The 57,671-nt window shown below is 57.3% G+C and carries 42 protein-coding genes, 2 tRNA genes and 1 other RNA gene (1 of these 45 running past the window's edge); 23 read left to right on the top strand and 22 right to left on the bottom strand.

What is annotated here, in order from left to right; translation table 11 throughout:
* From recF to AC5LBQ_RS00735, 6 genes are all read left to right on the top strand, one after another.
* Nucleotides 1–420, top strand: partial view of a DNA replication/repair protein RecF gene (gene recF, locus AC5LBQ_RS00760; protein WP_493264329.1) — the 3' portion only. The gene continues 822 nt to the left of window position 1, outside the view; only the last 420 of its 1,242 coding nucleotides appear in the window; its start codon lies beyond the left edge, outside the window; it ends in the stop codon at nt 418–420.
* Between the two features lie 50 nt (nt 421–470).
* Nucleotides 471–1,139: a DciA family protein gene (locus AC5LBQ_RS00755; protein ID WP_493264328.1), complete on the top strand. Its 669-nt coding sequence runs from the start codon at nt 471–473 to the stop codon at nt 1,137–1,139.
* Nucleotides 1,140–1,338: 199 nt separating this feature from the next.
* Nucleotides 1,339–3,363 (top strand): DNA topoisomerase (ATP-hydrolyzing) subunit B, encoded by a 2,025-nt coding sequence (gene gyrB, locus AC5LBQ_RS00750; protein WP_282922445.1) that lies wholly within the window; start codon nt 1,339–1,341, stop codon nt 3,361–3,363.
* A gap of 59 nt (nt 3,364–3,422) precedes the next feature.
* Complete coding sequence (gene gyrA, locus AC5LBQ_RS00745) at nt 3,423–5,966, top strand: DNA gyrase subunit A (RefSeq protein ID WP_297346012.1); 2,544 nt, start codon at nt 3,423–3,425, stop codon at nt 5,964–5,966.
* Nucleotides 5,967–6,110: 144 nt separating this feature from the next.
* Nucleotides 6,111–6,884, top strand: coding sequence for a DUF3566 domain-containing protein (locus AC5LBQ_RS00740; RefSeq protein ID WP_493264327.1), 774 nt, complete (start codon nt 6,111–6,113; stop codon nt 6,882–6,884).
* Nucleotides 6,885–6,943: 59 nt separating this feature from the next.
* A complete protein-coding gene (locus AC5LBQ_RS00735; RefSeq protein WP_295028122.1) occupies nt 6,944–8,023 on the top strand; it encodes a glycosyltransferase family 2 protein in 1,080 nt (359 codons plus the stop codon).
* Here the strand turns inward: AC5LBQ_RS00735 and AC5LBQ_RS00730 are convergent.
* The 4 genes from AC5LBQ_RS00730 to AC5LBQ_RS00715 form a co-directional block, all read right to left on the bottom strand.
* Nucleotides 8,020–9,024: a DMT family transporter gene (locus tag AC5LBQ_RS00730; protein WP_493264326.1), complete on the bottom strand. Its 1,005-nt coding sequence runs from the start codon at nt 9,022–9,024 to the stop codon at nt 8,020–8,022. The genes AC5LBQ_RS00735 and AC5LBQ_RS00730 overlap by 4 nt on opposite strands.
* Before the next feature lie 177 nt (nt 9,025–9,201).
* Entirely contained in the window at nt 9,202–10,422 is a 1,221-nt protein-coding gene (gene glf, locus AC5LBQ_RS00725) for a UDP-galactopyranose mutase (RefSeq protein ID WP_493264325.1), read from the bottom strand.
* A 96-nt stretch (nt 10,423–10,518) separates the two neighbouring features.
* A complete protein-coding gene (locus AC5LBQ_RS00720) occupies nt 10,519–10,815 on the bottom strand; it encodes a type II toxin-antitoxin system RelE/ParE family toxin (protein ID WP_493264324.1) in 297 nt (98 codons plus the stop codon).
* Nucleotides 10,816–10,818: 3 nt separating this feature from the next.
* Entirely contained in the window at nt 10,819–11,085 is a 267-nt protein-coding gene (locus AC5LBQ_RS00715; RefSeq protein ID WP_295028114.1) for a type II toxin-antitoxin system RelB/DinJ family antitoxin, read from the bottom strand.
* A gap of 242 nt (nt 11,086–11,327) precedes the next feature.
* Here AC5LBQ_RS00715 and relB point away from each other — a divergent pair, with 242 nt between their 5' ends.
* Nucleotides 11,328–11,576: a type II toxin-antitoxin system RelB family antitoxin gene (relB, locus tag AC5LBQ_RS00710; protein ID WP_295028112.1), complete on the top strand. Its 249-nt coding sequence runs from the start codon at nt 11,328–11,330 to the stop codon at nt 11,574–11,576.
* On the top strand, nt 11,560–11,823 hold the full coding sequence (locus tag AC5LBQ_RS00705) for a type II toxin-antitoxin system RelE family toxin (RefSeq protein ID WP_295028109.1): 264 nt from the start codon (nt 11,560–11,562) through the stop codon (nt 11,821–11,823). The genes relB and AC5LBQ_RS00705 overlap by 17 nt, the downstream gene beginning before the upstream one ends.
* Before the next feature lie 91 nt (nt 11,824–11,914).
* Here AC5LBQ_RS00705 and AC5LBQ_RS00700 read toward each other — a convergent pair.
* Both AC5LBQ_RS00700 and AC5LBQ_RS00695 read right to left on the bottom strand, forming a co-directional pair.
* Nucleotides 11,915–11,987: transfer RNA gene (locus AC5LBQ_RS00700), tRNA-Ala, on the bottom strand.
* Nucleotides 11,988–12,020: 33 nt separating this feature from the next.
* Nucleotides 12,021–12,097: transfer RNA gene (locus AC5LBQ_RS00695), tRNA-Ile, on the bottom strand.
* Nucleotides 12,098–12,377: 280 nt separating this feature from the next.
* On the opposite strand from AC5LBQ_RS00695, the gene AC5LBQ_RS00690 reads away from it, so the two are divergent.
* A complete protein-coding gene (locus tag AC5LBQ_RS00690; protein ID WP_493264323.1) occupies nt 12,378–12,638 on the top strand; it encodes a CopG family transcriptional regulator in 261 nt (86 codons plus the stop codon).
* A gap of 197 nt (nt 12,639–12,835) precedes the next feature.
* Here the strand turns inward: AC5LBQ_RS00690 and AC5LBQ_RS00685 are convergent, their stop codons facing one another.
* Together AC5LBQ_RS00685 and AC5LBQ_RS00680 are read right to left on the bottom strand one after the other, a co-directional pair.
* On the bottom strand, nt 12,836–13,321 hold the full coding sequence (locus AC5LBQ_RS00685) for a prolyl-tRNA synthetase associated domain-containing protein (protein ID WP_491680359.1): 486 nt from the start codon (nt 13,319–13,321) through the stop codon (nt 12,836–12,838).
* 357 nt (nt 13,322–13,678) lie between these two features.
* On the bottom strand, nt 13,679–13,864 hold the full coding sequence (locus AC5LBQ_RS00680; RefSeq protein ID WP_282922435.1) for a hydrolase: 186 nt from the start codon (nt 13,862–13,864) through the stop codon (nt 13,679–13,681).
* Between the two features lie 720 nt (nt 13,865–14,584).
* On the opposite strand from AC5LBQ_RS00680, the gene AC5LBQ_RS00675 reads away from it, so the two are divergent.
* The gene (locus tag AC5LBQ_RS00675) at nt 14,585–29,662 is read left to right on the top strand and encodes a VaFE repeat-containing surface-anchored protein (RefSeq protein ID WP_493264322.1); all 15,078 of its coding nucleotides are present in this window, start codon (nt 14,585–14,587) and stop codon (nt 29,660–29,662) included.
* 187 nt (nt 29,663–29,849) lie between these two features.
* On the opposite strand, the gene AC5LBQ_RS00670 is transcribed toward AC5LBQ_RS00675, so the two are convergent.
* Together AC5LBQ_RS00670 and AC5LBQ_RS00665 are read right to left on the bottom strand one after the other, a co-directional pair.
* Nucleotides 29,850–30,719 (bottom strand): rhomboid family intramembrane serine protease, encoded by an 870-nt coding sequence (locus tag AC5LBQ_RS00670; protein WP_493264321.1) that lies wholly within the window; start codon nt 30,717–30,719, stop codon nt 29,850–29,852.
* A 48-nt stretch (nt 30,720–30,767) separates the two neighbouring features.
* Nucleotides 30,768–31,289: a peptidylprolyl isomerase gene (locus AC5LBQ_RS00665; protein WP_282922432.1), complete on the bottom strand. Its 522-nt coding sequence runs from the start codon at nt 31,287–31,289 to the stop codon at nt 30,768–30,770.
* 189 nt (nt 31,290–31,478) lie between these two features.
* On the opposite strand from AC5LBQ_RS00665, the gene AC5LBQ_RS00660 reads away from it, so the two are divergent.
* Nucleotides 31,479–31,907: an acyltransferase gene (locus tag AC5LBQ_RS00660; RefSeq protein ID WP_282922431.1), complete on the top strand. Its 429-nt coding sequence runs from the start codon at nt 31,479–31,481 to the stop codon at nt 31,905–31,907.
* 237 nt (nt 31,908–32,144) lie between these two features.
* Here the strand turns inward: AC5LBQ_RS00660 and AC5LBQ_RS00655 are convergent, their stop codons facing one another.
* Nucleotides 32,145–32,417, bottom strand: coding sequence for a cell division protein CrgA (locus AC5LBQ_RS00655; protein ID WP_282922430.1), 273 nt, complete (start codon nt 32,415–32,417; stop codon nt 32,145–32,147).
* 113 nt (nt 32,418–32,530) lie between these two features.
* Here AC5LBQ_RS00655 and AC5LBQ_RS00650 point away from each other — a divergent pair, with 113 nt between their 5' ends.
* Genes AC5LBQ_RS00650 through galE form a run of 3 tightly spaced genes read left to right on the top strand, consistent with a single transcriptional unit; the run spans nt 32,531 to nt 35,242 of the window.
* On the top strand, nt 32,531–33,991 hold the full coding sequence (locus AC5LBQ_RS00650) for a class E sortase (RefSeq protein WP_493264320.1): 1,461 nt from the start codon (nt 32,531–32,533) through the stop codon (nt 33,989–33,991).
* A 17-nt stretch (nt 33,992–34,008) separates the two neighbouring features.
* Nucleotides 34,009–34,164 (top strand): hypothetical protein, encoded by a 156-nt coding sequence (locus AC5LBQ_RS00645; RefSeq protein WP_295028637.1) that lies wholly within the window; start codon nt 34,009–34,011, stop codon nt 34,162–34,164.
* A gap of 52 nt (nt 34,165–34,216) precedes the next feature.
* Entirely contained in the window at nt 34,217–35,242 is a 1,026-nt protein-coding gene (galE, locus tag AC5LBQ_RS00640) for a UDP-glucose 4-epimerase GalE (protein WP_493264319.1), read from the top strand.
* Between the two features lie 133 nt (nt 35,243–35,375).
* On the opposite strand, the gene AC5LBQ_RS00635 is transcribed toward galE, so the two are convergent.
* Nucleotides 35,376–35,573 (bottom strand): hypothetical protein, encoded by a 198-nt coding sequence (locus tag AC5LBQ_RS00635; RefSeq protein WP_493264318.1) that lies wholly within the window; start codon nt 35,571–35,573, stop codon nt 35,376–35,378.
* Nucleotides 35,574–35,603: 30 nt separating this feature from the next.
* Nucleotides 35,604–37,070, bottom strand: coding sequence for an NAD(P)/FAD-dependent oxidoreductase (locus AC5LBQ_RS00630; RefSeq protein WP_493264317.1), 1,467 nt, complete (start codon nt 37,068–37,070; stop codon nt 35,604–35,606).
* A gap of 237 nt (nt 37,071–37,307) precedes the next feature.
* On the opposite strand from AC5LBQ_RS00630, the gene AC5LBQ_RS00625 reads away from it, so the two are divergent.
* The 5 genes from AC5LBQ_RS00625 to recR all read left to right on the top strand — a co-directional run bounded on the left by AC5LBQ_RS00625 (nt 37,308) and on the right by recR (nt 43,237).
* Entirely contained in the window at nt 37,308–38,120 is an 813-nt protein-coding gene (locus AC5LBQ_RS00625; RefSeq protein WP_493264316.1) for a hypothetical protein, read from the top strand.
* Nucleotides 38,121–38,126: 6 nt separating this feature from the next.
* An RNA gene (gene ffs / locus AC5LBQ_RS00620) (signal recognition particle sRNA small type) lies at nt 38,127–38,220 on the top strand.
* Nucleotides 38,221–38,307: 87 nt separating this feature from the next.
* Nucleotides 38,308–40,047, top strand: coding sequence for an OmpA family protein (locus tag AC5LBQ_RS00615; RefSeq protein WP_493264315.1), 1,740 nt, complete (start codon nt 38,308–38,310; stop codon nt 40,045–40,047).
* A 185-nt stretch (nt 40,048–40,232) separates the two neighbouring features.
* The gene (locus AC5LBQ_RS00610) at nt 40,233–42,635 is read left to right on the top strand and encodes a DNA polymerase III subunit gamma and tau (protein WP_493264314.1); all 2,403 of its coding nucleotides are present in this window, start codon (nt 40,233–40,235) and stop codon (nt 42,633–42,635) included.
* On the top strand, nt 42,635–43,237 hold the full coding sequence (gene recR, locus AC5LBQ_RS00605) for a recombination mediator RecR (RefSeq protein ID WP_282922401.1): 603 nt from the start codon (nt 42,635–42,637) through the stop codon (nt 43,235–43,237). Before AC5LBQ_RS00610 ends, recR begins: the two co-directional genes overlap by 1 nt.
* A gap of 44 nt (nt 43,238–43,281) precedes the next feature.
* Here recR and AC5LBQ_RS00600 read toward each other — a convergent pair whose 3' ends face one another.
* Nucleotides 43,282–43,464, bottom strand: a complete 183-nt coding sequence (locus AC5LBQ_RS00600) for a hypothetical protein (protein WP_493264313.1) — start codon at nt 43,462–43,464, stop codon at nt 43,282–43,284.
* Between AC5LBQ_RS00600 and AC5LBQ_RS00595 the strand changes: the two genes are divergently transcribed.
* The 3 genes from AC5LBQ_RS00595 (at nt 43,463) to AC5LBQ_RS00585 (ending at nt 46,283) form a co-directional block, all read left to right on the top strand.
* Entirely contained in the window at nt 43,463–44,797 is a 1,335-nt protein-coding gene (locus AC5LBQ_RS00595) for an aspartate kinase (protein WP_295028435.1), read from the top strand. The two genes, AC5LBQ_RS00600 and AC5LBQ_RS00595, sit on opposite strands and share 2 nt — an antisense overlap.
* Nucleotides 44,794–45,843, top strand: coding sequence for an aspartate-semialdehyde dehydrogenase (locus tag AC5LBQ_RS00590; RefSeq protein WP_493264312.1), 1,050 nt, complete (start codon nt 44,794–44,796; stop codon nt 45,841–45,843). The genes AC5LBQ_RS00595 and AC5LBQ_RS00590 overlap by 4 nt, the downstream gene beginning before the upstream one ends.
* Before the next feature lie 80 nt (nt 45,844–45,923).
* Nucleotides 45,924–46,283, top strand: coding sequence for a thioredoxin domain-containing protein (locus AC5LBQ_RS00585; RefSeq protein WP_295028431.1), 360 nt, complete (start codon nt 45,924–45,926; stop codon nt 46,281–46,283).
* 95 nt (nt 46,284–46,378) lie between these two features.
* On the opposite strand, the gene AC5LBQ_RS00580 is transcribed toward AC5LBQ_RS00585, so the two are convergent.
* A complete protein-coding gene (locus AC5LBQ_RS00580; RefSeq protein WP_493264311.1) occupies nt 46,379–47,728 on the bottom strand; it encodes a variant leucine-rich repeat-containing protein in 1,350 nt (449 codons plus the stop codon).
* Nucleotides 47,729–47,994: 266 nt separating this feature from the next.
* Here AC5LBQ_RS00580 and AC5LBQ_RS00575 point away from each other — a divergent pair, with 266 nt between their 5' ends.
* The gene (locus AC5LBQ_RS00575; protein WP_493264310.1) at nt 47,995–48,987 is read left to right on the top strand and encodes a hypothetical protein; all 993 of its coding nucleotides are present in this window, start codon (nt 47,995–47,997) and stop codon (nt 48,985–48,987) included.
* A gap of 60 nt (nt 48,988–49,047) precedes the next feature.
* Here AC5LBQ_RS00575 and pknB read toward each other — a convergent pair whose 3' ends face one another.
* From pknB to AC5LBQ_RS00540, 7 genes are all read right to left on the bottom strand, one after another.
* Complete coding sequence (gene pknB / locus AC5LBQ_RS00570) at nt 49,048–50,907, bottom strand: Stk1 family PASTA domain-containing Ser/Thr kinase (RefSeq protein ID WP_493264309.1); 1,860 nt, start codon at nt 50,905–50,907, stop codon at nt 49,048–49,050.
* A complete protein-coding gene (locus AC5LBQ_RS00565; protein WP_493264308.1) occupies nt 50,894–52,402 on the bottom strand; it encodes a serine/threonine-protein kinase in 1,509 nt (502 codons plus the stop codon). The genes pknB and AC5LBQ_RS00565 overlap by 14 nt, the downstream gene beginning before the upstream one ends.
* Nucleotides 52,399–53,859, bottom strand: a complete 1,461-nt coding sequence (locus tag AC5LBQ_RS00560; RefSeq protein ID WP_169756777.1) for a peptidoglycan D,D-transpeptidase FtsI family protein — start codon at nt 53,857–53,859, stop codon at nt 52,399–52,401. Before AC5LBQ_RS00560 ends, AC5LBQ_RS00565 begins: the two co-directional genes overlap by 4 nt.
* Complete coding sequence (locus tag AC5LBQ_RS00555) at nt 53,856–55,352, bottom strand: FtsW/RodA/SpoVE family cell cycle protein (protein ID WP_493264307.1); 1,497 nt, start codon at nt 55,350–55,352, stop codon at nt 53,856–53,858. Before AC5LBQ_RS00555 ends, AC5LBQ_RS00560 begins: the two co-directional genes overlap by 4 nt.
* Nucleotides 55,352–56,674: a PP2C family protein-serine/threonine phosphatase gene (locus AC5LBQ_RS00550; RefSeq protein ID WP_491680621.1), complete on the bottom strand. Its 1,323-nt coding sequence runs from the start codon at nt 56,672–56,674 to the stop codon at nt 55,352–55,354. Before AC5LBQ_RS00550 ends, AC5LBQ_RS00555 begins: the two co-directional genes overlap by 1 nt.
* The gene (locus AC5LBQ_RS00545) at nt 56,674–57,138 is read right to left on the bottom strand and encodes an FHA domain-containing protein FhaB/FipA (protein WP_169756780.1); all 465 of its coding nucleotides are present in this window, start codon (nt 57,136–57,138) and stop codon (nt 56,674–56,676) included. Before AC5LBQ_RS00545 ends, AC5LBQ_RS00550 begins: the two co-directional genes overlap by 1 nt.
* Nucleotides 57,139–57,154: 16 nt before the next feature.
* Nucleotides 57,155–57,671, bottom strand: a 517-nt coding sequence (locus AC5LBQ_RS00540; RefSeq protein WP_493264306.1) for an FHA domain-containing protein, incomplete at its 5' end; no start/stop codon positions are given.

Genomic DNA, 57,671 nt, shown 5'->3' with positions numbered 1-57,671 from the left:
GCCCTGGTCCAGCGCCGCGCCGATGAGGCTCGGCGTGGAGTCAACCTGGTCGGTCCGCATCGTGACGAACTGGAGCTGCACTTGCACGGCTTGCCGGTCAAAGGGTTTGCCTCGCACGGCGAGTCCTGGTCCTATGCTTTGAGTCTGCGTCTGGCGGAGTTTTCCTTGCTGCGCGAGAATTTTGCCGATGCCCCGGTGTTGCTGTTAGATGATGTGTTTGCCGAACTCGATGAACAGCGCCGCGCCGCCCTGCTGTGGGCTATTGACCAGGCCGACCAGGTGTTTATTACTTCCGCCACCGGAACCGAAATCCCCGACGCCCTGCACGCCGCGTTCTACCGCGTCACTTTGGACCCAGAAACCCGTGAAAGCAGCGTAGAGACCCTCGGTCAGGGAGCGGCACCGGATTTTTTGCAATAATGTCAGAATAATGGCGGGACAGTCACCGTCAGCAGGAGAGGGGGTCAGTCGTGGCTAAAGGCATCGACTATTCCGGGTTGTATCCCACCATGCATTCCCCCCTGCCGCGCCGCTCCGTAAAACGCTACCGGGAACTCATGTTCAGCCAGGGCTTTTACCCTCTCACCGGGAAAGTGCGCGGGTTTTCCACCACCGAGCCAGACGCGGACAGTTTGAGCGAACGGGAATGGCTGGACCGCGAAATCGCGAAAAAATATTACTCTGACCTGGCCAAAAGCCTCGATTCGACTCCGGAGCGCATCGAGCAACTGTCCGCCCCGGGACCGGCCACCGCCAGTTTTACCGACCTGTCACGTCCCTCCCGTAACGACCCTCAACAGGCCGGGTTCCTCCTGGGACATTTGGCTAGGCGTCTGGGGTGGCAGACTCCGCTGGAAATCGCGGACGTAAAAAAACATTGGGAAGAATACGTCGGTGCTCAGGTAGCGGCCCATTCCACAGTAGAGAGTTTCGAGGGGGGCAAACTCATCGTCCGTACCGACTCTACCGCTTGGGCTACCCAGCTGAAGTTTTTGCTTCCCGAACTGCTCAAACAACTGACCCGGCGACTCGGGGCCGGAGTGGTGAACCAAATCATTATCCGCGGCCCCCAAGTGCCGTCCTGGAATCACGGACCGCGCAGCGTTCCGGGGCGCGGACCGCGCGACACCTACGGTTAAAACCGGGCCAACCGGCCTGATGACAAAACTTGCCAGAACTCTAAAGCCGGGATTTACGGCCCGCAGACCCCCCAAACCCGGTTTGCCATAATTTTACATAAAACCTGTTAAATCCCTCTTTACGCGTCTCTAAAGGGCAATCGCCAAAAAATTCGATAGGATTATATTGGCGAAAAAGCCGAAAAAAGGAGACACAAACGTGAGCGATTTTGAAACGCCCGAGGAGCACTACGACGCTTCTGACATTAAGGTCCTCGAAGGCCTGGAAGCAGTGCGAGTCCGGCCCGGTATGTACATCGGATCCACCGGGGAGCGGGGCTTACACCACTTGGTTTATGAGGTGGTAGACAACTCGGTCGATGAGTCTTTGGCTGGGTACTGTGACCATATTGAGGTGACTTTACAAGCTGACGGCGGGGTGCGGGTGGCTGATAACGGCCGCGGTATTCCGGTGGCGGAACACCCCAGTGAACACCGCCCCACGGTGGAAGTCGTCATGACGATTCTGCACGCGGGAGGCAAGTTCGGTGGCTCGTCCTACGCGGTGTCCGGCGGCTTGCACGGGGTCGGCATTTCGGTGGTAAACGCCCTGTCCACGAGGATTTTAACCACCGTGAAACGTGACGGTTTCCAGTGGCATATCGAGTTCGGTGACGGGGGCAAAGTCATCCAGCCGTTGCGCCGCGGCGAACCCACCGATGAAACCGGGACCGTTCAGGTGTTTTACCCGGACCCGGACATTTTTGAAACTGTCGAGTTTGACTATGAAACCCTGCGGACCCGTTTCCAACAGATGGCTTTCCTGAACAAGGGACTGCGCATCACCCTCACTGATGAACGCCCCAACGTGACTGCGGAAGGCGATTTCGTGACCGGAGATCAGGACGGGGAGGCGGATTCTCCCAAGGTCGGGCACCGCTCGGTGTCTTACTGTTACGAAAACGGTCTGCACGACTACGTGCATTTCATCAACACCACCAAAAAATCCGAGGTCATTCACGAGGAAATCATCGACTTTGAGGCCAGCGTGGAGGACACCGATAACGCGATGGCGCTGGAAATCGCCCTGCAGTGGACCAGCGCTTACTCCGAATCCATCTATACCTACGCCAACACCATCAACACCACCGAAGGCGGCACTCACGAGGAAGGGTTCCGTGCGGCGCTAACTTCGCTGATGAACAAGGTGGGCCGGGAAAAAGGCTTCATTAAGGACAAAGACGAAAATCTCTCCGGCGACGATTGCCGCGAGGGCTTAACCGCCGTGATTTCTGTGAAAATCCGCAATCCTCAGTTTGAGGGTCAGACGAAAACGAAACTCGGCAACACCGAGGCCCGCACTTTCGTACAGCAAACCGTATATTCCCAGCTGGGGGACTGGTTCGATGCGCATCCGGCGGAATGTAAGGCGATTATTTCCAAAGCCCAGTCCGCCCAGCAGGCCCGTAACGCGGCGCGGAAAGCCCGGGACGCGACCCGGCGCAAGACCGCTTTGGATTCCTTCTCAATGCCGGGTAAGCTGCGGGATTGCTCCAGCCGGGACGCTTCCGAATGCGAAATTTTCCTGGTCGAGGGCGATTCGGCAGGCGGTTCGGCGGTGGCGGGGCGCGACCCGGCTCACCAGGCTATCCTGCCGTTGCGCGGCAAAATCCTCAACGTGGAAAAGGCCCGCCTGGACCGTGCTTTGGACAACAAAGAAATCCAGTCCCTCATCACCGCTTTTGGCACCGGGATTGGCGAAGATTTCGACCTGTCGAAACTGCGCTACTACAAGATTGTGCTGATGGCGGACGCGGACGTGGACGGCCAACACATCACCACCCTGCTGCTGACCCTGCTGTTCCGCTATATGCGTCCGCTCATCGAAAACGGTCACGTGTTCCTGGCCACCCCGCCGCTCTACCGCCTGAAGTGGTCCAACAAACCTCACCAGTTCGTCTATTCCGACAAGGAAAAGGACAAGCTGGTCAGCTTGGGTCTGGACTCCGGGGCGCGAATGCCCAAGGAAGGCGGGATTCAACGCTACAAAGGCTTGGGCGAGATGAGCGCCCAGGAACTGTGGGAAACCACGATGGATCCCAGCGTGCGACTGTTGAAACAGGTCACGATGGACGAGGCCGCTTCCGCTGACGAAGTATTTTCGCTGCTCATGGGCGAGGACGTGAGTTCGCGGCGCGCCTTTATCCAACGCAACGCCCAAGACGTGCGGTTCTTGGATATCTAAGCGAACGACAACCACAAGCCACGGTGAAACTCTCACCAAGCTATTGAAAGACAAGGGAAATGGCTGATAACCAAGACAACAACGATTCCGAAGTCGAGGACATCCTTCATCCTGATGCCCCCGTGATTACCGAGGCGGAATCCCCCCGCGTCATGCAGGTGGATTTGGAAAAAGAGATGAAAAAGTCCTACATGGACTACGCCATGAGCGTCATAGTGGGCCGCGCCCTGCCCGATGTGCGCGATGGGCTGAAACCGGTACACCGCCGCGTCATCTACACCATGTATGACGGTGGATACCGCCCGAACGGCGGGTATTCCAAGTGTATGCGCGTGGTAGGCGACGTTTTGGGTCACTTCCACCCACACGGGGATTCTTCGGTCTATGACGCACTAGCCCGGTTGGTGCAGCCCTGGTCACTGCGTTACCCCTTGGTGGCTGGTCAAGGCAACTTTGGTTCCCCCGGTAACCTCGGCCCGGCCGCGCCTCGGTACACGGAATGCAAGATGGCGGCCCTCGCCATGGAAATGGTGCGTGACATCGACGAGGACACCGTCGATTTCATGGACAACTATGACGGTCGCTCCCAAGAGCCAACCGTGCTGCCCAGCCGCATCCCGAACCTGCTGATTAACGGGTCGGAAGGTATCGCGGTGGGCATGGCGACCCGGATTCCGCCCCACAACCTGCGGGAAGTCGCTGACGCCGCCCAATGGTATCTGCAAAACCCTGAAGCCACCCGTGAAGAGTTGCTCGAGGCCTGCCTGCAACGCATCAAAGGCCCGGATTTCCCCACCGGCGCCACGATTCTGGGTCGGCGCGGGATTGAGGAAACCTACCGGACCGGCCGCGGTTCCATCACCCAACGCGCGGTGGTCAACGTGGAGGAACTCAACGGCCGCACCTGCCTGGTGGCGACCGAGCTGCCCTACCAGGTCAACCCCGATAACCTGCAGGTCAAGATTGCGCAACTGGTCAAAGACGGCCAGTTGCAGGGCATTGCGGATATTCGTGACGAAACATCGGACCGAGCCGGAACCCGGATTGTGGTGGTGCTGAAACGCGACGCCGTTCCGAAAGTCGTGCTGAATAACCTGTATAAACGCACCCAGCTGCAAGATTCCTTCCCCGCCAATATGTTGGCGCTGGTTGACGGGGTGCCGCGGACCCTGTCTATTGACGGTTTTGTCCACTATTGGACCGCCCACCAGGTCGATGTCATCAAACGCCGCACCGCTTTCCGGTTAGCAAAAGCCCAGGAACGGCTGCATATCTTGCAAGGCTACCTGGCGGCTTTGGATGCGCTCGATGAAGTTATCGCGTTGATTCGCCGCTCTCCGACCGCAGAAGACGCCCGGGTCGGGTTGATGGATTTCCTCAAGGTGGACGAGGTTCAAGCTGACGCGATTCTGGCTTTGCAGCTACGCCGGTTGGCCGCCTTGGAACGCCAAAAGATTTTGGACGAACACGCCGAATTAGAGGCGAAAGTCGCCGACTATGAAGACATTTTGGCCCGCCCCGAACGCCAGCGCGCCATTGTGTCCGAGGAACTCGGCGAAATCACCGAAAAGTGGGGCGACGAACGCAAAACCACCATCGTGCCTTTTGACGGGGAAATGTCGATGGAGGACCTCATCCCCGAAGAAGACGTGGTGGTCACCATAACTCGTGGCGGTTACGCGAAACGGACGCGGGTCGACGCTTACCGGTCTCAACATCGCGGCGGCAAAGGCATTAAAGGCGCGACGCTGCGCGAAGAGGACCAGGTCGAGCACTTCTTTACGACCTCCTCGCACGACTGGCTGCTGTTCTTTACGAACTTCGGTCGGGTGTATCGCGCGAAAGCCTACGAGATTCCCGAAGGCGGGCGCGACTCGAAAGGTCAGCACGTGGCGAACCTGCTGGCTTTCCAGCCCGAGGAACGTATCGCCCAGGTCCTGCAGGTTTCCTCGTTTGAGGACAAAGCCTACCTGGTGTTGGCGACTCGGCTCGGATTCGTGAAAAAGACTCGACTGACCGATTACGACACGAACCGTACCGGCGGGTTGATTGCGATTAAACTGCGCGAGGACGATGCCGGGGAGGCGGATCAGCTGGTTTCCGCGTGCCTGGCGGACGCGACCGACGACCTGATTTTGGTGTCTCGTCACGGCCAATCCTTGCGGTTTACCGCCAGCGATGAGCAGCTGCGCCCGATGGGTCGGGCCACGTCCGGCGTGACGGGGATGCGGTTTAGGACCAAGGATGAGCTGTTGACCATGGACGTGGTGCGCCCGGACGCGGACCTGTTCGTGGTGACCGAGGGCGGATTTGCGAAACGCACGGCGCTGTCGGAATACCGGGTGCAGGGCCGCGGCGGCCTGGGGATTAAGGTCGCGAACCTGGTTGAGGCTCGTGGCGACCTGGTCGGCGCGCTGGTCACCGAGGAGGACTCGGAAGTGCTGGTCATCATGGCGGGAGGCAAAATCGTGCGTTCCCGGGTCGATGAAGTCAGCCGGACCGGGCGCAACACTCAGGGCGTCATTTTCTCCCGGGCTGATGAGGGCGACGGGGTAATTGCTATCACCCTCAACGTGGACAATGATTCGCAGCTGGAGGAATAGCGAGAATGAGCGATGCGGGATTTCCCACTTTGTGCGATATATTGCAAAAGTCCTCTAAATCGTCACAGTGAGAACCGAGAATCATGAATTGAGCCGCCGGTGGCTAGGCTCTAAAATCGAGAAAACATCTGAAGGGGATGGAACATGCGGATAAACGGAACATCTGACGGGAATAATCCCGCCCCCAATCCCGATACGGCTGAGGATAGCGAAGATCCCAGCGTATCCTGGGCCAAGCTGGGCCACGCCGACCCCTATTCAGGTGCTTTGCAGGCCGATAGTCAGGCGACAAAACCGGTTCCCCCGCCTCCGCCGGCAGACACGGCCGGCTTGACAGGTCAAACCCCTCAGGAATCGCCGGCGGATCCACCCTCGACTGACAGTCAACCCGATGAGGCTGAGGAGCCTGAAGCCCCAGCCACCTCAGTGAAAACTTATGCCGACGATCGCGCGGCCGCCAAGGCTGCCAAGAAAGCCGAGCGGGAAGCGGCCCGGGCGGCTCGGCGTATGGAGGCAGCGAAGCGAATGCAGGAACGCGAAGAAGCCGCCGATTTGCCTGATGTGCGCCGCGTGAAGCTGACTTTGTCCCGCATCAATCCGCTCTCGGCCATGAAGATTGGATTCCTGGTCGCGGTCGCGCTGTCCATAGTCATGCTGGTTGCGTCTATCGTGTTGTGGATTGTGCTGGACATGCTGCACGTATTTTCCTCCATGCAAGGGTTTTTACAGGCGCTGTCCGCCACGGCATTGGTGAACCTGGTTGACGCTTTGACGTTTAGTCGGACAATTGCTCTGGTCGCGATTTTTGGCGTACTCCAGATTATTATTTTGACTGTACTGAGCTGGCTGGCTGCCGTGATTTACAACTTGATTGCCCGCATGGTGGGTGGGCTACACGTGGTAATGACGGACGATTGAGCCCCTCCCCGACTGACGGGGATTGACGAAATAACAACGAAATCTAGTGAAGGAACCCGATGGCAGAAACGAATCACACCGCGCAAACCGCAAACCCTTCTCAGAACCCGGCGGAACGCGAGATAACCCTGACTTTTGTCATTCCGTGCTACAACTCCGAGGACTATATGGACGCCTGTATTTCCTCGATGATTGGGGCGGGTGAGGACACCGAAATCATCATTGTTAATGACGGCTCAAAGGATAATACCGGGGCGAAAGCCGACAAGTGGGCGCAGGCGATGCCTGACAAAATCAGGGTCATTCACCAGGAGAATGCCGGTCATGGCGGTGCGGTGATGGCGGGTTTGCAGGCGGCTCGCGGCCACTACTTTAAGGTGGTTGACTCGGATGACTGGCTGGACCGGGTCGGGTTAAACCTGCTGATGTCCAAGCTGAGAACGTTCCTGGCACATAATGAGCGGGTTGACCTGGTTGTCTGTAATTATGTGTACGAGCACGTGTTGACAGGTTCGCGCAAAGTCATCCGCTACAACCGCGCTCTGCCGCTGAACCGGGTTATCACCTGGAATCAGGTCGGAAACTTCGGGGTGGGGCAAAATATCCTGATGCACTCCACGGTTTACCGCACCCAGGTGCTGCGGGAATCCGGGATGGTCATGCCCAAACACACGTTCTATGTAGACAACATTTTTGTCTATGTTCCCCTCCCTTATGTTAAGAAACTGTACTATTTACCGGTTGACCTGTATCACTACTTTATCGGGCGTGATGACCAGTCCGTCAACGAGACTGTCATGCTGGGCCGCCTCGATCAACAGATGCGGGTCACCCGGGCGATGGTCGATGCCTACACCCTGCCCGACGATGTTTCCAACCCGCGCTTGGCAAAGTATATGGAAGGTTTCCTGGCTCTGATCGTCACGGCTTCTTCGGCGTTTTCGCTGGTGCGTGGCGATCACGAAGCGATGCGGATGCGCGATGAGATGTGGAAACACATTTACGCCAAGAGCCCGCGCATGGCGCGCAACCTAAAGCGTCACCCGCTGGTTCTGGGTTCGAGCGTGAAAAAACCGCCGCTGAAGTGGGCCGCGGTTAAGACCTACCGTCTGGCCCAGCACCTCTATCGGTTCAACTAGCTTGCGGTGGGCGTGTCCGGCCCCGGGGCGTCGACCCCGTCGTCCGAACGGTTCGCCGGGTCGGCATTTTCCTCGTGAGTCGAGGGCGAATCTATAGCGATTCCGGCGGTGTGTTCCAAAACGATGGGCTGATGGGCTTTCAAGTGGGTCAGCCCGATAATCCCAGCGATGGCGACCAACCCACAGGCGATAATCCCCAACGTGACTCCCGCGGTGAAGTTCTTGCCCTCACCCAGCACGGCGATGCCGAAACACACCGCGATGATGGGAGAAGTGATGGTCATCGAGGCGACGACCAGCTCGGCTTGTCCGGTGGCGTAACCCTGTTGCACCATCCACCCGGCGGTCAGCGAACCAATGACCAAAACCACCAGCACTATCCAAAACATCGGGTTGTCTGCCCAGTTATGCTGGCGCACAAAAATGATGAGAGTACGTACCAGCGAGGCTTCCAGACCGTAAAACATAGCCCCACCGCTGCCCCAAAAAAAAGAGCGCCACACGCGCGGCCCTTTTGCGCCCAACGCCCCGAAAGTACCGGCCAGGATATAAATCGTGATGGCGCCGATAAAGACTTTGATGGCCGTGAGGGGCTGATCCGGCGCGGAATAGTAGGACACCAGGAAGGTAAAAACCCCGGTGGCCAGCACTGTCATCGCGACCAAAGCCCCCTCGCGCTTGCGAATCCGCTGGCGAGCGACCCGAGCCTGCAAAATCATGGACCAGGGGAAAGCCAGCAGTCCCACGGGCTGCACTACCGTGACCGGGGCAAAGAACAGGGCGGTAATCTGGCACCCCAAAGATATTCCCATCAGCAATAATCCTTGCCACCACCGGCGGTTTTTCAGGCTCGCCAGGAGCTGGTCGGATTTCAGGCGCCGCCGGCTTTGGTTGTGTTTGACCTCGTGGCGGATTGCGCTGTTTTGATACCGGGCAGCGAGGGCGAAACAAAACGACCCGACCACCTGCAGGGCGATGGCTAAGGGTATGTTGTGTTCCAAAGCTGTCCTCTCGGTATAGGCTGACCTGCACGGTTGGCGGGTTTGCCGGGGGTGCTGCGCCGATGTCACGCCGGACTCCCGACCCGGTTGGCGGGTGCCAGTACCGGTGGCTCAAGTTTGCCTGAGTTAATGGTAGCGAAATATCCGGTTTTTCACCGGGTAAAGCGAATCTTCCGGTTACTCGTCCTGTCCGGCCACAAAGGAAATGGAGGGGCGTTCCCCGCGTAAATGCGGCAACACTACCGCTTCGGCGCGTGCCAGAGCGGACCCGATAGCCATGTGCATATCCAAGTATTTGTACGTACCTAAACGCCCGCCGAACAGCACGTTTGGTTCGGCGGCGGCCAGGTCGCGATACTTCTCCAGGCGTTGGCGGTCGGTGTCCTTATTGATGGGGTAGTACGGTTCGTCGCCGCGCTGGGCAAAGCGGGAATATTCCCGTGCGATGACGGTCTGGTCCGCGGGGTAGCGAGAGGCGCGTTCGGGGTGGAAGTGGCGGAACTCGTGGATGCGCGTGTAGGGCACAGAGGGGTCGCCGTAGTTCATGACCGGGCAGCCTTGGAAGTCCCCAGTCGGTTTCACTTCCAGTTCCAGGTCAATGGTGCGCCACCCCAGCTCGCCCGCGCTGTAGGCAAAGTATTCGTCAATCGGCCCGGTGTAGACGACAGGAATACGCCCGACCGTAGCGGTTTTTGACCAGGGGTTATCGGGGCTTTCGTCGAAAAAGTCCACGTCCAGGTGAACGGTGATGTTTTCGTGGGTGGCCATGTTCGTCAGCCAAGCACCGTATCCGTCAACCGGTAAACCCTCGTAAGTATCGTTGAAATAGCGGTTGTCGTAGTTGTAGCGAACTGGGAGGCGGGAGACGATAGAGGCCGGTAGTTCGGTGGGGTCGGTCTGCCACTGTTTCGCGGTGTAGCCCTCGAAAAAGGCTTCGAACAGGGGCTTTCCGACCAGGGAGATGCCTTTCGTGCGAAAGTTTTCGTTGGCGTCCTCTCCTTGGATTTCCTCGGCTTGCCGGGAGATGAGTTCGCGGGCCTGGTCGGGAGTGTAGGCGGCGTGGAAGAATTGGTTGATGGTGCCGAGGTTCACGGGCATGGGAAAAACCTCGCCGTGGACCGTCGTGTAAACCTTATGAATGTAAGGCGTGAACTTGGTAAAGCGGTTGACGTAGTCCCACACTCGCTGGTTGGAGGTGTGGAACAGGTGAGCACCGTACTTGTGAACTTCGATGCCAGTCTGGGCCTCGGGTTCGGACCAGGCATTGCCGCCCAAGTGTGCCCGACGGTCAATCATGACAACCTTATATCCAGCTTCGGCAACTTCCCGCGCGAGAGTGAGGCCAAATAAGCCGGTACCAACCACCAACAGGTCCGGCGTTCCAGGGGTTTTATTCATGTCTCGAACCTATCAAAAAACCACGCCGCCAGGAACTCCCGCGCTGTGGCGGGGATGTACTTTTAGGATAACGTCCGCCGACCAGTGACAAATTATTCACCGAAAGATGTCGTCGTGGCTGCCTGTGCGTTGAAACACGGCGATGCCGTTGCCCGTGCGCCACACCAAGAGCCAATCACCAACATTTGCCACATGGCATTCGTTGCTTCCTGCCCAACTACCTTTTAACGTATGTGCGTTGTGTCGTCGAAGCAGCGCATCATGAGATGCCGGGGTATTTTCGAGAATGAGCCTGATGACTTCAAGCAACACAGTCGTGTCTCGATGCTTACGTTTTAGAGATTTAATATCGCGTTGAAAGCTAGAGGTGTAATCAGGAATCAGCGGTGACATATATTAAATTCCCAGGTCGTCAAACATTTCTTGGGCGTTTTTGAAGCGCCCCGTGCCGCCTTGGGCGATGATTTCCTCGGCTTCGTGAATCGATTTTTCTGATTCCTCGTTGGGCTCTGGGTAGGACAGGTTCAGGGGAATGCGCCGTTCCCGCACCATCTGGCGATAAAAAGCGCGGGTGACAGAAGATAAATCAAAGCCGAAATCCTCTGCGATAGAGGCAGCAGCCTCTTTCGTTGCAGCATCAACGCGGATTGTAACTGAACTCATTTGACACCCTCCAGCAACCAACGTCTTACATTATTATGATAATGTCTTACAGACCTCGGGTCAATATCTGATTTGTTACAGCCTGACTGAGTGTTTTCAACCCGTTCATGTTCCGATTACGCTGTAGGTGCCGACTGGTCGACTGGTCCGTCTGGGCGAAGACGTGGCGTAATCTGGATGATTTTTGCGCGGCATTGTATTATATGTATTACGATGTTTACAGCGCAGGGGGCGAGGGTTTTATGGCTACTAAGGTTTCTACGGTACCGACAGCGGTGCGGTTACCTGCTGAGTTGATTGAGCGTTACAACAATCTGGCAAAGGCTACGGGGCGTTCCCGGACGTATTACGTCACCCAGGCTTTGCAAGAATCCATCGCAGAACTGGAATACGAGTATGGACTCTTGAAAAAAGTTGAGGACTATCGCGGGGGACGGCTGGAAACTGTGACGATTGACGAGCTAGAGGATCATCTTGGCTTGGCTGATTAGGTTCGATAAGGGTGTAGAGCGTTCTCTGGCCAAACTGGACCAGCAAATTGCGAAAAGGATTACTTCCAAACTTCGTGAAATCGCCAACCTTGATGATCCTCGCAGTGTAGGCAAACCGTTAGTGGGTAATCTGGCTGGATTGTGGCGCTATCGCGTAGGGGATTACCGGATAATCTGCTACATAGACGATTGTGAGTTAGTGATTTTGGTTGTTGACGTGGATCACCGAAGTGAGGTGTACCGCTGACTCTCATATCCATAGCGGGATTCTGCCCCAAGTTCGGCGCGGGGTTCGTCTCACCAAAGCAAGAAAATGAACTGCGGGTATGTCTGTCCGGTGGAGCTAGGGGGACTCGAACCCCCGACCCTCTGCTTGCAAAGCAGATGCGCTACCAGCTGCGCTATAGCCCCGTTTGTTATGAAAAAACCCCGACGATTCGGGGTTGGTGGGCCTAGCTGGGCTCGAACCAGCGACCTCAGTCTTATCAGGACTGCGCTCTAACCAACTGAGCTATAGGCCCTTTGGGCACCAGAAGATACTACCCGAACCCGCTATCTTGCGCAAATTCGCGGGGTATGCGGGCGGGGGTACGCATCGGCATGTGCTGACGATGTCACAAGCGCGGTGGGTTGCGTGGGGACTTTCACAAGCGGGGTGGTTACAGCGTGCTTGGCTGTGGCTGGATTGGTGGTGTCACGGGCAACGTCTCAGCGTGAAAATGCCTTGTACGCTTTAGTAATACAATATATGTCATACGTAATGGCAACCAGGAAAACATTGAGAGAGGTAGGGCTGGAAAAATGAATTGGACTGCAGCAAACGGCACGACCTACAGCGATGAACAAATCGAGCAATGGGCCACCGCCCAAGAGACCGAACCCGAGTACACGGGTTCGCATCTCGCCCCCTCCAAGCCCGGCAGGCCCGTTACCATCGGAAAAAATGCCCAACCTTTCACAATTCGGTTGGACGAAGCCCGGAGAAACAAAATCACCGCCTTGGCCAAAAAAATGAACGCCACTCCCAGCGGTCTGGTGCGCGACCTCATCGACGCTATGTAACCAGGGCCATCTCGTGCCGGTATGTGCTGACGATGTCACAAGCGTGGTGGGGTACGTTGAGGTTTTCACAAGCGCGGTGTTTCCGGCTGAGGGCCCGCGTCGGCGGCCGGGCCGGGCAGACAAACCGGCCAACCGCTCCGACTCGGCCAATAAAGTCCGCCAGCCGACCCAACCGGCCGCGGAACCAGCGTGCGGAATTACACCTCCACCAGATGATATTCAATCCCTAGCTCGTCATAGAGTCGCAGGAAATCCTGGGTCCCCAGGAACAGGGTGGCGCGGTTGTCGCCCGGATGGAAGGTGAAAATTTCCTCCTGCATCATGGCTTTGTCTAGGTAGAGCGCGACCGAACGGTGGCCGGGATCAATCATTCCGAGGGGCGAGACGACTCCCGGTTCCAGGCCGAGGGTCTGAGCCAGCAGCTCTCCGGATCCGAAGGACAGGCGGCTTTCCCCGACCGTATCCGCGAAACCCTTCAGGTCAATCTGTTTAAACTCGTCCGTAATTAAAAGGTACGTGCGGGTCTTTTTTCGGTTGGTTAGGAACAGGCTCTTGGTGCGCACGCCCTCGTGGCCCTCGATATATTCGTCCGCCAGCTCGATGGTCGTGGCCGGCGGGTGTTCCACCAGCTTGTATTCGACACCGTGTTCCTGCAGGGTTTCCAGTATTTTACTGCGTTCCATACGTTCCTCCTTCTGGGTATGCGGTTAGGGTTCGCGCAGGGTTAGGCCTGCACAAGGCCGGGGCACGCGCCGAATCTGGGTCGGCCCGAGCTTGGTGTTCGCCGGGCCAATGTGCTCATTAGGCCGGGGCTCGCACCGAAGTGTGTAAGGCTATCGTAGCCCGAAGTGGGTTCGGGGCGGCGCGGTCGGCAGGAGAGGAAACCGGGAGAAAGCGAAATCGACGGCGCAAAATCAGCAGTGCACAAAAACGGCAATCCAAAAATCTGCGGTTCAAAACCTCAGCATCCCAAAAACCGCTAAGTATAACAAAATAGACCCACCGTTTTACGGCGGGTCATGAGGCTGTGGCTGACTGAGTTAGTCGGCGCTGACCTCCACCAGAACCTGTTCGTAGCTGCCGTAGGAGATTTCTACGGGCTGTACTTGAGTGTTTCCGGTCAGTTTGGATTCGTGGTCGGCAGCCTGAGCAGGCAGTAGGGTACTCAAAGCTACCACTAGGGCTAACGCCACTGCGGCAAATACGCCCTTCTTTTGTGTCTGCATGGTTCCTCCATATTTCTCTCCCCGCGGACAGTTGATTACGGACAAGTCCAGCATCAACGCCGCTATACAGTCAACTATACCCGATTTTCAGGAAATTACAAGTTGTTTTTCCAAATTCTTTCACCGGGATTTTTCGCGGATTTTTGGGGGTTTCTGTCCATATCCGAGGGTTTCCCCGTTTCATTATCTGAAACCGGGGCCTCGTGTAGTCTGAAGGAATCCTGGAAATGTCTGGTCGATTTTCCGGCGTCGCCTAGGCGGGGATTTGTGTTCGAGAACGAAGGCGTTTTCACCAGGTCGGTTCCGCAGCGGTGGTGTTGCAGGTCGAATTAGACGGCAAAAGCGCCGGTGGGAGGCTTCATTCTCAGGTTCGAATTCAATTTTTAAGGTTATTTTAAGGTTTGCGGAAAATACTGGGGAATTTTGCAGAAAAACGCACTTTTTACTGTTTATTTGCCGTTTTGGAACCCCGGTTCGAGGTGACAAACTCAGCTTCGCATTCTTGGAGGGCGCTGAAAACTGCCGCTATTTTTGGCGAATTTTGCCCGGTTAAGCTGAGTTTTCCTAAAGCAATACTGGGGTTTACCGAACGACTCTGGAGTGATAGTCAGATTGTCAGCACAATCCTGGAAGTACTCTTGGAGATAGCTGGGAAACCTGGTATTCTTATCACTGTATATAAGCAGGTGAAGTGTCCCCACCAGGGCCCAGACCGAAGAAATGGCTAACAATATGGAGGTATTCAGCATGAGTGCTATAGCCAAGAAACCGCGGCAAAATCAGCCCGGAAAGCCCACTTTGGTGAGCTATAAGCAAAAAGGTAAAAAGAGCCGGAACTGGACCGCGGGGGTGATAGCTTCGGCTATCGCCGTGGCGTGGGCCGTTGGCGGTTTGGTTATGCCCTCCTTGGCGGCCACTCCGGCAGCCCAGGCTTCGGTTCATCCCACGGTGACCGTTTCGCCTGATGCAAACTTTAATGTCGGTTCCAACGGCAATGTGCGCTACAGGTTGGCATATACCGGACAGTTGTTCTCGACTAAAGACCCGCAGGAAGCTGCGGCGCACTACGGCGAGACAGCCCAGGTCGGGGATTTCACAGCGCACTACCTACCCAAGGAATGTATTACCAAGGCCAGCGGTGTCGGCCGAGCAGGCGACCCCTACTGGGATGGTTACGATGCCCTAGACCAGGTTGCCCCCGACCGTGGCCCTGTTGCTAAGAAAAAACTTGCTGCTAACACCGAGAGGGGTTTTGGGGCGTGGGTAATCTTCCCTGGTAGTTCCTCCACTACGCTACCTTTTAACCCCTCAGGATCTTCCAGCCAGGCGGCTTCCTCCAACCGTTCTGCTGTTTATTCTGCTGAGCCTGAGGAAGATGAGGGTACCCTCACCCTGAGCTTAGAACCCATCGAAGGCGAAGCGATGGCAGCGGCTGGCGCTCCTGCAGATACGGGCGCGACTCAGGCGCGGATTTTTGGCAAGACTGCCGACCCCTCCGGCGACTCGGGTACCTCCACCGAGTCCACCGGTTCCGCCAATGCTCCGCAGTTGCCTGCAAATACTACTGAAGAACCGGTCGAGCCTGCTGCCACCTCCGCAGAACCCTCGACAGAGCCTTCTGAACCGACGGCTGTGGGTGAGGACCGGGGTGCGAACCCGACGCCGACCCAGACGGTCGTTTCCGGCGCGGTTCCTTTCGCTTACAAATTTGAGCCCACGATGAAAGAAATCAAGCTCAAGTTTGATCCCAGCGTTGATAAAGACACCGCTATTGCAGACTTCAAAAAACAGGTCGATGACGCTAAAGCGGATGTGATGGATCAACTGGACCAGTTCGTGAAGGACCATAACATCGACGCTGCCACCAAGGAAAAAATGGTGGATAACCTAAACGCCCAGTTCGATAATCTGCTCAAGCAGGGCATGGACTGGTTCGAAGAGCAATACAGCAAAGCTCCCAGCGCCTCTAAGTTCCCCGGCATTAAGGCTTGTGAAGAAAACGGACCTATCGTTCCCGTGGGTTCATTTATCTTGGTTAAGAACTGGACAGCCGATAAAAAAGGCCAGTCAAATGTCTGGCAATGGGGGAAAAAGCATCGAAATGAAGGTACGGCAAATCATCCCGCAATTGATTTCCTGGCTCTGTATCCCAGCGATAATACGAACTCTTTCAAAGTAGACGGACAGGCGAGTTTCTGCGTGGAGCCTTTCTATGGTTTCCAAACTGGCGGACACAAGATTTACACTGACCCTTCCAAATCCACAATCTACTGGGCTAAAGATAACCCTGAGAAGGCAGAAACCGTTAAGGCCCTGGCTTGGCATTTCGCCAAGAATAGTAATGGTGCCAACTGGGGTCATTACCAGAACGCAATCTGGATGGTCATTTTTGGCATTACCGATAATGGGCGTGCCTGGAACCTTGACAAGATGTCATGGGGTGATGCGGGTGTTACCGATGTCAAATCCCTCATTGAGCAAGCTCGTACTGCATACCAGAATCGCCCGGATGGCAATGTCATTAAAGCTCTGGAAACCATGCACCTCGATCAGGTGTCTCTGGAACCGGCTAACGATGGCACTTCCCTGTTGACCGTGAAGTTGAACGATTACGACCCGGGCTCTAAAGAAGGCCAGATAATTGGTGACCAGGTTTACCTTGCGGTGCAAGGTGCCACTGATAAGGACGGTAACCCCATCAACAAGATTAGCCTGAAGGATGCGGTCAATGGGGTGACCCTGAAGATTGCTAATCAAAACGCGTTTGAGATTTCCTTCGCGGGTTCGGTTAAGAACGTTGAGAATCCTTACTTCATTGATAAGCCGAACGGCCCCACTCAAGCTCAGGTCGTGGTGTTAAAGAAGGACCTCACTGTCTCTGGAAAACTGGAAGTATCTTGGACCCACGTTCCCGAACCGAAGCCTTCCATTTCCACCACCGCGAAGGTGAATGGCGCTGACTCGGTGCCCGGAGGCGCAGAAACCGCCACGTTCTCCCGTACGGATGAAGTCATCACCCTTACCGATGATTTGAAGTATGAGAACATCCCCGCCGATACCGGTTCGAATGCCAAGTACCTGATTGGCACGCTTAGGAAGGTTAGCGGCGGAGTCCCCACCACGGTGTTGACCGACACTGTCCCCGCCCCGATGATTATCGGTAACGGCACCTTGCCGGGTCTGTTCCCGTACGAGTTGAAGGCCTCCGAGGTTAAGGACGGCGATAAGTTCTATTACGAAGAAGTCCTGGCGACTTCCGACCCGAAGTACGCCGGTGGCGGACAAATTGATTCTGCCTACGGCAAGCTCAATATCATCGCCAAGCACACCGGTGAGCACGCGGATCAGACCGTTAACATCGTTAAGAACAAGGCTCAGCTGACTCTGGAGAAGGCTGCAACTGGTGCTACCGATAAGGCTAGCGGCAACGTGACTTTCCACGTCACTTGTGATGATGGAACGGATCAGACCCTCTACGCTCCCGCTAAGGGCGGCGCGGCCAATACGGATAGCACCCAGGCGGGAACGCCCAGCACCATTGATGTCACTCCCGGCGCCAAGTGCACTATCGAGGAAACCTACCGGTCCGCTCCGGTCAACATGTCCGCTCCCAATTGGTCTGCCACTAACGCCACTGCGGATGGTGCGACGGTAGGTTCCTCGGTCAAGTTCGTGATGGGTCAGGCTGGTGACATCAAAGTCATCGCGACCAACACTTACGAGGAACAGACTGGCGGCTTCAAGGTTATGAAGTTGGTCCAGGGTGACAGCAACATCGATGCGAATGCCGCGGCTGCTGCCAACGGTGGCAAGTTCGAGTTCACCTACACCTGTGACAACGGTGTGGCTGGTGGAAGTTTCTCGCTTCCCGAGGATGCCTCTACCGATACGGATAACGACCTGTGGACCTATGAAGTCAAGGGTCTGCCGGTTGGCACCAAGTGCACCGTTACCGAAACCAAGCCGAAGGCTCCGGAAGGCTACAACGTAGTCGTCTCGAACACGAACGCTTCAGGTAAAACCACCGAGTCGAACACGATTGCGGTGAAACCGATTCAGAATGGCTTCGTCGATGCGGTTGCGTTCGTCAACTACTACCAGCCCGCCGATGCGGCCTTCAGCCTGCAAAAGGAGGCCAGGTTCGACAATGGAGATAAGGAATCCATTAACCAGGACTTCTTGCTGCGCTATCGCTGCCAGGGCGGGAACGCAGACACTGGTTGGAAGTACCAGTCTGTCCCTGCTAATGGCGCTCCGGTGGCCGTCACGTCTGGCATTAAGGCCGGCATGACCTGTACCATCACCGAGAATCCGAGTAGCACCGCGGTGCCTGGGGCTAACTTTAAGTCCTTGAACTTCGGGCAAACCGGAATTCCGGCAACCAACGTGTTGGAAAACTCCGCTGATGGATTCAAGTTCAAGGTTCCTGCCAACGGCGCAACTGTCGTGGTAAAGGCGACCAACCTCTACGAACACAAGATGGGTTCGTTCAAGCTGACCAAGGAAGTCAAGGCTGACGGTGCGAACCCGCTGAAGAAGGATACGCAATTCAAGTTCCGCGTCACCTGTGGGGATGATGACCCAATGACCGTCAACCTGAAGGCTGGCCAGTCTTGGACCTCGAAGTCCTACCTGGCAGGTACTGATTGCATGATTCACGAGGACGACCCGTCCACCGGGGCTGCTACCAGCAAGGTTTCCTACACCAATGCCCAGTCGCTGGGTGGAAACGACGCAGTGGTAACCATCAAGGAAGGCACCGAGCCGAAAGTGGAGGTTGTGGCCACCAACACGGTGAAGGCCAACTACGGCAAGTTCTCTGTCACCAAGAACGTTGACGGCGACGCCAAGGCTGAACCCGCCACCTTCGCTTTTGAATACAAGTGTGACGATGACGCGAAGACCAACGGCACCCTGGACGTCAAGGCTGGGGAAACCAAGACCGTTGACAACATCTTGGTCGGCACCACCTGCTACATCAAGGAAAAGCCGGTAGAGATTGACGGCGTCACCGTCACCCCGTCCTGGGTGACGAACCTCGCCAACGGCAGCGGCGCTAACTCCAGCTACAAGCAGTTCACCATTCCCGAACAAAAGGATGGCAAGTCTCAGGTGTTGCAGCTGGAAGCTAAGAACACCTTGGAATACGACAAGGCGAGCTTCACCATTAAGAAGGTTGTCCAGGGCGGAGCCGTCTTTGCCCCCGACGCCACCTTTAAGTTCACCTACAACTGTAAAGCCCCGAACGGCAAGGCCTACACTCAGGCCACTCCGTTTGGTACTCAGGCCAAGGCTGACTTCATCGAAGTAAAGGCCGGTCAGGAATCGGCAGAGATTGTGGTGCCGAAGGGTTCGGTGTGTTCCGTGGCTGAGCCGAAGGCTCAACTGGATGCCACCAACAAACAGCTGGTGAACAACCCGAACGCGAACCCGTTGAAGTACGTGTCGACCTCCTTCGTTCCGGCAGGTCAGGGCCTCGCATCCGGTGAACAGACCGTGACTGAAGGCAAGGTCTTCCAGTTCGCCGCTACCAACGTTTACACCGAAAAGATGACCGGCTTTAAGTTCTACAAGGCCGCCCTCACCGGTAACAACGCTGGTAACCACAAGGAACAGTTCTACTTCAACTACTCCTGCCAGACCCCGGCCGGAGAGGTTAAGAACGGTGTCGGTTACAACCTGAGCGCCGGTGGCGACCCGGTCACGGTTGAGAAGCTCCCCGTAGGCACCAAGTGTGTCGTGTGGGAGAAACCGGCAGTCGCTCAGGCTAACGAGAAGCCCACGACCAAGTGGACTGTCGGCTCCGCTGACCCGGTTGACGGCAAGGAAGTCAAGCCTTTCGATACCAACGCGAGTGCTCAGGCCAACGGCGTGGCATTCACCGTGGATAAGGAAGACGAAGCGCTGATGATTGGCGCCACCAACGACTTCACGGTGCCCGACACCAAGCTGGTGGTCAGCAAGACCGTCGTGGCTGGTAAGAACACCAACGTTGGCTCTAAGGAGGTCAAGCTCTCGGCGACTTGTAAGTACCCGACTGATAACACCGAACACGTCATCATGGACGGCAAGACCTTTAAGAACACTGACAAGGCCGAGTTCAGCGCTGATGTGAACGGTGTGAAGATCCCGGTCGGTGCGACCTGTACCATCACCGAATCTGACGCCAGCGCAAAGGTGGCTGGACACACCTGGACCGTTCAGATGAAGGAAGGCGAGAACGTCCTTTCCGACAAGGCGACCGCTACGGTCACTTTGAATACCGAAAAGGGCCGGACCGTCGAGGTAGTCAACACTTACGAGCGCGAGCTGGGCAAGTTTAAGATTATTAAGTCGGTTACTGCCGCCAAGAACATCACGGTGAAGGAGTCTTACGACTTCACCTACACCTGTGCTGATCCGAAGGATGCCACCCAAAAGGTGGAAGGCAAGGTAACGAAAGTCACCGATAAGGGCTACCAGTTCGCAGAGAACATCCCTGTCGGCTACAAGTGCCATATCACCGAGGACCAGGCCGGTTCTCAAACTGAGCAAGGCTCGACCCTGTCGGCTACCCTGTCGGAGAACGACTTCGTAGTCGAGAAGGACAACGTGGTTGAGGTCAAGGTAGATAACGTCTACTCTGACGCGAACGGCAAGTTCAGCGTCACGAAGGCGATTGCCTCTGACTCCAACGCTGCGATTGTTGACGGCAAGTACAACTTCGAGTACTGGTGTGTGACCCCGGACGGGTCCAAGATTGGTACCCAGGATGCTCCTAACAAGTTCAGTATCGAGGCTGGTAAGACCTGGACTTCTGGAAACCTTCCTTCCGGTTCCAAGTGCTCCATCCGCGAGGTAACCCCGAGCGGTAACACCGCCGGCGTGTCTGCCGAAGTGTCCTGGTCGCTGGATGAATCTACGACCATGAAGGGCGTAGAGCCGACTCCTTACACTGCTGTTGGCGCTGAAGGTAACTTTGTGTTCGGTGCCGAAGGTGCTACCGCCGGCAAGTTCATCATCGGCAAGGACGGTACTACTACCGGCTTGACCGCTACGAACAAGCTGACGTACAAGGAAGTCAAGCTGTCGCTACAGAAGGTGGCGGAAGCTACTTCTGCACACGGCAGACTCGACTACTCCGTGGGTAACTTCAACATGAGGCAGCAGTACAACGAGTACTACCGCTACATGAACCGCAACTACGTGAATATGCACGTCACTTGCAAGAGCGGCAATGACACGGTTGTTGATAAGACAGTCAAGGTTGATGTTAACGGCAATGCCCTCGACTTTGGCACGGTGCCGTACAACTCGAAGTGTACGGTAGCGGAGCTGGACGATCAGAGCTTTAACGACCGGAATGCCCTCCTGTACGGCAACTGGCGTCACAAGGCTGAAATTTCGGCCACTGATGCCAACGGCGAGGCTCTGGCCACCCCGGTTAAGTACGCCTTTGACATGTTGGGGTCTGATGAAGAAAAGGCCGCTATCACGTTCGATGTAACTTCCGAAGCCAACGTCTCCGTGAAGATGGTCAACCGGTGGGATTGCTTCGCCAGTATTGAAACTGTCTTGGATGCTCCTGGACAAGAGGCTTCTGCTAACGGCCAGCGCGTATTCAAGGATGGCATCAAGGTAATCGATATTAAACCTAATCAAGATCGAGTCAAACTGACCGATAAAGTTACCTTGAAGAACGTCACTCCGGGCCAGACTTACACGGTGGTGGAGCGGTTGTACTCCACCAAGATGGCCGGAAAGACGGGCATCTTCGATGCGGGATACCTGAATTGGAAGAGCGAAGGCGGCGCCAATTGGGATTATTACGCTGAGGAAGTGACCGTTCCCGCTAACGCGACTGATTTCACTACGGAGATTTCCTTCACGATTCCGGTTAGCTTACTGAAGGAACATCCCGAAGGTATTGCCGCGGGCATCATGGTGTTCAACGGCGGAAACCCGATGCAGCTGAACCAGGCTTGCGCCAAGTGCAGGGCCTACGGTTCTGAGCTGACGCTACCAAAGGGTCAATCCATCGTTCCGCAGTTTGAACCGGAGATGTGGACTATTGCCTACGACCGGACGACAAACTCGCGAGTCATGTCTACGAATGAAAAGGATGTGGCCACACAGAAACTCACTGATAACCTCAAGTACACCAGGGTTTCTGCAGGTGACTACTACCTGTACGGACGTTTGGTGCAGACGGATGATACCAGTAAGTCCGCAGTGGACAATCACAAGAAGATTACTGTTCCGGCTGGACAGAATTTCTTCGGCCTCAATGAGGTAGACAACGAGTTCACTCTGAAGACTGCCAACCTGACCCCAGGTGCCACATATGTAATGTTCGAATACATGCTGCCGGCTGATGTGGATGTCAACAGTCTCGCGAGCAAGACTCCGGCTGAACTGCAGGCAATGTCCAAGGCGGCAAACCTGCCCTTCCACGCGGATGTAAAGGACATCTGCCAGAAGCTGTACACGCCGAAGTTAAAGACAACCGCTTCGATTGACAAGCCTGTGACCCCGGCAGTTTCGGATGACGCGACGGTTACGGTCAAGGATGTGGTCAAGTGGAACAACCTCGCCGGAGGTCGCACCTACACTGTGACCGGTATCTTGCATGTCAAGGATGCTGACGGAAACGATGCTGGTGCGCTCAACGATCCGGGCGCAACCGCAACCAAGACCTTCACGGTCGACGGTCCGCGCGATGCCCTTGTCAAAGAGGGTGAGGTCGAACTGACCTTTACCGTCAAGGCTAAGTCCCTAAAGACCCAAACAGTTGTGGCCTTTGAGGAAGTCAAGGATGGCGATGTAGTCGTAGCGACTCACTCTGATATCACCGATGAGGATCAGACGGTTTATAGCCCGTCAATCGGCACGACCGCTAGTGTCAAGGATGGTGCTCCTACCACCCAGAACATTAACGGTAAGGATGTCACACGCAACGCAACCGTTGACATGAGTAACGCCAAGCCGGTTAAGGATTCCAAGACCAAGGAACTCTCCGATGTGGTTGTGACCGATGAGGTCGCCTACAACTCCATCGCTCCGGGCAACTACGTCATGTACGGCGAGCTCACGAAGATTAACAACAAGAGCACGACTACGGTTCAGACCGCGCACCAGACGCTGACTGTCGCCAAGGGCGCTGCCAGCGGCAAGATGGAACTCACCTTCCCAGGTGTGAAGGTCGTGAGCGGTGAGAAGTACGTAGTGTTCGAGAAACTCTACAAGGCGGACGACTTCGACCAGACGGCCGGAAAGCCGAAGAGCGGAGCTACCGCGGTTGCTGAACACGCCGATCCGAAGGATGAGGCTCAGACCGTTTACGTCCCCGGTGTCACTACTGACGCATACAACGGCGCTGGTAAACCCGGCGACAAGTACGTGGATGTCACCAAGGACTTCACCATCAACGATAAGGTGACGGCCTCTGGCTTGATTCCGGGCAAGACCTATGAGGTGTCCGGCGAACTGAAGGTCAAGGATGGCTCCGCGGAAGGTCAATCCACGGGTATTACCCAGACCGGTACTATCACCGCCGATGCCAAGGGCAACGGTGAAACCGTCCTGACCTTTACGGTTACCGCACAGCAGGCCGTTGACTTGGGTCTGATTGGTAAACCGATTGTGGCCTTCGAGGACCTCAAGCACGAGGGCAAGACCATCGCGGTGCACCATGACATCAACGATGGCGACCAGACGGTCTACAACGGTTCCATGGGTACCACCGCAGTCGATAAGTCTGATGAGAACCAGACTATGACTCCTGGTCAAAAGGACGCGACCATCGTCGATACGGTGACGTTCACCGGCAAGTTCGAGCCGAAGCACAACTACACCCTGGTTGGTGAGCTGTACTACGTCAATACTGACGGTAATGGTGCCAAGACCTTGGGTGATAAGGTGCCCGGTGTCACTGCGGCTCCGAAGATCGTAACTGCTGGTGCGGACGGTACTATCGCCGACCAGACTATGGAATTCAAGGTTCCTGCCGATTCCATCAAGGCTGGAAAGTCTATGGTGGTTGTCGAGAAGCTGTTCGACGGCAAGGATACGACCGGTACTCCGGTGATTACGCACGAAGATCCGAAAGATGAGGGTCAGACCATCACGGTAAACCCGGTTGAAATCGACACGACCGCTTATGACGGCACTTCCAAGGATCCGAAGGATAAGAACCTGGAAGCCGCCAAGGATGGCAGCGTCACGATTTACGACTTGGTGGACTACAAGGGTCTGGAAATCGGTAAGGAATACACGATTACCGGTACTCTGCACTACCAGGCTGACGCTACTTTGGCTGACGGCACTGAGGTAAAGGCTGGACAGGCGATTGACGCCAAGTACGTCACGACCGAGCCGGTCACCTTCAAGGCTAATAAGGCCAACAGCACCGATGCGGACGCGTTCCAGGCCATCGTGAAGTTCACGGTACAGCGCGCCGGTTTGGCTACCGCTCCAGTTGTGGTCTATGAGGACCTGAAGCAGGGCGAGACCTCGCTGGCAACCCACACCGATATCGACGATGGCAACCAGATTGTCTACCCGCCGTCCATCACCACAGTCGCGCAGACTGCGGATGGCGCCAAGATGATTCAGGTCAACCCTGACGCAAAGAAGCAGGGCAACGTCACCATCACCGATACCGTTGACTGGAAGGTGGCCGCTCCGGGCACCTACACCCTCAAGGGTCAGTTGATGGAGGTCAAGGATGGCAAGCTCGTCTCCGAGACCCCGGTTGCGACTGGTAACGAAGTGACCATTACAGTTGCAAAGGGTGAGTTCTCCGGGACAAACAGTGAGATGAAGTTCACCTTGAAGGCGGACAAGATTCTCGCGGCCAACAAGGCCGGTCACTCCTTCGTGGTCTACGAGCAACTGGTTGGTAAGGATGGCAAGCCTATTGCCACCCACGAAGACCCCGCTTCACCTGAACAGACCGTGACGGTCGGCTCTCTGGACACCACCGCTACAGATAAGGCTGATGGCGACCAGGTAGTGGACAACTCCGGTGATGTGGTCATCACCGACCGGGTGGATTACACCGGTCTGAATCCGGCTCAGAAGTACACCCTGAAGGGTGAGTTGAAGGACAAGGCGACCGGCAAGACCGTGACGTTGCCCGATGGCTCCTTGGTGGAATCCACCATCGAGGTCGGTCCGGGTACCGGCAACGACATCAATCCGAGCGGTGCTGGATTCTTTGAGATTCAGTTCAAGGTTCCGACTGGGGTTATCCTCGGCAAGCAGGTCGTGGCCTTCGAGACCGTTCTGAAGGATGGTAAAGAATTCCTGATTCACCACGACATCAACGATGACTCTCAGACCATCTGGGCTCCGAAGCTCGCCACTAAGGCCAGGGCTGAGGGCGACCGTGGTTTGGTCATTGCTGACGCTAAGTCGACGGTCAAGGACACCGTGACCTTCACCAATATGAAGGTTGGGGAAACCTACGTGGTCGTTGGCGAACTGTGGAACAAGACTCAAAACAAGTCCACCGGTATCAAGGTCACCTCTAAGTCGTTCAAGGCTGACAAGGCGACCTGGACCGAGAACGACTTCATGACCTTCGAGATTCCGGCCGGTACTGTGGCTGAGAACGACGAGCTGGTCGTGTTTGAGACCCTGTACCTCGGTGAGAAGGCAGACGGTCCGGCTGAGTCTACTCACCGGGATCCGGACGACCCGGCACAGACTGTTGGCTCCAGCGTGAAGCCCGGCATGAAGACGGTGCTGAGCGTGGACGGCAAGCGTGCGGCTGGTACTGCGGTTCCGACCGTTCCGGTCGACTCCAAGCAGCTGGTTGATACGGTCAGCTACGTTGGTTTGACTCCGAGTGTTTCCTACACCTTGAATGCGACCCTGATGGAAATCGGTCTGGACGGTAAGGTCAGCGATACCGGTATCACCGGCACCGCCACCTTCACCCCGGACAAGGCCAGTGGCACCCAGCAGGTTAGCTACAACGCCATCCCGGCGGGTACGCTGAAGCCCGGCTACAAGTACGTGGCTTACGAACAGCTGATTCGCACCGACAAGCCGAACGAACCTCCGCTGAAGCACGAGGATCCGAAGGATTCCGACCAGACGGTAAAGACCGCCTACAACCCGAGCATTGAAACCGACCTGACTCAGGACGGCACCCAGATCATCGCGACCGATGCGGCGCTGGATCTGCAGGATAAGGTCCAGATGAAGGGTCTCATCAAGGGTGAGAAGTACGTGCTGGTTTCCCGCCTGGTATACAACGCCGGTCAGCCTAACGAAACAGTTTTGGCAGATGGCCTAGAGAGGTTCACCGCTGACAGTGTGGACATGACCAAGGACATCAAGTTCAACGTGACGGCTGACCAGCTGAAGGCTCCGATGGCAGCGGCCAAGGCTGCTGGCAGCGAGTTGAAGCTGGTGGCGTACGAATACCTGACTCGCGAATCCCTCGCGACTGGTGATGACACCACCATCAAGGCTAACGTTGCCACCATCACGTGGGATAAGACGCACGCAGAACCGAATGACGGTCGCCAGACCGTGACGGTTGTGGACGTGCCTCGGATTGGCACCAAGCTGGAATACGAAGGCCAGAAGGTTGTTTGGGAAGGCGATAACGTCAAGCTGATTGACCACGTTGAGTTCTTCAACCTGCTGCCCGAAACCGAGTACACCCTCAGCGGTAAGCTCATGGGTATCGCGGCTGACGGTACGGTCAGTGACACCGGTGTGGTTGGCACAGGCAAGTTCACCACCCCGAAGGCAACTAACGGCGCCACTCGCGTGAACGGGACTATCAAGGATGGGACAGCTGCCACTGTCGAGTTCACGGTACCGTTGAGCGTCTTGAAGGCTAACGATAAGTTGGTTGCTTTCGAATCGCTGCAGCTGAAGGGCCAGCCCGTGGCGGATCACGAGGATCCGAAGGATGAGAACCAGACTGTGAAGGTCCAGCATCCTGGCGTGGGCACCTCTGCCAGTGTTGACAGCAGTACAAACCTGACGGTTTGGAAGGGCGTCAACCAGGAAGGCAAGAAGGCTCCTGAAACCTACACGGTTCACGACGTAATCCGCATGGTGAACGTTGAGGAAGGCAAGACCTACGCTCTGGGCGGTCAAGTCTACAGCCAGATTGCTTACAGTCACGGTGATGAGACTGCCTTGGCTACGAACGCGAAGACCGTAAAGGTCACCGCGAGCATGGCTGTGGACCCGAACGCTGACGAAATCGCCAAGTACGGTAAGGATGTCAAGGTTTATGAAACGACCATGGACATCACCGTCAAGGCTACGGACATTGCAACCGATGGCGACAAGCTGGTCGTGTTCGAGCAGCTGTGGGCGGAAGGCACGTATGAAAGTACTGACGGCGGCAAGGTAACCCCGAAGGGTGACAACAAGCCGGTGGCTACGCACAACGACATTACTGCCGACTCTCAGTCCATCAACGTGAACCGTCCCGAGTTCGGGTCCTTGACCCTGACCAAGGCTGTGACCGGATGGGATGAGAACACCGCGAATGTCGAACGCACCAACGCGAAGTACGTGTTCACCGTCAAGTGCGTCCAAAAGGGCTCGACTGACACGATTACCCTGCACGAAGGTGAATCCGCGACCATTGACGGTATTCCCGTGGGTGACAAGTGCACCATCAGCGAGAATGTCCAGAATGCTGAAGAGCAAGCCGGACTGAAGGACACCGTGAAGTTCACCGAGGCCAACGGCGTCACCGTTGAGTCCACGAAGAACGGCGAGGGCACAGTGATCGTCGGTGGCACGCCGAACGGTACTACCCGCGTTGCGAACGTGACAGTGACCGCTGAAAACGTGTTCACTAACGAAGTCACCATCGGTACGCACACCACCGGTCAGTTCGATAAGAAGGCCAGCAATGGCGACACGATCACCGACCTGGTGAAGTACCAGAACCTGCAGGGTGGCGAGTACCTGTTGCACACCTACTTCGTCGAGTACGACAAGGCGGGCCAGGCTCAAAAGATTGACTACGTCCCCTCTGAGGTGCGCAAAGTCACTGTTGAGGGCGGCTACGCAGTGGGTGGTCACAGCGGTACTTGGACCATCGATGTGAAGGTTCCGACCGAGCTGATTCAGGAACACAAGACAGTCGTTCTGTGGGAAGACCTGTATCGGATGCCTAAGGATAGGGATGCTTTCGAGACGCAGCTGTCCAAGTTGCCGACTGGCAAGACTGCTGCAGGCTTGATTGCCTCCCACCATGAAGAGAATCTCGCTTCGGGTGCTGGTACTCAGTGGCTGGAAGTCTCCACCCACTTCGGTGGATTCCAGGTCACCAAGGTAATCAAGACGGCTGCGGATATGCCCGGGGACGTGGTTGGTAAGATTCCGACAACCTGGAACTTTACCTACAAGGCTAACGTGCCGAATGGCAAGACCGCCAAGCAAGGGACCGCTCTCGAGGGCAGCTTCAACCTGACGGTTGACCCGAACGATCCGACCAAGGCTGTCAGCCAGAAGTTCGACGGCTTCCCGATGGGTACTGACATAACCATTACGGAAACCGACGCCAAGGCGCAGATTCCGACCCAGGCAAAGTGGAAGGTTACATGGAAGTCTGAAGGCTGGACTGATGGTGCCGAGGGTGCCACCAAGACCTTCAAGATTACCCCGGCCTCTACTGTGAGCGTCACCGCTCTCAACGAGTTCAGCTTGGTCAAGCCGACCTTGGCGACCGTGGCGCGGACCGCTGATGATGGCAAGATGCTCAAGCCGAGTGAGGACACGGCTGTGGTCGATACCGTCACCTACACCAACCTGGTGGAAGGACGCGACTACTGGCTCAAGACCGAACTGGTTTACGTCGATGGCACGGATGATCCGAATGACAACCAGCCAGTGCTGGGTGCCGATGGCAACCCGCTGGTGAAGTGGACGAAGGTCACGGCCGAAACCGACAACAGCGAATGGGTCGTTGATAAGGCTAACCCGATGGTGGTTCCCGCCGACGCTAACCCGGATGCTGACGTGGTATTCTTCGAATCTCTCTACGAGATGACGAAGGATGGCGGACAGCCCAAGGCCGACGACAAGCCGATTGTGGAACACCGCGACAACAGCGATGAAAAGCAGATCATCACTCGTCGTCCGGCTCTGGACCTCCAGACCACTGCGGAATTGTCCGGTGCCAAGGCGATTACCGCTGGTGAAGGCGCGACCGTGAACGATAAGGTGACTTACAGCGGCTTGAAGGCCGGTGCCGAGTACACCTTGGTCGGAACCTTGGTCAAGAAGTCCGATGGCTCCATCGTTGGTTCGCCGGTGACCGTGGCTGGCTTGAAGGCTGAAGCTGACGGCTCCGGTAGCTGGAAGATGTCGATTCCGCTGACCGCGAAGGATACGGCAGGCTTGACTGACGGCGAGAAGCTGGTCGTCTTTGAGAAGGCCTACGTTGGTAACCTGCCTGAGGCTGGTACGGCTCCGGCTGGCACCTACACCCCGATTCTGGCTCACGAAGATCTCGAGGATGCTTCGCAGACCGTGAACGTGGTGAAGCCGACGACTCCGCCGCACACGCCTGGCACGCCTGGTACGCCGTACACGCCTGGTACGCCTCCGGTCGAGTCTAAGACCACGACTCCGCCGCCGAGCAACCCGCCGACCATCCCGGTCGCCCCGGCAACCACCCTGCCTCCGATGCACCCGAAGGTTCCGCCAACATTGGCTCGGACCGGTGCGCAAGCAGCAATCTTTGGTGGCTTGTCCATCCTGATGATTGCGGCAGGTGCAGGGATTGGCTTGCTGGCAGCACGGCGCAAGCGCCAGTCTGACGCGCAGTAGGCGACATAAGCCCTAGGCTGTAATACTGAAACGGCGAGGTCTCACGACCTCGCCGTTTCAGCTTGTGTGCGGCTCTAATCAGCGCCATACCTACTTGAGTGTTCCTAAAGGGGGGGAATAGCCGGGTAGCTGCCAATAATGGCAGCTACCCGGCTATTCCCCCCCTTATAAGTCCGCTTCTGGGGAATTACTTAAAGAAACTGTAGATAGTCGCGTAGTTGAAATGGTAGAAAGCCCAGTTGCTCACTAGCAGCACGGCAAAAACTCCGCCGTAAACCGCGAGGTCACGCAGCCGTGTGGTCGTATTGGTGACTCGGCGAAGCATGGGAGCTGCCGGGGCATCGGGGGAATCCGACCTGTCTGGCGCCGTTGCGTCGGAAGTTTCCGGCGCGTCCAAGGCGGTGGTGTCTGGATTCTCCCGTGGCTCGGGCGCATTGGCCGTAAAGTGGGTGTCGTCCACACCCTCGCCTGGAATCACTTCGTAGGTTGAATGACGCAGCACCCAGCCGGTGTACGCACCTAGCACCAGACCCACTACTAAGCCCCCCAGATGGGCCACCCAGGCGACGTTAGGAACCATGAACCCTATCACAAAGTTCAGCCCGATTAAGGTCGCCATTTCGGTCCAAGGCAAGCGCAGCACCTTTTGAATCGCCAGGACCATACCAAAGAATCCAAACACTGCTCCGGACGCGCCCACCGTGGGGGTGATCCATGCGTTGGGGTCGACAAAAACCGTCAGGCACTGTGCCATGAGCGCCCCGAAAGCGCTGATACCAAACGCAAGGGCCAGTTTCACGTGGCCCACGACCGGCTCCAGCGCCCTGCCGACCACCAGCAAAGCCCAGGTGTTAAACGCCAGGTGAAATGGTGAGGGCACCGAGTGCAGGAAGGCCGCGGTGATGAAACGCCAGGGCTCAAACAGGCCTAGCACCGGCAGAAAAGCAAAGTGCTGAATGACTCCGGGGATAAACAGCTCGGCGACCCAGACAATGATTAAGGCAATACAAAGCCCCCAAGTCACGTAGGGCTTAGGGGCTTTTGCGGTATTTTTCATGACTTAACAGTACATTCAAAACCGCCGGAGTACCGGGTCAAACGGGCTTTACTCCGTGATGTCGATGGACTCAATCATGACGTCCTCCAGGGGACGATCCGAGCGGTCCGTTTGGGTTGCGGCGATTTTGTCCACGACAGCGCGGGACGCATCGTCCAGGACGCGGCCAAAAATCGTGTGCTTGCCGTTGAGCCAAGTGGTCGGGGCGACAGTGATAAAGAACTGGGAACCGTTGGTGCCCTGACCGCCGCGCGTGCCGGCATTCGCCATCGCCAACAGGTAAGGTTCGGTGAAGCCCAAGGCCGGGTCGATTTCGTCGTCAAAGACGTAGCCCGGGCCGCCGGTGCCGGTGCCGATGGGATCCCCGCCTTGAATCATGAAACCGGAAATGACCCGGTGAAATACCGTGCCGCTGTAGAGAGGCTCAGTTGAAGTTTCCCCGGTAATTGGGTGAGTCCATTGACGCGCACCGGTCGCCAGGTCGGTGAAGTTTTTTACCGTGATTGGCGCGGATTGCGGAAAAAGTTCCAGGCTGATGTCGCCTTCAGATGTGTGAATTGTTGCTTGCATAGTTCCATCTTTTCATGTGCGCGGCCCGGGCGCAAAGCATTTTTTCGGCAGTCTGTCCGCCGTCGGCGAGGCTCGTTTTGGGGTGGTCGAGAAAAAAGAACAGGCCTATTTCCTGCAAAAATTCCAAATAAGAGGCAAAATAGTACCAACCGTGTCCGTTCGGCTCGGTGTGAGAGAAAGAAGGATCCAATGTTGGATAACTTGTCGAAATGCATCGATATGGACTGCATGAAACGAGCCGGAGAAGACATGGCACTGAATGCTGCTGAGGTTGCTGGGAAGGCTCGCGGGGCCGTCGGGGACTTTGGCACTAAGGTGAAATCAGACCTCCTGCCGCGGGCGCAAGCCGTCAACGAGGCAGTGTCAAAGGCGGTTACCGGCGACGGTACCATCGCCGAAAAAGTTTCCAAAGCGAGTGAAGGAGTCAAGTCAGCTATGAACCCCAAAAAGAAGTGCCCAATTCGTCATCCCTGGTTGACGACTATCCTGTTGACCGGAGTCGCCGCGGTGGCTGGGTTTATCTTGTATAGCCGCACCCGTCCGGTCGAGGATCCCTGGGCCGAGGAATCCTGGGAGGATATTGATGATGACGACCTGGTGGTCGTTACCGACAAGTAAAAACAAACTTCAAAAAACCGACCGGCGGCTGATGTTGCCGGTCGGTTTTTTAGCACCCCCGGCTTTGCTTCCGCTGTTACTGTTATTGCTCGGAAAACGAAGGGGCGAAACCCAAGCACGAGACTAGGGGGTGTGCTTTTCGTGGCAAACGCAACGAAAAGTGAGGGGGGCCCGTGACCTAGGTCACGCGTGGTCCCCCCGAGTTGACGAGCAATAAAAATTAAGCAGAAAAAAGCCCTATTTCCACCACATCAGCATGATGAAACCGACCATGATGACGCCAAATCCCAACGCGATGTTCCAGTTGCCCAGCCCCAGCAGGTTAATCCCCGCGGTTTGCGCCAGGATATAGTGCAGCACAATCCACAGCAGACCCACGCCCATGATTATCAGGGCAGCCGGAGCGTACCAGCTGGGGGAGTGCTTCATATCCTCAGTCCACGAGGGACGCAACTCGCTGTCAGACTTAACCACTTTCGAGGCGCGCTTGCGCTTTTTGGATTCGGGCACAACAACTCCTTGTAACAAAAGTTTGCTTAACAGGTTAATGATAACCGTAAGCTAAATCCTTTGGAAATTGGTAAAATTTTGACGTTGGTGTATCCGCGCGTCAAGGGGTTGGAATGAGTGAGCAGCGTCCTGTACCACAGCAGTTTCCCTCGCGCCGGCAACGTCGCGAACAGCAGGAACCGCCTGTCGGACCGCTGTCGCCCGCGCCGGGGCAGCCTCGCGGGACGCAACCTCCCGTAGCGCAGTCTCCCGGGTCTCAGCCTTATGGGGCCCCACCTCGCGTGCCGCAGCAGTCCGCCCTCCCGCCTCAGATGGTCTCACAAGGGGTCACAAGTGCGGTTCCACCTGCAGGTTACCAACCTCTTGCCGAACCTTCCGGCGCGGCTCGTCCCGCGACTGCCCAGCCAAATCGTCCGGTACTCCCCGGCGTACCGGCTCGCCCCGCGGCGAACCCCCCGGTCCCCGGTGCGGCGAACCCCCCGGTTCCTGGCTCGCCACACTTCTCCATGTCGGGCCCAGCTAATCATCAAGTCCCCGGCACGGCAAACCCGGCAGTCCCCGCTTTTGCCCCGGTTCCTTCCCGCCCCCCGGCAGCCTCGACACGACCCGCCACCCCCGCGCCCACCCCTGGTGAACCCCAGGCAAACCCACAATCCTCACCGAAAGCCTCGACCCGCCCTTCTGAACGACCCACTGCCTCGACTGACCCAGACGAGACGGCCGCCTCACCAAAGCGCCGGCGCACCCCCGTATCGGTCCTGGTGATGAGCGGGATTGGGCAAACCATGCTGACGGTTGGTGTCGTCCTGGGCTTGTTCGTCGTGTGGCAGCTGTATGTGACGACTTGGCAGGTGCAGGGGGCGACGGCGGCCGCGGTGCAGTCTTTCCAAAGCTCCACCGCAAACGATGCGACCGCCACGACCGAAGTGCAGCGCACCGACCCACCTCCCAGCGTCACCATTCCCGCGGTGGGACAGACCTTTGCCACCTTGCATGTGCCGCGCTGGGACTCGATGGTCATCCCCATCATGCAGGGCACGAACGAAGCCGTGCTGGACACGGGCTATGCCGGACACTACGTTGACACTCAAGGGCCGGGAGAGCTAGGCAACTTTGTGCTGGCTGCCCACCGGCGCTCGTACGGAAACTCTTTCCGCCGTGTTCACGAGCTACAGACCGGTGACCCGTTGGTGGTCGAAACTTCCCAAGCCTGGCTGGTTTACCAGGTCACGTCAACCGAGATAGTCCTGCCATCGCAAGGAGACGTGATTTACCCGGTACCGCACGAAGCGAAAGACACCGTCCCGCATGAACGGCTCATGACCCTAACGACCTGCCACCCCGAATACGGCAACACGCAGCGATTCATCGTGTACTCCAAGTTTTCCTACTGGGTGCCGCGCACACAAGGCCGACCTTTCGCGCTCAAAGGGTTGGACGCGATGAAACAGGCTGGTCAGGGCACCGCGCCGGAGGGTCCGCAGGATGGAACCGATGCACCCGCGAGCGACCCGAACGCGATTGCCCCATCCGGCGCTGCCAGTTCCGCGCCGGCTGAGGGCTTGGCCGGGTAAACAGAAAGGAAACCAGAATGTACAAATGGCTGTTTGCCGTTATGCCCGGACCGAAATGGCTGCGCTGCATAGAGATGGGGATTTTGGTGCTGGCCGTAGTGGCAGCGCTGTTCCAGTGGGGATTCCCCTGGGCGGTAGAGACTTTCAACCTCAACCCGAACACCGTGAACTAGCGTCTCAACCCGCCAACTCGACGGGGGCCCTTGTGAGAAAAGGAACAGAACAATGACTGAGAAAACAATTTTGGTGGCGGGGGGTGCCGGATATATCGGCACGCACACGCTGATTTGCCTCTATGAGGCGGGATACCGTGCGGTCTGCGTGGATAACCTGTATAACTCTAGTGCGGAAGCGATGACGCGTGTCTCGGAAATCGTGGGGGAAACAATCCCGTTTTATCAGCAGGATGTGCGTGACCTTGACGCTCTGCAACGGATTTTTGCGGTTCACCAGGTTGACGGGGTCATTAACTTTGCCGGGCTTAAGGCCGTGGGCGAATCGGTAGCCAAGCCGGTGGAATACTACGACAACAACCTCAACGCGACCCTCTCCCTGGTGCGCGCCATGCGGGATCACGACTGTCACCTGATGATTTTTTCCTCCTCCGCTACCGTGTACGGAGCTGACGGGGTGTCCCCTCTGAAAGAAACCATGCCGACCGGCACCGCTACCAATCCTTACGGTTGGTCCAAGCTGATGAACGAGATCATGCTGCGCGACGTGTGCCACGCCGATCCCGAGTTTTCTGCCGTGTTGCTGCGCTACTTTAACCCCATTGGGGCGCATCCCTCCGGCCGGATTGGCGAGGATCCCAAGGGCATTCCGAACAATGTCATGCCCTACATCACCCAGGTCGCGGTCGGCAAGCTCGAAAAACTGCACGTGTTTGGCGACGACTACGACACCCCGGACGGAACCGGGGTACGCGACTACATTCACGTCATGGACCTGGGCCGTGGGCACGTGGCCGCCATTGATTACGGGCTGAAACATCGGGGTGCGAAGGCGATAAACCTGGGTACTTCGCAGGGGTATTCCGTGTTGGAGTTGCTGCACGCGATGGAGCGAGCCTGCGGCAAACCTATCCCTTACGTCATTGACGGACGCCGACCGGGGGACATTGACACGGTTTACGCTGACGCGAGTTTGGCGCGAGAACTGCTGGGCTGGGAGGCCCGCCTGAGTTTGGACGATATGTGCCGAGATTCGTGGAATTGGCAGTCGCAGAACCCGAACGGCTACGCCAGCTAACGTGTTTTTGCGGCTAGCTACTAGGAATGCCCGGGTGACGTGGCTGACTCGGGTGGCATGGTTGACGTGTATGACGTTTGTCGTGCTCGCCGGTTGAATCGTGTTGCTTCCGGGAAGAACTCGGAGGTATTTTTCAGTCCTTGGAACCGAACTTGGCGATAGTCACCAGGCGCAAAATCCGCCAGTTAAAGTTCGCAAAGGAAAACAACTGGAGGAACGGGTTTTGGCGGTGACGCAAAGTCGCCGGGGAAGGGTTCGGGGCCGCCGCAATCCGTTCGGCGGTGGCCGGGCATAGCTCCTCAATCGTTGGGGACGCGCTAAAGTCAGTCATTATCAAAATCCTCTCTGCGTGGGTTGGGGGTTACTCGGGGATAATCCACCAGAACGGTTTCCACTTCGCTTTATAGATAAAGCCCACGTGGAGCAGGAACTTGGTCCAATGCCCGAACAGGCCGATGCGTCCGAAACTCAGTTTGGGGTGGCGTCCGGCATTATCCGGGTACTTGTCGTAGTTGGGCACGATGGGGAACATCACCATGGCGGCCGCGGAGCCTTTCTTAAAGCCGGTGCCGGTGGAGGCTACGCAAGCTGCTCCCAACACCGCCATGGAGGCTTCGTGCAGTTTCGCCTGCGGGCCCTGGTTAATCAGGTCAACTATGCTCATGGCTACTTCCTTGCCAATTGAGCCTGAAGGCATCCCGGTACGTGGCGGTGCCGGGGTGATGTTGGTGCCGTTGGGCGTCTGGTGAGGTTTCGAAATACCGTGCGGGGGCGCAAAAGCAATCCCGGCGGCAAAAATGTTTTTATACAGCGGGGATTGGTAAGTCTTGGGCCAATCCTCGTGGGACCACTGCGCGGAACTCTTTTTCGAATAGTCCGCGTCCACCTTCATGAACCCAGCCGGGTTGAACATCTCGGGAATTAACGTCCCGTCCGGCTTCTTTGCTTCCAGCGCGACCCCGGTAAACGGGGGGAGCAGCATGGCGAAATCAAAGGACAACTCGTGCATATTGCCGTCATAATCCTCGTAAGTCAGAGCGTGTGGGCGCACTTCGCGAACGCCAGCGCCGGTGATAGCTTTCACCCCGCGTTCCCGAAACAGCGATTCCGTCCACAACTGGGAGTCGGTAGAGTAGCCGTTGTTCTTAAACCGCATCCCAGCCATCCCAAAGTCGCCGAGCTTTTCCTCATTGGTGAGGTAAACGATCTCGGTCTGGTCCCGAATCCCCGCCTGACGCAGGTCATATTCAGTGTTGAAACAGTACTCAAAAGCGGCGCCTTGGCAGGTACACCCGCCGTTGCCGGTCCCAATCACGAACCGCTTGGGCGTCCCGGTCTCTTTAATCTCTTGGACGATTTTTTGAAACTCGACCCCGGCCTGTTCGGCGTGGTCAGGAGTGCAAACCGAAAACGTGTTGCCACAATCCGGACCCAAACCCGGCGTAGCGGCAAAGTTCAGCTTTGGCCCGGTCGCGTTGATGAGGTAGTCATAATGCACCAAAGCCCGCCGACCTTTGTTCTTGCCTCCCGTAAACTCGATCTCGACCTGGGGTTGCGCATCATCGCCGCGTCCCTCGGGATAAATGACCTTCGCGGCCGCCTGATGAAAAATGACCCCCTTGCGCCTATAGAGCGGGGCGAGGGGAAACACTACTTCCTTCTTCTTCATCTTGCCGGTGCCCACCCAAATGTTGGAGGGAACCCAGTTCCAGTTGGCACGCGGGGAAATGACCACGACTTCGTGATTGCGCCGCGACAACTTCCGACGCAAGTGCATAGCGGCGGTATGACCGGAAATGCCCGCACCTAAGACGACAACTCTTGCCATAGTTACAACTTCCTTAATCTGTTGCGGTTCTTTAGCAGTGCCTCAGGAAATCGTTGAGCGGGCGGTAAGTCCGCGCCGAAAGCGGAACGTCCGGCACTGCACGACCAAGGCTTATTATAGCTTGAAAATCCGGGGTGGATTTACCGGCTTCGCCCCCGCTTGTGGTTTAGACTTGAAATTCAGAGAATCCCGAGGGTAAACCGGGGAAAACCTTGAGCAGCTGATGAGGAGCGAACCATGAGTGTGGCGGGTGAAAACGCTTTGGGCCAGTCCAATGACGAGGACGGCACGAAAGTCTTTACCATTGGACCGACCTGGCGGGCTGTGGGCTTTGAGATGACCACTGAGCAACGAGCCGACGAAATTTTGGCCCAGGCGGCTGACCAATGCACCCCGGTGGTGGGGGATATGGAGAATGGCACGTTCCAATACGTGGACCGTTCCGGCGCAGTTGCCGTGTTTGACGTGGTTGCGGAGAAAATTGCGGATATTCACCAGGATTTCAACGCTAGCGCCGTGGTTGACGCGCGGTGGGTCGAGATGGCAGACCGTTTTGCCCTGGTTGACATAGTTGACGCACAAGGGGGGACGGAGCGTTCTGTAGGCAAGGCTTGCGTGGCCATGCGGGCTGGACTGGGGCACGAGCCCGGACGTGCCGACGCCGGTAAACTGGGGATTTCTGCCCTAGCGCAGCGCGTCGAACTGTACGAAAACGTGGCAAGTTACGCGGCGAGCCAGACCGCCAAAATTTTCGGCGCGGCTCTGGAGGGACCACAGCGCGCCCCGGAAGACACCCTGCCGACCTTCATCTCGACCGGAGCTGTTTCTGTCCTGCAAAAGCAGGGTGCGCACGCCGGAGCCGTGCTGTCTGGAAAAATTACCGCTGCCGAGATGCACTCCAACACCCTGACGGGACAAAACTTCTGGGTTCTGGAAGTGGCGGCGGGATTCCCTCTCAGCGTGTGCGCGGCTGAAGGTGACATTACGGGACGCCCCCGCCCCGGAATGGTCGTAGCTGGAGAATTCCTAATTCTGGCTGCCGCCAAGTAGAATAGTCTCGTTCCCCGCGTGACGGCATAGTCTGAACCTCCCCAGGGTCGGAAGACAGCAAGGATAAGGGCTCCCTGTCGGGTGCGCGGGGAACTTTTATTTTTCCGGCGTCCGCGGATATTTTTACCTGATGTTAACCTGGTGAGCACAGAGGCTTTACTTTAGCTTGTTAATATGCGAACAGAGTGTGACTACTGCGGAAAGCTGGCTATTCATGGTGAAACCTGGTTTGAGGATGCTGGTGGCGGCAGCCTTTGTGGCGACGTTGGCGTTGACGGGATGTGTACCCACCGGGAAAGATACCCCAAAACCAGCCAAGCCTGACGCTTCGGTGAGTAAAAAGGCTCCGCAGAGCCTACCAGGCGCCATCGACCTGAAAGCTGACTTCGAAGTCGGTTCTATGTGGGCTCAGGTAGGCCCGCTGTATCGGTTGGATAACGGCAATTCGGCGCTGGCGCTCACGGTGGGTGTCGATGACGTGAACTCCGCCATGGTGAAAACCAGTGTCGGAACGGCTCTCACCACCCCGGATTATCCTGCGCAAAGGGAATATTCGGGGATGTATCTGTTGACGGACACTGAGGTTTTTGAACCCTGGCGTGACGACCAAGAACACGTTCCCTACGTCAAACAGGATGGGACCGACACCAAGAACAGCAGTTTCAGCGGCAAAGACGGAGACCCGATTTCCGAAAGCGTCCTGGTACCCTTCGGGGACATCGGTGATAATCCGGGCACGGTCGGGGTGGATTTGGGCCTCATCGGTTTCGCCTACGATGTTCCGGTCCAGGACGCGGCGAAAGCCCCGAAGTCTTTGCAAAAAGCTTTGGATAGCCTGCCCGACAAGGCCGCGAAAGATAACCACGGGGAGTATTCGGCTTTCACCATAGTTCCGGGCATGGACGTGGCTTCGAATTCAAAAAGCCTGGATGTGACTTTGGCGGCCGATGTGTTCTTTGATTCCGGCAAGTGGGACATTAAGCCCGAAGCCCAGGCGATCTTGGGTGACTTGGCGAAAACGTTGGCGACTCATGAGCCGGGTGAGGTAACTATTGTGGGTCACACCGATAACGTGCCTGAGCCGACTATTGGGAACCAGGCCTTGAGTGAGAACCGAGCGAACGCGGTGAAAGCCGTTCTGGACGGGAAATCGGGGTTGTCCGGGTTCACTTTCAGTGCTTCGGGCAAAGGCGAGACGCAACCGGCCGTGCCGAACACTGACGATGCTTCGCGGGCAAAGAACCGACGGGTGCAAGTTTCCATTAACACTCCGGTTAAAAAGGAAATCCTCGAACTGCAGGCGACCAGCGCACAAATGCCTGCCCCGTATGCCCAGGAATCTGATTGGCCCAAGGCAGTGCTTTACAATGTCAGCCGCAGTGAAGCCAGTCAGCCCCAGTATGTGCAAGTCTCCACCTCCGAGGCCGTGGCCTACCCTAACTACACCCTGGTGACCTTCACGGTGGAAGCTGTTGACCAGGTTGGCTCTATGTCTTTGAACCTGGGCGGCTTTCATCGCCCGGAAGAGACAACTACCAATATCAGCTCTGTCTTTTACGGGCCTGATATTCTGCTCGGTTCGGCGCGCACTGTGCCGTTGGAATATCCGCGTATCGGTGTTGACGGGAAAAATATACACGGGGTGGTGACGGGCGGAAGCCTAGGCGCCATTCCGCTGTTGAAACCAGGTGAAAAGTGGACTGTTCCGGTTCTGTATCCGCCGGTTAACACCAAGACCATCACCATCGACGCCTCCAAGGAATACAACCATGTCAAGTACGGCTACCGGATTAACGACGTTCCGGTGAAACAGGCTGGTGAGGCCTCCGGCTCTCCTCAGGGTTCTAACAAGCCCACACCCCAGAAGAACCAGTCTGGTCACACCAAACAACCCAGCGGCTCTTCCGCAGATTCTCAGGCAGCGTAACCTAGAAAAACTCTTGCAGGCTCAGAAAATGGTGCCACCAATCCCGCAGGGGCGAGCGAAGAACGCCAGACCTGGAGCTTTTGGCCAGCATCGCTGGGGCGGGTTTGGCGCTGGGTTTGATTCGGCCGAAATAACTGTGCGGAACTCAAAAATTTTTGCCACCGGGGCTCGGGTAGAGTAGAGACATGATGACTGCCCTGTATCGCCGCTACCGTCCCGACACTTTTGAGGACGTAATCGGTCAAGAACACGTAACTAAGGCGCTGCAGGCGGCTTTGGCGAACGGGCGGGTCAACCATGCTTACCTGTTTTCGGGGCCGCGGGGCTGCGGCAAGACGACCAGCGCCCGGATTTTGGCGCGCTGCCTGAACTGTGCCCAGGGACCGACCGCTACCCCGTGCGGGACTTGCGATTCTTGCCGGGATTTGGCGACGGGCGGGCCGGGTTCCCTGGACGTCATCGAGATCGACGCGGCCTCTCATGGCGGCGTGGACGACACTCGGGAACTGCGCGATCGGGCGGCCTATGCCCCGGCGCGTGACCGGTTTAAGATTTTCATCATTGATGAGGCACACAACGTGTCCAAGGAAGGCTTCAACGCCCTGTTAAAGCTGGTAGAGGAGCCTCCGGACCACATTAAATTCATTTTTGCGACCACGAATCCTGAAAAGGTCATTTCTACGATTCGCTCCCGCACTCATCACTATCCGTTCCGGCTGGTTGCCCCGGAGGTGCTGCGCGACTATATGGCGGATTTGTGCCGTTCTGAGGGTGTTACTGCCGAGGACGGGGTGCTGGGTCTGGTGGTGCGGGCCGGAGGCGGGTCCGTGCGCGATTCTTTGTCCATTCTTGATCAGCTCATTGCTGGCGAGGCTGAGCCGAAGTTGCACTATGACCGGGCCGTGTCCCTGCTGGGTTACACCGATTCCGCGCTGTTGAGCGGGATGGTGGATGCTTTGGTGTCCGGCTCCGGTGCCGAGGCCTACACGGTGGTGGATCGGATGATTCAAACCGGGCACGAACCGCGGCGTTTTGTCGAGGACCTGCTGCAATATTTGCGTGACCTGGTGGTGATGAAGCTCGCTGGGGCGGGAGCCGGGGCCGTGTTGGGGGATTTGCCCGAGGCCGAACTGGCGGCGATGCATCCCCAAGTGGCGGCTCTCAGCCCGCGCACCCTGACGCGCTGTGCCGAACTCGTTGACGAGGGGCTAACCGAGATGATCGGGGCGACTTCCCCGCGTCTGGCATTGGAACTGTTGGTGGCGAAACTGCTGTTGGCGACCTCAGATGACGCAGCGTCTACCACTGCCGAGGGAGTGGTATCGACCGCGCGGGTGGCAGCGAAAGCTACCGGATCTGGCTCTCGGGATAGCGGTGGTCCTGTTCCCCCCGTGGCGCCCGCGCCCACTGGGAACCCCTCACAAGGGGTTCCTACCAGCACCGTTGCGGACTCGGCTGGTTCTGTCGCGCGTCCAGATACTTCTGCGCGTCCAGACGCTTCTGCGCCTCAACCAGCGACGGTTTCCCCACCACAGCGCGAAAAGGACACCGTTTCGCAGCCCGAGCCAACTACGGAGCCCCGTGAGGAAAAATGGGAGTTTAAGCCGACCCCCTGGGACATTCCCGGTGAAGACACGGATAGTACGGCTAGTCACGTCCTGAACACCCCGTCTGGCCAAACGTCTGCCCGGCGGGATCACCCGGCGGACCAACCCGCCCCCGCTCCTACCCCTACTTCTGCCCCCACCTCGGTTTCCGCTCCCAACCCGGATCCTGCCCCCGCTCGCGTTTCTGCCCCGGCTCCCGCCCGGGGTACACAACCGGCCCAGTCCGGCACGGGCACAGACGGAGACTATGAAAAAATCCGCGCCAACTGGGGCAAAATCATGGCTCGTTTGAAGCAAAATCACGCCGCGACCGGGAACCTGTTGGAAACCCACGGCCAGTTGCAGGGAATGCGCGGCTCGGCGGTGGAAATCGCCTTCCCGAACCCCGGACTGGTGCGAGCTTTCGGGGAACGCCACACTTCCGCCCTAGCCGCGGTCATTCAGGGATTCACCGGCCTCAATGTGGAAGTGCGCGGAGTGGTGGCTGGTTTCGGGGCGCCCGCTGCGAAGCCCGCCCCCGCATCGGAGCCGTCCGTATCTGCCGAGCAACAGTATGGATTTGCGGCACAGGCATCGGAGCCGCCCATTCTGCCGGAGGATTTCCCTCCGCCGTCTGAACCGTCCTATTTTGAACCAGAGGTACCGCAGGACCTGCCCGAACCCCCTGTTCAAAACCAGTATCGACCCGCAGAACCCGCAAGTGTGCCAGTTGCTGAGCCGGAGCCGCCCGCCCCCGTACCGGAGCCGTCTGCAGTCACACCGAAACTCCCCTCTGCCGCTGTTCCCCCGGAGGAACCCACGCCTGTGACCTCGACCACATCCCGTGAATCAAACCAATTAGGTGAACCACGTAAACAGCCTGACCCGCAAGTTTCAGGGGAAATGAAAGCGGGAATCCAGACTGCTCAAGCCATGTTGGGCGGAACCATCATCGATCCGAAATCCATGCCGGGTTCCCCGTCTGCAAAGGCAGGCCGGTGATGAGCCAAATTTTCACCGACGCCCTGCAAGACCTCATCGACGCGCTGGGAAAAATGCCAGGCGTAGGACCAAAATCCGCCCAACGCATCGCATTTTGGGTGCTCAGCGCGGATGAAGCCGACATTAAGAGACTCACCGAGGCGCTGACCAGCGTTAAGGAAAAGGTCCACTTTTGCGAGGTTTGCGGCAATATCACCGAACACCCGGTATGCGCGATTTGCCAGGATTCCCGCCGGGATCAGTCGCTCATCTGTGTGGTGGAACAGGCCACCGACATTGTGTCCCTGGAACGCACCCGGATGTATCGCGGGCTTTATCACGTTCTGGGCGGCGCCTTGGATCCCATCAACGGGGTCGGCCCCGATCAACTACGGATTGCCGGGCTGATGACGCGCCTGCAGGATTCCGCCATCAAGGAAGTCATCATTGCCACCGACCCCAATACGGAAGGCGAAGCGACCGCGGCTTACCTGGCGCGAATGCTCGCTACCATCGGAATTCCGGCCTCGCGCTTGGCCTCCGGTCTGCCGGTGGGAGGCGACCTGGAGTATGCCGACGAAGTGACGCTGGGGCGCGCTCTGGAAGGCCGGCGCCGGCTGTAGAAAACTCGGTTTGCCTCAAACTAGCTACCCAAAAAACACCCGCGTTAAAACTGCCCACCCACAATCACCCGGCGTAACACCACCCGCTCCAAATCGCCGTCGAGCAAACCCGGTTCTCTACCGGAGGCAATTTCACGAGTTTCGCGCATAATAGCTATAATCGAACAGTTAGCAGTAAAGGTGCCGCGGCCCTCACTGCCGCGTGTCGGCTTAAGGGAGGTTTTCATGGCGCTAGTTGTGCAAAAGTACGGCGGCTCTTCCGTATCGGACGCAGCGGCCATGAAGCGCGTTGCCAAGCGTATTGTTGCCACCAAACGAGCTGGTCACAACGTTGTGGTGGTGGTTTCCGCGATGGGAGACACCACTGATGACCTGCTGGATTTGGCCGCTTCTGTCACGCAAAAAGCTCCCCAGCGGGAAATGGATATGCTGCTGTCTGCCGGGGAACGGATTTCGATGTCCTTGTTGGCGATGGCCGTGAATGAACTCGGCGAAACCGCCATTTCCTATACAGGCCAGCAAGCCGGGGTACAGACCGATAACCACTATGGCAAGGCACATATCGTTTCGATGGTGCCTGAACGGGTTGCCCGCTCTATTCATGATGGCAACATTGCGATTGTGGCAGGCTTCCAGGGCGTGAACGAACGTAAAGACGTGACCACACTGGGACGTGGCGGTTCAGACACCACCGCGGTGGCGTTAGCGGCTTCCCTTCACGCCGATGTGTGTGAAATCTATACCGATGTGGATGGCATGTTCACGGCAGATCCGCGTCTGGTCCCTAAGGCAAAACAAATTTCAGCCACGACTTTCGAAGAAACCTTGGAAATGGCTGCCCACGGCGCAAAAATCCTGCACCTTCGTGCGGTTGAGTTTGCGCGGCGCTACCACGTACCTCTCCACGTGCGTTCTTCTTTTTCGGACAAATCAGGCACCTGGATTTCCGACGGTCCGGCTCATCCCGAGCTAAAGGGCTTGGTGCCCGACAGTGCTTTAACATTTGACCCTGAAGCCCAGCTCATGAAGGAGACCCCAGTGGAAGAACCGATTATTTCCGGCCTCGCCCACGATCGCAGCGAGGACAAAATTACCTTGGTGGGAGTGCCCGACGAACCGGGTCGAGCCGCCCACATTTTTGAGATTATTGCGAGGGCCGGCGCCAACATCGACATGATTGTGCAAAACGTGTCGACGGTACAACCAGGTGCTACCGACTTGACAATCACTCTGCCCCACGCCGATGCTGCGGATACAGTAAAGGCGTTAGAAGGCGCGAAAGCGGAAGGAGGTTTTCTAAAGGTCGTCCACACCGGCAACGTGGGTAAGTTGTCGCTCGTGGGCGCCGGAATGCGAACCAATCCGGGTGTTTCTGCAAAACTTTTTGGGACTCTTTCCAAAGCGGGAATCAACATTGACATGATTTCCACTTCGGAAATCCGCTTGAGTGTCCTGGTCAGCGAGGATCAGCTGGACGAAGCTGTACGTGCGGTTCACAGCGCGTTCGGTCTCGATGCTGAACAGGTTGAAGCCGTGGTTTATGGAGGTACGGGACGATGAGCCAGGACAATCTTTGTGTAGCCGTGGTGGGTGCGACCGGTCAGGTCGGCCGGGTCATGCGGACTCTACTCACGGAACGGAACTTTCCCGCCTCCCGTTTTCGTTTCTTTTCTTCATCCCGTTCTGCGGGTACCGTGGTTGACTTTCGGGGTCAGCAGGTCGTGGTGGAGGATACCGCGACAGCAGACTTTTCCGGGGTAGATATCGCTATCTTTAGTGCAGGTGCTGCTGCCTCTCGCGAATTCGCCCCGAAATTTGTGGAGGCTGGGGCTGTCGTGGTTGACAATTCGAGCGCCTGGCGCAAAGACCCGGACTGCCCCCTAGTTGTCAGCGAGGTCAACCCCCAAGACTTGAAAATCCGCCCGAAAGGCATTATCGCCAACCCGAATTGCACCACTATGGCGGCCATGCCCCCTTTGAAAGTGCTGCACAACCTTGCTGGGTTGACCCGGTTGACGATTTCGAGCTACCAGGCAGTATCCGGCTCGGGACTGAAAGGCGTGCGTGAACTGGAAAGTATGGTCGAAGCCGTGGGGGATGTCTCCAACCTGGACAAACTCGTCCTCGACGGCAAAGCCATCGCCTGGCCTGCTCCGGAAACCTACGTGGCTCCTATCGGTTTCAACGTGGTGCCTTTTGCTGGCAAATACGTAGATGACGGCAGCCTGGAAACCGATGAGGAACAAAAGCTGCGCAATGAGTCGCGCCGGATCCTGGGGATACCTGACCTGCGCGTGTCGGGAACCTGCGTGCGCGTCCCGGTGCTGACCTCCCACACCCTCACTATTCACGCCGAATTCTCCCGCCCCATTACTGTTGAACAGGCCAAACAGGCATTAGACGGCGCTCCTGGCGTGGTTCTGCAAGACGTACCGACACCGCTGGACGCTGCTGGCATCGACCCCTCCCTGGTCGGCCGCATCCGTCAAGACCAGGCAGTTGACGATAATCGTGGCCTAATCATGGTCGTGTGCGGTGACAACCTGCGCAAGGGTGCGGCACTCAATGCGGTGCAACTAGCGGAACTGGTAGCAGCGGAACTTTAAAATGTTAAATAAATGTAACTAATTTACCGTGTTGTCATGTTTCTCTGTGCTAAACTCATTCCAGAAAGGAGCACCGACTCATGGCAGTGAATATTGTCACTCAAGATAACATGGCTCAGGCTATGAGTGAGAACGATATTGTGGTGCTCGAATTCTGGGCTCCATGGTGCAGCCCGTGCCGCCTTTTTACCCCGGTTTTTGAACAGGCTTCCCTGCGTAACCAGGACGTTTACTTTGGCACCGTCAACACCGAGGAACAAAAACCGTTGGTGAACGCGGCGGGTATTGTTTCCATCCCGACACTCATGATTTTCCGGCAGTCAATCCTGGTGTTCCGTGAGGCCGGCCTGCTGCAAGGCACTCAGCTGGACGAACTGCTCCATCAGGTTCGGAACTTAGATATGGCCCAGGTCGCAGCTGGGCACGGGGCAGTACAATAGCCCCTATAAAAACTCGCACTTTCCCCCGGTTTCGCCGGGGGTGACGTATATCTACCGCCAGACGAAACGTCGGGACACAATTAGCCAGACGCAGCTTACTTATCCCACTGCGGAGGGACGTATTGGCCTTTTCCGAAGCGTGCCGCCATATCGCTACCCACCACGATGCCATCGCCCGCGGTGGTGTTCCAGCACACCACGCGGTTTCCGGACTTACTGGCCTGACAGGCGAAAATACCGTTAGAAACCGTTTCGTTAGCACCCAAAGTTCCTTCCGTGGCCGTGTCGATGGGTTCGATACACGCATACTCGTGGCGGCGGCTGTGCGAGGCGTAAAGTACATCACTGTATCCCGTATTCGGGGCTTGTGCGGAACAGTAGTAAGGATCCGTAGAGTTAGCGAAACACTGTACTTGTGACCCGCTGAAGATGCAGCGAACATTGCCGTCAGCAGTAGTAAAACTGTTGAGCTTCTTGGCATTAGCCGGGGCAGCCAGCGGATTCGTGGGCGTAGGTGTCGGCGAGGCGCTAGCACTGGCGCTCTCATCAGGAACAACCCGCTTTATCGTTTCGCCAGGGTTGGCTCCGGGCACTTCAATAGTCTTGGTGGGGCCGGTGTACCCTTCCGGCAAGCCGTTTTGTACTAACTCTTGGGGAGTGGCACTCACACTCGGGGTGGGTTCCGCTGCGTTAGCATTCACCGGAACCGGTTTATCAGCTTGGTTGGCCAGTCCCCAGACAACCAGCACAATCACGACCAGCCAAATCAATAACCCAAAAATCATCCACAGCCCAAACCGGTTGTACCGACTCTTTGTTGTTGCTCTGGAGCGGGAAAACCGGGAGCCGAGCCTTCCGGTCGTCGCAAATTCGGGACCTGCAGGAGTGGCGAAATCGGGAGTAAAGTCCGGTCCTGAGGCCTGGTTTTCCCGGTTCACCGCCGCCATTTTGGCCGCGGCTACGGCAGCGGACGAGTAATCATCCTCATAGAGCTCTAACTCGATAGGCTCAGATTCCGGTTCCTCAAAAACGGGTGATTCTGGCAGAGGGGAGGGCTGAGGTTCCTCGGGTACAGGCAAGTCGTCCGGTTGGGAAGTTTCGGGCTGGGGGTCAAGTGGGGGTTCGCTCGGCTGAGACACCTGAGGTTCTGAGACGGGTGAGTCTGGGGACAGATAAGCCATCGCGTAGTGTTCCAGTTCACCTCGTTGCGCCAGTTCAGCACGTTTCGCGAGAGCGTCATTGACCTGCGTATCCTGCAGTTCTGCTAGCCAATCCAAAAGGTCGGGATAGGTCGAGGGGTTCAAAGCTAGTAAGGGGCGCAACTCCGGAGCGTCTTGTGCAATGGTCTGCAAACGATTCAGCGGGGTATCCGGGTTGATAGCTTCAAGTTGTTCCTGGGTTAAATCTTCCATGAGCGCACCGGTTTCAACATCAAAATAGGACATTACCTCCCATTATATCCATATTCCTAGCATTTTCCAAGGTAACCTTCAGGTTTGTCCATGCAAAGGTCTGAATCCTGAACACGCGGGTGATAAAACCACCCCAGGAATCCTGGCGATGCCTTGCTGTGCGGGTGTGTGCCGGGTGTACCAGCCTGATAACCGGGATAAATATTGACGTTAGCTTCCGGTTGTGGGGCTGGGATATTATTCCAGACGCTTCCAGGGTTAGACTAGGGGCAGTGAGTTTTGGCGGTGAGAGGTGAGTGATGGTGGGAAATACGCAAAAACCCGTTGCGCAGCAGGGCCGTACCCCCAACCGGGCACGCCCTAATCCTCAGAAGCAGACCGTGGAACAAATCGCCAAAGCGCGCCGCCGCTGGACCATCGCTATCATCGTGGCTGCTGTCATGTTGGCGGCTCTCGTTATCGGCCTGGTCGTGATGTGGGTGCTGGGCAGCGATTCCCAGGGGGCGCGTTCGGCTTGCGCGAAAGCCAGCCAGGATTTAACCAAACAGTACACTTCGCTACAGCAGGTAGTGTCCGACGCGGAAACTACTTTGGCCACGACTGATTCCACTCAAGTTGCAGACCCCGCCATGCTCGATGACATTCAGGCCAAAGCGCAGCAGGCCAGCAAAGAAGTGAAACCCCTGGAATGTACCGGTAAGGATGTCGCCAAAAAAACCTCCACCATGATGGCTCAGGCTGAAGCGTTGAAAAAGCAGCAAACCGAGTTGGAGGTGGCGCTGCAACACATTCAGGAAGCTGAAAATCTCAACGGTCTGTCGGTAGCCAAGAAAGCCTTGGAAGATAAGATTGCCCAAGCGGAAAAGCTTGCACAAACCGCTGCGGCCGCAGAAGCCAATACCGAGCCCAGAGCGGCTCTAGCTGCCCAAATTGAGGACGCGAAACGCCTTTTGAACCAGGTCAACTCCCTGTCAACCGTGTCAGACGATAAAGTCGATGGTCTCAACGAATCGATGCGTGCCTCTGTGGACCGTCTGGAGGAGGACATCACCGCGGTCACGAAAGCTATCGATGACAAACGCTTAGAAAAGGCTCGGAAAGAATCCGAGGAGCAACTTCTCCGTCAGCAACAGCAAATGGAGCAGGAACAGCGGGAGCAACAAGGCAGTGCGACCTGCGAGGTCGGCCAGATGACCGTTGATGCCAACGGCAATAAGTTCTATTGCCGCAACGTCTTGGACCCCGCGACCGGAAAAGGCCAAACGACCTGGGTTGGTGAACCCACGGAATAACCGCAACTCGGCAATCGATATACCCTGGTATCGCCCCAGAGAATCAATCCCTATCCCACACTAGACAGAGGGCGCTTCAGGGGAGTGCGAGGAAGTCTCTGTAGGCGAGCTCGGAGAGTCAGTCGAAGTATCCGGTGGCGTAGGTTCCTTCGGAGCAATCGCCACCACTGCGGTCATGGACGTATCCAGCCCGACCAACTGCCCCGCCTTGTCCAAAGACAACACGGTACCCGGTTCGACCGAGGAATCTTCCTTTTCGGTAATCGTCAAGCGCACCCGGTTCGCATCCACGAACTGTTGTAGAGCCTCCTTGGTGCCTCCCACCAAGTCTTGGGGAATCCGGAAGTTACCGGAGGCCACCTCCAGGTCGACCGAGTCGCCTTTCTTAACCGCTTCGCCCTCGGCGGGGTTGGATTTAATGACTTTGTCTTTGTCTATCGTGCCTGAATCAGCGGTCGTAATGCTGCCAACCTCTAAGCCTTCCGCCTCTAAAGCCTTCCGAGCCTGTTCCTGGGTCAGCCCGGCCAGCGAGGGCACACTGGCATCGCCCGGACCGGTAGAAAGCGAGACGAACACCTTGGAACCTTTGGCGACCTTCGTCCCCACCGCCGGATCGGATTTAACAAAAATACCTTCCGGAATATCCTCGGAACTGACCCCGCGACCCAGGCGGAACACGAGTCCTGCATCGGTAATCGCGGTGGAGGCTTCCTCCTGGTTCATGCCGTCCAGAGAAGGAATCTCGACCATCTCATCGGTAGGCTTGTCTCCGCTGAAAACCAGCCAAAATCCGAGGCCCAAAGCCGCCAATACCGCCAACAGTATAACGACAATAATCAGCGGCTTCTTGTTGGGTTTACCGCGATGATCCTGGGTCGAATCCGTGGTGTCCAAAGTCTGGGTGAGCTGGTTGTGCCCTACGGAATCCACTGCATTAAACCGGGGGGCTGCGCTGTTAGCGGCGTACCCCTGGTTCACCGGCGGGAGTACCGTGGTTGCGGCGCCGGTGGCATCACCGGCTAGAGGGGCCGTCCAGGTTGAGGTGGCGGGAGCCGCCACGCTTCCTCCACGCAGGGAAGCCTGCAGGTCGGCACGCATATGAGCGGCATCGGGATAGCGTTCTTCACGGTCTTTCGCCAAGGCTTTCATCACCACGCGGTCCAAAGATTCCGGAATGTCCGGCGCAATCGAGGAAGGCAGAGGCGGCAGCTGCGAAACATGCTGGAACGCGACCGCCACAGCCGAATCACCCTTAAACGGGGGCTGGCCGGTCAGCAGCTCAAACAGCAAACACCCTGCGGAATACAGGTCAGAACGGGCATCAACCTGTTCGCCGCGAGCCTGTTCGGGAGAAAGATACTGGGCGGTACCCACCACCGCATCGGTTTGTGTCATGGTGGCTTGGGAATCGGACAGGGCGCGGGCAATCCCAAAGTCCATCACCTTGATTTTCCCGGTCGTGGTAATCATCACATTGCCTGGCTTAATGTCGCGGTGCACCAAGTTTTGATGATGGGCATACTCCAACGCGTCCAGGACACCGGAAACGATTTCGACCGCTTCTTCCAGCGGAACCGGATTGCCGTCCGTCAACAACTCCCGCACCGTGTGGCCTTCCACGTACTCCATGACGATGTAAGGCACCTTGATTTCCGCACCATCCGAGGCGGTGATGGTTTCTTCACCCGTGTCGTAAACAGCCACGATAGAGGGATGGTTCAAGTTGGCGGCTGATTGGGCTTCGCGGCGAAAACGTGCCTGAAAAACAGGGTCGCGGGCCAAGTCCTGGCGCAAAATTTTAATCGCTACAATCCGGTTCAGGCGCGTGTCAGTACCGATATGGACTTCAGCCATACCGCCACGTCCGATGAGCTGGCTAATTTCGTAGCGCCCGCCGATAATCCGGTCAGACTGACTCAAGGTTTTCCTCCTCTACTGGCGAGCTGGCTGGGGCTGCAACCGTCGTTACGGTCAAGCCCGATTCAAGGTTACCGGTTGAGGCCCCGGTGCGCAGGGTGGTTGCCAGCCCAAAAATCAACGCTATCAACACCACGGCGGTGATGACTAATGCAATAACAAGTTTTCGTTTCGAACCCGTTTCCGGCTGGGGCAGCGGTTTGGCTTCCAGGTAGCGCATCATTTCCTCATGACGCTGCGGTGGAATCGCCTGGGAACCCACCGGTATAGCGGCTGGTTGGGCCGGTTTTACTCGATGAAAATCGGGTCGCAAGGGTGGGGCGGACGTCTCCGGGTTCGCGGAGGTGGGCGGTGTCGAGCCGGCCTGATGCAGCCCGGCCGCGGAGGCAGTCCCGTCAGGTTTGGCCGGGGCCGCGTGAGGGGACAGCGGTACCGGGCTTACCGGCGCAGCAGATGATTGTGCGGGGGTGTCCGGGGACGGGGAAGCCGCAGGTTTGGCCGGGGGCGCGGATGCCGCAGTTTCGGTCGGAAAGGCCGATACGGCAGGCGTGTTTACGGCGGGGGACTGCGGTGAAGTATCTTCCGGCTTTTTGTCGACCTGAGCCACGGGCATCTGGGCGGTCGGGGGAGCGTCGGCCAGATTGCGTGAAAAACTCATGCGCGGAGTAAACGACAGCGGCACCGTGCCGTGCCACAGCGCCTGAACTGCTTCAGCGAGCTGTTTCGCCGATTGTGGGCGCAGCCGCGGGTCTTTTTCCAACATCTGGTATATCAACGCTGCCACTTGGGAATTTACGGTTTCAGGAAGGGGCGGAACCGGGTCTTTCACGTGCGACATCGCGATGTCGACCTGGGTAGGCCCCGTAAACGGACGTTTTCCAGCCAAGGCTTCATAGGCGATGACCCCCAGCGCATAAATATCGCCCAAGGCGGTCGCGGTTTCACCCATCGCCTGTTCGGGCGGCAGGTACTGGGCGGTACCCATCACCATCCCGGCCGCGGTCAGGGCTTCGGCGCGCGGAGCCAACGAAATCCCGAAGTCCGTCAGCTTCGCCACGCCCTTGTCGGAAACCAGAATATTTGAAGGCTTCACATCACGGTGAATGACGTGTCCTTCGTGGGAAGCCTGCAGGCCGTGAGCGATTTGGATGAGGATGGGAGCGAGCTGTTCCCAAGTCAAAATCTGGCCTCCCGCCAGAATGTCCGACAGGGGACGTCCCTCCACCAGCTCCATCACGATCCAGCCTTGACCATCTGTTTCGCCCCAGTCAAAAACGGCGGCGAGGTTGGGATGATGCAGGCGGGCAGCGTTGGTGGCTTCTGCACGCAAACGGGCCAGGAAAGTCGCCTGACCGATGAGTTCTTCTTTCAGCACTTTCACCGCGACGACATTTTGGCTGCGTTTGTCCCAACCGCGCCAAATCACGCCCATTCCTCCGGTCGCCAGGATGGACACCAGGCGATAGCGGTCGTTCAGTACCGTATTTGCCCCAATCATTGGCTCACTCCTGCCTGCAAAATGCTGCGTGCCAATGGGGCAGCCACGGTTCCGCCGGTGCCGCGTATACCCTGCGGATCCTCCACCACGATTGCCACGGCAATACGTGGGTTTTCCGCCGGGGCAAACCCTACAAACCAATGGTCAAGGCCGTGCCCCACCCCCGTTTCGGCAGTTCCGGTTTTCCCTGCCACGTTCAAGCCGGGAATGCCGGCAGCCTTGCCGGTTCCGGACTGGACAACTTCCACCATCATCTGGCGGATACTGGCGGCAATTTCCGGCGACACTGCCTGGCTCAACTCCTGGGGAGCATACTGTTTGAGGACCTGGAAATCGGAGGACAGTTCCTGATTAATCAGGTAGGGAGTCATGGTTTTTCCGTCATTAGCGATAGCGCTGGCCACCATCGCCATCTGCAGGGGCGTCACCCGCACGGACTGCTGCCCAATCGCGGCGTTCGCCAGGAAAGACGGCGCTTCCGGGGGAGGGAATTCGGAAGCCACCCCGGTCAGCGGCACGTTCGGGACGGTGCCGAAACCAAAGGCTTTGGCCTGGGCCTGCAGAGGCTCGCCGCCCAACTGCATTCCCAATGCCGCAAACGGGGTGTTACAGGACAGGGCGAAGGCTTGATGCAACGGCACCTGGCCGTTTCCGCAAGATTCCCCGGCAAAGTTGCTGAGTTTCACATCGGTGCCCGGCAAATCCAGCGTATCGGGCGCATCCACAATCGTATCCGCGGCAACTGTCCCGTGAGACAGCAGAGCCGCGGTGGTCACAATCTTAAACGTCGAACCGGGGGGATACAGTTCACTGATTGCCCTGTTCAGAAGGGGTTTTTGCGGGTCGGCGACCAAAGCGTTGTAGGTATTTTGCAGGGCGTTGCCGTCCGGGCCGCTCAAGGCGTTGGGGTCAAAAGCGGGAGAGGACGCCATTCCCAGGATTTCTCCCGTTTTCGGGTTCAGCGCCACGGCCGCGCCGGTTTTCCCAGACAACGCCGCGGTCATCGCATCCTGGACTGCCGGGTTGATGGTTAGTGACACGTTTCCAGCCTGCGGCTGGGCGCCGGTAAACAGGTCTTGGAGGCGCTGCATCCATTGGGAATCCGCCTTGCCAGACAAAATCGGTTCAGCGGCCTTTTCCAAATCTGTCATCTGGCCGCGAATCGCCGCCGGGAAGTATCCCGTAATATGGGCGTATTTCGCGCCCTGGGGATAATTCCGGGCGTAGGTGACTTCCGGCCCGTTTCCCACGGGCAGCGACTGAGCCAGTACCAGGGCACCGTCCCCGGTCACGATTTTGCCACGCTCTTGGTTCCAGTAGGCATCGGTGACGCGCCGGTTCAGGGGGTGTGCGTTCAGTGTCGGGGCGAAAAAGAACTGCTGATACGTTAACGCCCCCATTAATGCCACAATCATGACAATCAGGGCAACCGCTAAACGGCGAATCTGAGCGTTCATTGAGGCATCACCACTCTTTCGGTGGCGGCGTAATCGAGAGCTCCTCCGGCTGCCCCCGCAGAATCTCCCGAGTCGCCGGCACCGCCGGACGTCAACCTAAAACCACCGGTTTCATTAGAAGTCACTGGTCGACGTGCCGAATCGGAAATCCGCAGCAGAATCGCTACCGCTAACCAGTTGGCGACAGAAGAAACACCTCCCGCGGCCAGGAACGGGGCGGTCAAACCGGTGGAGGGAATTAGGCGGGTCACGCCTCCTGCCACGATAAACAGCTGCGCCCCGATGCCGAAAGCCAAAGCGGTGGCCAGTAGTTTCCCGAAACCGTCACGCACCCCCATCGCGGCTCGCAATCCGCGCAGTACCAGGATCAAGTACAGCAGCATCACGGCCAACATGCCGGTCAAACCGATTTCCTCAGCGACGGAGGACACAATGAAATCCGAGTTTGCCAGAGGGGTTTGACCCGGCCTGCCTAACCCCCATCCGGTTCCGGTCAAACCGCCGTAGGCCATCCCGAACAGGGCATTGACCAGTTGCCAAGAACCGCCGACCCGGTCCGGGTTCGCGACCTCCAGATCCAAAGCGTGCAGCCAGTTCGTCACCCGGTCTTGCACATGGGAAAAGGACAGATAGGCCACGACAGCCATCGGTATCATCAACACCCCGCCGAAAATAATCCAGGAGGGGCGGTCGGTAGCGACATAGAGTACGGCGACAAAGATAGCGAACAGCAGTAGCGCCACCCCCAGGTCCTTTTGCAGTACCAACAGACCCATCACCGCTGCCCACACGACCAGAATCGGCAACAGGTCGCGCCATCGGGGCAGTTGAATGAAACCGAGCTTTTTCCCGGCAATGGCCAGGGAATCCCGGCGGTATTCCAGATAGCCGGCAAAGAAAATCGCCAGCAAAATCTTGGCAAATTCATTGGGTTGAATCGTGAATCCCAAAATCCGCAAAGAAATATCGGCACCGTTGACGGTTTGTCCCAGTCCTGGAATCTTGGTGGAAAGCATCAGTAAAATGGCCACGACCAGGGAGGGCCAGGCAAACTTTCGCAGGCTGCGATGATCCCGAAACAGCAGTAGGGTCAGGATTACCACCGCGATAGAACCGACCATGAAAATGACTTGGCGTTCGTTGTTGACCTGGGTCAACATAGCGTTACGCACCGCAGTAGAACCGGTGGTATCGGCGCGTTGCTGATAGTACAGGTCCAGGCGGGAAATCATCGCCAAACCAATCCCGTTTAACGCCAAAGCCACCGGCATAATGACCGGATCGGCATAGGGAGCCAAAAACCGCATCGCCACGTGTAGCGCGATTCCCCCCACGGCGATTGCGGCGCAATACCAGTACCAAACCTGGGGAGCCTCCGGGTGGGAAACCATGATGGAAAGGTAGGCTCCGACCCCGACCAAGATTGCCAGAATGAGCAAGAACAGTTCGGAGCGACGCCCAGATCTGGCAGGATACTGCACGATGGTAGCCATTACTGGTTACCTCCCGCGGTATTTGAGGATTCTTCGGTTGACGCAGTTGTCTCAGGTGTGGTTGGGCTCGGGGTCACAAGGGCTGGTGCGGGTTTGTTCGCTTCCTTCACCATTCCGGTGTCCCGCCACGATGCAATCAACTCCTGAGCTTCCTCACGATTACGTAGGGAAATGCTCTTTTCCAGGCGCTGCTGGATGACGGGCGCCAAATCGGAATTGCGCACCCCCATACCTTCGACAGGGTGATACAAATCCCACGAGCCAATGGACTGATCAATCCCCCTAAACAGGGTCACTTCGCCCTGATTCACGCCCAAGAAGTACTGCTTTTGGGTCCAGCCATAGGAAAACCACGCTCCGAGACCCAAGGCCGCCAGAACCAGCAGCGTCAAAAAGATGCCGATGAACCAACCCCGCCGAGACAACTTGCGGGGATCTTTCGGGGTGCGCATGGCAAATTCGTCCTGCTCCAAAGGTTTCCCGCGGCGCAGCATTGCGGCTTTCTCAGCGGGTGTCGCTTCGCTGATACTGGCTCCAGCAGGCCGAATGGAAGCGGCTCCCACAATCTGGGGAGCGGTAGCGGTCAGTTCCTCATCGGAATCCACCACGTCAGCAATCACGCAGGTCACGTTGTCAGGGGCACCGCTCTTCAGCGCTAAACCGACCAATTCTTCACAGCAGCTTTCCGGCGTCTCGCCCTCGGCCAGAACGGTGGCGATAGTCTCAGCGGAAACCACTCCGCTCAACCCATCCGAACACAACAACCAGCGATCCCCCACCACAGCCGCACGCACGGACTCGTCCAAAGTTACATCCCCTTCAGAATCCCCCAACACCCGCAGCAACACGGAACGTTTCGGGTGGTGCGCCGCCTCCTCCGGGGTCAACTCCCCAGATTCCACCAGGTACTGCACAAAAGAATGGTCTTTCGTCACCTGGGTCAACTCACCGTCCCGCAACAGGTAGGCTCGTGAGTCACCCACGTGAACCATCGCCATCTTGTTCCCTGAACGTAAAATCGCCACACAAGTGGTACCCAGGCCCTGCAGCTCCTCGTGACTGCCCGACAGTTCCACCAGATCTCGGTGAGCCTCCCCAATGGCGTCACGCAGCAAGTTCAACAAGTCGTCAGCAGCGTGGGAATCTGCGTCCAGCGGCGCCAAATGCGCCACCGCCACCGAGGAAGCAATGTCGCCCCCGGCGGGACCGCCCATTCCGTCAGCCAGCACCAACAGATGCGGCCCCGCATAGCCGGAATCCTGGTTGTTTTTGCGAACCAAGCCGACATGGGAACGAGCCGCATAACGCAGTTGGATAGACATCAGCGCAGCTCCACTATGGTTTGTCCGAAGCGAACCGGGGTGTGTGCGCTGAGCGGAGTCGGGGAAGTAATCCGGACTCCTCCCACAACAGTCCCGTTCGTTGAACCCAAATCCTCCACGAACCACTGGCCGTCTCGCGGAAAAATCCGAGCGTGTTGAGCCGAAGCGTAGTCGTCATCCAGCACCAAAGTTGAGGTCGGAGCGCGGCCCACTATGACCGGCCTATCGGTGAGCTGCAGAGAAGACCCCGTCAAAGGTCCCTCGGTAACCAAAAGCGTGGACACCGCAGCGTCACGTTTCCTCTGTTTACGGCCTTTTGAGGGCTTCGAGGATTTGGCCTGGTCACGCCGGGTGACAACCGTACCGTAGATGTCGCGGCTCAAAACCAGGATGGACCCTCCCACCAGGAGCCACAGCAACACCAGGTATCCCAGGCGCAGTAAGGAAAAACTCAGTTCGTTCAACAGTTCGCCCCTCGCCTCACGATTCTCGGGGTGGAGCGGCTTGACGCCAGAAAATCATCTTGATACGGCCTGCCGTCACCACGTTGCGATCTAAGAGAGTAGCTTCGTTGACGCGGTTTCCCTCTACAAAAGTTCCGTTCGTAGAACCCAAATCGCGCAGCACGTAGTTGGTGCCGACCTGGACAATTTCAAAATGCTGATGGGACACTCCGGAATCGCTCAAAGCGATGTCCACGTTGCGTCCCCGTCCCACCACGGTACGCTCTCCCACCAGCAGGTAAGTCTGTCCCCCGACCACTTCCAACAGAGGTTTTTGTTCATGCTTTGCTAATAGTTCGGATTCCTGCGGGTTAGTTGTGCCGACGGAGTTTGCCGGGACATCCGGAGCCGCGGATTCCACAGGTTTCCATTCCAGATTCTCACTAGCGGGAGTCTGTGCAGGCGCCGGGTGCGGTTTTGGTTGGGAGGGCGATAGCACGGACTCGGCGGGGATACCGGGTTCACTCCCGGATACCGGACGAGCCCCGGAAACG

The organism is Mobiluncus sp. (genome assembly GCF_985070215.1).
Note: the sequence above shows the minus strand (reverse complement) of the source record. Positions and strands in the feature narration are given on the sequence as shown.

Coding starts and splice junctions, on each gene's coding strand:
- AC5LBQ_RS00610 (WP_493264314.1), top strand. CDS start 40,233: ATGATGACTGCCCTGTATCGCCGCTACCGTCCCGACACTTTTGAGGAC.
- AC5LBQ_RS00585 (WP_295028431.1), top strand. CDS start 45,924: ATGGCAGTGAATATTGTCACTCAAGATAACATGGCTCAGGCTATGAGT.
- AC5LBQ_RS00685 (WP_491680359.1), bottom strand. CDS start 13,321: ATGGAACGCAGTAAAATACTGGAAACCCTGCAGGAACACGGTGTCGAA.
- AC5LBQ_RS00625 (WP_493264316.1), top strand. CDS start 37,308: ATGAGTGTGGCGGGTGAAAACGCTTTGGGCCAGTCCAATGACGAGGAC.
- AC5LBQ_RS00565 (WP_493264308.1), bottom strand. CDS start 52,402: ATGATTGGGGCAAATACGGTACTGAACGACCGCTATCGCCTGGTGTCC.
- AC5LBQ_RS00555 (WP_493264307.1), bottom strand. CDS start 55,352: ATGGCTACCATCGTGCAGTATCCTGCCAGATCTGGGCGTCGCTCCGAA.
- galE (WP_493264319.1), top strand. CDS start 34,217: ATGACTGAGAAAACAATTTTGGTGGCGGGGGGTGCCGGATATATCGGC.
- AC5LBQ_RS00740 (WP_493264327.1), top strand. CDS start 6,111: ATGCGGATAAACGGAACATCTGACGGGAATAATCCCGCCCCCAATCCC.
- AC5LBQ_RS00575 (WP_493264310.1), top strand. CDS start 47,995: ATGGTGGGAAATACGCAAAAACCCGTTGCGCAGCAGGGCCGTACCCCC.
- AC5LBQ_RS00720 (WP_493264324.1), bottom strand. CDS start 10,815: ATGTCACCGCTGATTCCTGATTACACCTCTAGCTTTCAACGCGATATT.
- AC5LBQ_RS00645 (WP_295028637.1), top strand. CDS start 34,009: ATGTACAAATGGCTGTTTGCCGTTATGCCCGGACCGAAATGGCTGCGC.
- AC5LBQ_RS00680 (WP_282922435.1), bottom strand. CDS start 13,864: ATGCAGACACAAAAGAAGGGCGTATTTGCCGCAGTGGCGTTAGCCCTA.
- AC5LBQ_RS00590 (WP_493264312.1), top strand. CDS start 44,794: ATGAGCCAGGACAATCTTTGTGTAGCCGTGGTGGGTGCGACCGGTCAG.
- AC5LBQ_RS00600 (WP_493264313.1), bottom strand. CDS start 43,464: ATGAAAACCTCCCTTAAGCCGACACGCGGCAGTGAGGGCCGCGGCACC.
- glf (WP_493264325.1), bottom strand. CDS start 10,422: ATGAATAAAACCCCTGGAACGCCGGACCTGTTGGTGGTTGGTACCGGC.
- AC5LBQ_RS00670 (WP_493264321.1), bottom strand. CDS start 30,719: ATGAAAAATACCGCAAAAGCCCCTAAGCCCTACGTGACTTGGGGGCTT.
- AC5LBQ_RS00580 (WP_493264311.1), bottom strand. CDS start 47,728: ATGTCCTATTTTGATGTTGAAACCGGTGCGCTCATGGAAGATTTAACC.
- AC5LBQ_RS00660 (WP_282922431.1), top strand. CDS start 31,479: ATGTTGGATAACTTGTCGAAATGCATCGATATGGACTGCATGAAACGA.
- AC5LBQ_RS00715 (WP_295028114.1), bottom strand. CDS start 11,085: ATGAGTTCAGTTACAATCCGCGTTGATGCTGCAACGAAAGAGGCTGCT.
- AC5LBQ_RS00635 (WP_493264318.1), bottom strand. CDS start 35,573: ATGACTGACTTTAGCGCGTCCCCAACGATTGAGGAGCTATGCCCGGCC.
- AC5LBQ_RS00560 (WP_169756777.1), bottom strand. CDS start 53,859: ATGAACGCTCAGATTCGCCGTTTAGCGGTTGCCCTGATTGTCATGATT.
- AC5LBQ_RS00675 (WP_493264322.1), top strand. CDS start 14,585: ATGGCTAACAATATGGAGGTATTCAGCATGAGTGCTATAGCCAAGAAA.
- relB (WP_295028112.1), top strand. CDS start 11,328: ATGGCTACTAAGGTTTCTACGGTACCGACAGCGGTGCGGTTACCTGCT.
- AC5LBQ_RS00595 (WP_295028435.1), top strand. CDS start 43,463: ATGGCGCTAGTTGTGCAAAAGTACGGCGGCTCTTCCGTATCGGACGCA.
- AC5LBQ_RS00665 (WP_282922432.1), bottom strand. CDS start 31,289: ATGCAAGCAACAATTCACACATCTGAAGGCGACATCAGCCTGGAACTT.
- AC5LBQ_RS00630 (WP_493264317.1), bottom strand. CDS start 37,070: ATGGCAAGAGTTGTCGTCTTAGGTGCGGGCATTTCCGGTCATACCGCC.
- AC5LBQ_RS00690 (WP_493264323.1), top strand. CDS start 12,378: ATGAATTGGACTGCAGCAAACGGCACGACCTACAGCGATGAACAAATC.
- AC5LBQ_RS00550 (WP_491680621.1), bottom strand. CDS start 56,674: ATGTCTATCCAACTGCGTTATGCGGCTCGTTCCCATGTCGGCTTGGTT.
- recR (WP_282922401.1), top strand. CDS start 42,635: ATGAGCCAAATTTTCACCGACGCCCTGCAAGACCTCATCGACGCGCTG.
- AC5LBQ_RS00735 (WP_295028122.1), top strand. CDS start 6,944: ATGGCAGAAACGAATCACACCGCGCAAACCGCAAACCCTTCTCAGAAC.
- gyrA (WP_297346012.1), top strand. CDS start 3,423: ATGGCTGATAACCAAGACAACAACGATTCCGAAGTCGAGGACATCCTT.
- AC5LBQ_RS00650 (WP_493264320.1), top strand. CDS start 32,531: ATGAGTGAGCAGCGTCCTGTACCACAGCAGTTTCCCTCGCGCCGGCAA.